The sequence below is a fragment of the Mycobacterium sp. 1245805.9 genome, assembly GCF_001672915.1.
Taxonomy (GTDB): Bacteria; Actinomycetota; Actinomycetes; order Mycobacteriales; family Mycobacteriaceae; genus Mycobacterium.
Genome location: NZ_LZKR01000080.1, coordinates 1 through 42,310, shown reverse-complemented (window position 1 = coordinate 42,310; position 42,310 = coordinate 1). Strand labels below are relative to the sequence as shown.

Sequence of the window (42,310 nt, the reverse complement as noted above, 5' to 3'; positions counted from 1 at the left end):
GCCGGCCCTAACCACCCCCCCGCCCCCCCCCCCCAACCCCACCCCCCCCCCACCCCCCCACCCCCCCCCCCCCGGGGGGCCCCCCCCCCCCCGGGGCCCCCGGGGGGGGGGGGCCCCCCCGGGACTGGCCGGCCGGCCCGGGGCTTAGCTGGAGGCGCGGTGCTCCCTGGTGGATTCCGCGTTGGCCGCCGGTTCGGGTGACGTCTTCTCGGCATTGGCGGGCGAGTTGCTGTTCGCGCGCGTACAGCATGCCGTAGCTGAAACCGTTCTCCCCCACCGTCGTTCCCGCGGCCAACGCCATCTGCCGAAGCGTCTGGGTGGCGACGACGGTGTCTTGGTGGTCACCGAGCAGGCTTTGAATCCGCTTGTAGTGCTTGACGGTCCGCTTGGCCCGCTTGTCCAGCGGCCTGCGCAGCTCGGCGGCATAACGGGCGCGCTTGGCGGCCTTGCGCGCCCGGTGCAGCATCTCGTTGTCGTCGGATCCCAGCGCCGCGGCCAGCCGCCGATCCGCCTTGCGTTCCGCGCGCCGGGCCCGCTTGCGCAGCGCCGCGGCCGAGATCTGTTGCGCGACGGGCGGTTCGTAGCGCCAACCGCGCAGCACGGTCAGCAGCGCGCGGTAGCGGTCGGAGTCCATCGCCTCGCTCAGCCGGGTGCGGGCGGGCTGCTCGATCGCCTGCAGGTCGTTGCGGATCCGCGACCGGACCGGGCCCAAAATCAGCTCGTCGGGCATGCCGTCCAACGCCTTGGCGAAGCGGCGCTCCTGGACCTCGCAATCGCGGACGTCGCCCAGTAGCGCCGCGAACCACTTCAGTTCGTCGTCGGCATCGCCGATGTTCGGCTGGTCCAGCAGTTTGGCGAACACGCGCAGGGTGCTCCGCAACCGCCTGATCGCAACGCGGGTGTCGTGCACGGGGTCTTCGCCCCCGCCGTGGCGCAGGTCCTCGTCGCCGTTTTCTATCTCGTCGATCTGAGCGTTGAGGTAATCGGTCAACGCTCGAGTGGCTGATGAGCGCATACCGCAACGGATGCCCGGTAGTCGGCGTCCGCCAAACATCGGCAGACGCTCCGCGAGCGTAACCACACTGCGAAAACGCGACCGAAATATCGCAGTGTGGTTACGCTCGCGGCCAAAAAACTACAGCCAGGTGTCCTGGGTGGTCGTGGTGAGGAACGCTTCCAGGTCGTCGCGCCACTGGGCGGGCGTCGTCTTGTCCGGTTCGATGCCGGTGTAGTCACCGCGATAGAACAGCAGCGGCCGCGGCTTGATCTTGGGAGCCTCCGACAGGGATTGCACGGCACCGAAGACCACGAAGTGGTCCCCGCCGTCGTGCACGGACGCCACCGTGCAGTCGATGTAGGCCAACGACCGGTCGATGATCGGTGAACCCAATTCCGAAGGGTGCCAGTCGATCCCGGCGAATTTGTCGGGCTCCTTCGAGCCGAACCTGGCCGACACGTCCTTCTGCTTTTCGGTCAGCACGTTGACGCAGAACCGGCCGCTGGCCTCGATGGCCTTCCAGGACCGCGACACCTTCGTCGGGCAGAACAGCACCAGCGGCGGATCAAGCGACAGCGCCGCGAACGACTGGCAGGCGAAGCCGATCGGCACGTCGTCGTGCACGGTGGTGATGATGGTGATCCCGGTGCAGAACTGACCCAGCACCTGCCGGAAGGCCCGCGGATCGATCTGTGCCGACATGATTGCCTCGGGCTAGGCTCGGAAGCCAACCGTGAAGTCGTGACCCCACAGGCTCACCGCGGTGCTTTCCCGGGCGATCCAGTCGTCGTCGGCCACTTGCCGCCCCTCGCAACCGAATTCGACGTCGAACCCGCTGGGCGTCTTCATGTAGAACGACAACATCAGGTCGTTGACGTGGCGTCCCAGCGTGGCCGACATCGGCACCTTGCGCCTCAGCGCCCGGTCCAGGCACAGGCCCACGTCGTCGGCGTTTTCCACCTCGACCATCAGGTGCACGATGCCGCTGGGCGTCTGTCCGGGCATGAAGGCGAGGCTGTGGTGGCGCGGGTTGCAGCCCAAGAACCGCAACCAGACGGGCGCCCCGTCGGCGGGCCGGCCCACCACCTGCGGTGGCAGCCGCATCGAGTCGCGCAGCTTGAACCCCAGCACGTCCCGGTAGAAGTGCAACGTCTCGACGTCGTCGCGGGTGGTCAGCACCACGTGCCCCAGGCCCTGCTCCCCGGTGACGAACTTGTGCCCGTACGGGCTGACCACGCGGCGGTGCTCCAGCGCGGCGCCGTGGAAAACCTCGAGACAGTTGCCGGACGGGTCGGAGAACCGAATCATCTCGTCCACCCGGCGGTCCGCGAGTTCGGCCGCGGTGGCCTCCTTGTACGGGGTGCCCTCCACGTCGAGCCGATTCCGGATCTCTTGCAGCCCTTCGGCGTTGGCGCATTCCCAGCCGGCCTCCGAGAGCCGGTCGTGCTCACCGGGCACGATGACCAGCCGCGCCGGGAAATCGTCCATGCGCAGGTAGAGCGCACCCTCGGTGGCGCCCTTACCCTCGACCATGCCCAGCACCTTCAGGCCATACTCGCGCCACGCCGCCATGTCGGTGGCCTCGATGCGCAGGTAGCCCAGCGACCGGATACTCATCGCGCGCCTCCCAGGAAATCAATGGTCAGCTTGTTGAACTCGTCGAACTTCTCCACCTGCGCCCAATGCCCACATTGCCCGAAAACGTGCAGCTGCGCACGCGGAATCGTCTTCAGCGCCACCAGCGCGCCGTCCAGCGGGTTGACCCGGTCCTCGCGCCCCCAGATCAGCAGCACCGGCTGGCGCAGCTGGTACACCTCGCGCCACATCATGCCGAGCTCAAAGTCGGCCCCGGCGAACGACATTCCCATCGCGCGCGTCGCGGTCAGCGATTCCGGCGTGCTGGCCAGCGCGAAGCGCTGATCGATCAGCTCCGGGGTGATCAGTTTCTGGTCGTAGACCATCACCCGCAGGAAGGCCTCGAGGTTCTCCCGGGTGGGTTTGACCGAGAACTTGCCCAGCCGTTTGACCCCCTCGGTCGGGTCGGGCGCGAACAGGTTCACGCTCAACCCGCCGGGGCCCATCAACACCAGGCGCCCGGCCCGGTCGGGGTAGTCGAGGGCGAACCGCACCGCGGTGCCCCCACCCAGCGAATTACCCACCAGCGGAACGCGTCCCAGGCCCAATTCGTCAAAGAGGCCCTTGAGGGCGCGGGCGGCGTAGCGGTTGAACTGCCCGTGCTCGGCGCGTTTGTCGGAGTGCCCGTAGCCGGGCTGATCCACGGCCAGCACGTGGAAATGCTCGGCCAACACCGCGATGTTGCGCGAGAAGTTCGTCCAGCTCGACGCGCCCGGACCGCCGCCGTGAAGCAGCACCACCGTCTGGTCGTTGCCTGTGCCGGCCTCGTGATAGTGCAGCTTCAGCGGCCCGTCCACGTCCACCTCGACGAAGCGCGAGGTGGACTCGAACGTGAGCTCCCCCGTCGTAGTGGTCATCAGACCATCGTGTCGCCGGGCGGCAACCCGAACTCGTTGTTCCCGAAGATCACGTAGGCCCGCTCGGGGTCGTTGGCGGCGTGCACCCGGCCGGCGTGGGCGTCACGCCAGAACCGTTGCACCGGTTGGTCGTTGGCCAACGCCGTGGCGCCGGACGCCTCGAACAGCCGGTCGATCGCGGCGATCGAGCGCCCAGTCGCGCGCACCTGGTCGCGGCGGGCGCGGGCCCGCAGCTCGAACGGGATCTCCTTGCCCGCGGCCAGCAGCGCGTACTCGTCGGCGACGTTGCCGGACAGCTGGCGCCACGCCGCGTCGATGTCGCTGGCCGCCTCGGCGATGCGGACCTTGGCGAACGGGTCGTCCTTGGCCTTCTCCCCGGCGAACGCCGCGCGGACCCGCTTGCCCTGGTGCTCGACGTGCGCGTCGTACGCGCCGTAGGCCATGCCGACGATCGGCGCCGAGATGGTAGTGGGATGCATTGTGCCCCAAGGCATCTTGTAAACAGGGGCGGTGTTGGTCGCATATCCGCCGGCGGTGCCGTCGTTCATCGCCTTGTAGGACAGGAACCGGTGCCGGGGCACGAAGACGTCCTTGACCACCAGCGTGTTGCTGCCGGTGCCCTTCAGGCCGACGACGTGCCACACGTCGTCGATGCGGTACTCGCTGCGCGGGATGAGGAAGCTGCCGAAGTCCACCGGCCGGCCGTCCTTGATGACCGGACCACCCACGAACGTCCAGGTGGCGTGGTCGCAGCCCGACGACCAGTTCCACGAGCCGTTCACCAGGTAGCCGCCGTCGGTGACGACGCCGGCGCCCATGGGGGCATAGGACGACGAGATCCGCGTCTTGGTGTCCTCGCCCCAGACTTCCTCCTGGGCCTGCTGGTCGAACAGCGCCAGGTGCCAGTTGTGCACTCCGATGATCGAGCTGACCCAGCCGGTCGATCCGCACGCGCTCGCGATCCGGCGCACGGCCTCGTAGAAGAGCGTGGGGTCGCACTGCAAGCCACCCCATTGCTCGGGCTGCAACAGGGTGAAGAAACCGATGTCCTCGAGCTCCTGGACCGTCTCGTCGGGCAGCCGGCGCAGGTCCTCCGTCGCCTGGGCGCGCTCCCGGATCCGCGGCAGCAGATCATCGATGGCAGTTAACACCGACTGCGCGTCACGCTGTTGAATGGACGTCACTTACGTTGCCTCCCGAGAGTACGGACTTAACACAGAAGACTAGAACACGTTCCGATTCGTGTCGAGCAGGGTATTCCTGCGGCTGGTAGCGGTATATATCCACTTTTCTGTAACATGTTCTAGTTGTGTCGAAAGGAAGGGACGGGTCTTGACGGAAGCGATTCCCGACGAACCGCTGGGTGACCACGTCCTCGAACTGCAGATCGCCGAGGTGATCGCGGAGACCGACGAGGCGCGGTCGCTGGTGTTCGCCGTGCCGGACGCACCCGGCGATCCGGGGATCCCGCCCGAGCGGCTGCGGTACGCGCCGGGCCAGTTCCTGACGCTGCGCGTTCCGAGCGAACGCACCGGCTCGGTGGCCCGCTGCTACTCGCTGTGCAGCTCGCCGTTCACCGACGACGCGCTCACGGTCACCGTCAAGCGCACCGCCGACGGGTACGCGTCGAACTGGCTGTGCGAGCACGCGCAGCCAGGCATGCGCATCCACGTGCTGGCGCCGTCCGGCAACTTCGTGCCCAAGACCCTCGATGACGACTTCCTGCTGATGGCAGCCGGCAGCGGGATCACCCCGATCATGTCGATCTGCAAGTCGGCGCTCGCCGAGGGCAGCGGCCAGGTGACGCTGCTCTACGCCAACCGCGACGACCGCTCGGTGATCTTCGCCGAGGCGCTGCGCGAGCTGTCGGCCAAGTACCCCGACCGCCTCACGGTGCTGCACTGGCTGGAATCGCTGCAGGGGCTGCCCAGCGCGACCTCGCTGGCGAAGCTGGCCGCACCCTATACCGATCGGCCCGTATTCATCTGCGGGCCGGGCCCTTTCATGGACGCGGCGCGGGTCGCGCTGGAGGAGCTGAAAGTGCCTGCGGCGCAGGTGCATATCGAGGTGTTCAAGTCGCTGGAGTCCGACCCGTTCGCGGCGGTCAAGATCGAGGACACGGCCGAGGGAGACCAGCCGCCGGCGACCGCGGTGGTCGAGCTGGACGGCGAGACGCACACCGTGTCGTGGCCGCGCAACGCCAAGCTGCTCGACGTGTTGCTCGCCAAGGGTCTCGACGCCCCCTTCTCGTGCCGGGAGGGGCACTGCGGCGCGTGCGCCTGCACCCTGCGGGGCGGCAAGGTCAACATGGAGGTCAACGACGTCCTGGAACAGCAGGACCTGGACGACGGGCTGATTTTGGCCTGTCAATCTCGCCCCGAATCTGATTCGGTAGAAGTCACCTACGACGAGTAGTCGCGTAGCGAACCGGAAGGGGGCGCGGATGAAGCGGCTGTTACCGGCATTTGCGGTCGTCGGGGCCATGCTGACGTTCCTGCCCAGTCCCGTCGCGTCGGCCGCGAGCAACGAGGCCACCAGCCTGTTCCCGCTGGACGGCCCCAACCAGCTGGAGACGCACGCCTTCCTCAACTGCATCAGGGCCGACGGCCACTGCGACTTCACCGTCGGCGCGGACACGCGCACGCCCGACGGTGTGACGGGATTCCCGCCCGGCCTGTGGGCCCGCCAGACCACCGAGGTTCGGTCGCCGAACCGGCTGGCCTACCTGGACACCCACGCCAACGGCCAGTTCGAAAGGGTCCACAAGGCGATGGGGTCCGACGAGATCACCACCGTCTACTTCGGTGAGGGACCGCCGGACAAGTACCAGACGTCGGGCCGCATCGACTCCGCCGACTGGCAGACCGGCCAGTCCAAGACCGACATCAGCGTGATCCTCTGCACCCACATCCAGGTGGTCTACGGCGGGGTCAACATCACCTCGCCCAGCACCTGCGCGCAGACGACGTTCTCTTAGCTTGGTTTCGCGAGCCTGTAAATCCGCAGACAAAGTGCGAGTAAGGGCCTGCAAAATTACAGGCTCGGCGAAATGGACGAGCTAGGGCCGCAAGCCTCGAGCCAGCAGCGCCCGCCTGACGCGCTCGATGATGTCCCCGGGCTTGTCCTCGGCGATCACGCGAACAACAATCCAGCCCATTTCGGCGAGCTTTCGCAGTCGCCGCTGATCATTGACGTACCGACGCCGATCGCTGCGGTGTTGGTCACCGTCATACTCGGCGGCCACGCCGAGCTCCGGCCAGCCCATGTCGAGTATCGCGAAATACTCGTATCCCTCGACCACAGGTATCTGGGTGACCGGTGCGGGAAAGCCTGCGTCGATTAGCAGGAGCCGCAGCCAGGTCTCCTTCGGCGAGGCGGCGCCGCCGTCGACGAGGTGCAAGACCGATCGCAGCCGTCGTATCCCCCGGGCGCCGGCGTAGCGCTTGGCGACCAGCAGCACATCCTCGATCGAGAACGGCTTTGCACGCATCAGCGCGTCGAGGCGGGCGACCGCCTGCCCGCGCGGCAGATACCGGCCCAAGTCGTAGGCCGTTCGCGCGGGAGTCGTGACCGGCAATCCCACGACGCGGGTGATTTCGTCGTCGGACAACAGCTGCGCACGCGCGACTATCCCCCGCGGTGGCCGCGTGTTCGACCACACCAACTCGATGGGGATGTCGGCGTCGACCCAATTGGCGCCATGTAACGCCGACGCCGCGACGCCCGCAACGACCGCCCCGCGCCGAGACCACAACCACGCCCCCTCGGTCCTGTGCCGCAACGAAAGTTGTTGACCCCGTTCGGCATACACCCCGGGAAAGATCGGCCGATACCACCGTTGCAGTTCATGGCGCGTCAAAACTCCGCGCGCGACGGCTTCGCTCCCGATCAACACTCCGGCCATGGCCGAATGGTCACCCATGGCACCGACAACTCGCCGAGCCTGTAAATCCGCAGACAAAGTGCGAGTGAGGGCCTGCAAAATTACAGGCTCGACGAAATGGAGCCGACGAAACTACCGAGGCAGGCCGAGCAGCCGCTCCGCGGCGACGGTGAGCAGGATCTGCTCGGTGCCGCCGGCGATGGTGAGGCAGCGGGTGTTGAGGAAGTCGAACACAGCCTGGTTGCTGACGAGGCCGCCGCCCTCCGCGACGTCCATCGCGTATTCGGCCAACGCCTGCCGGTAGCGGACACCGATGAGCTTGCGCACGCTGGACTGCGCGCCGGGGTCCCGGCCGCCCACGGCGAGCTGGGCGATGCGCTGGTCCAGCAGCGCACCCGTCTGCGCGGTTACGATCAACCGCCCCAAGCGATCTTGCTGGGAAACGTCGAGGTCGATCTCGGCCAGCGCCCTGAGCAGTTCTTCCATCGGGTTGCCCAGCGCGGTCCCAGAGGCCATCGCTATCCGCTCGTTGGCCAGGGTGGTCCGGGCCAGCCGCCAGCCGTCGTTCACCGTGCCGACCACCATCTCGTCGGGGACGAACACGTTGTCCAGGAAGACCTCGTTGAACAGCGCGTTGCCGGTGATCTCGCGCAGCGGCCGGATCTCGAGGCCCGGCGACTTCATGTCCACCAGGAAGTAGGTGATGCCCTTGTGCTTCGGGGCGTCGGGGTCGGTGCGCGCCAGGCAAACACCCCACCGCGCCTTGTGCGCGGCGGACGTCCACACCTTCTGCCCGGTGAGCAGCCAGCCACCCTCGCCGCGAACGGCTTTGGTGCGCAGCGACGCCAGGTCGGACCCGGCCCCCGGCTCGGAAAACAGTTGGCACCAAAGGAATTCGCCGCGCAGGGTGGCCGGCACGAAGCGCTCGACCTGTTCGGGCGTGCCGTGCTCGAGGATGGTCGGCGCCGCCCACCAGCCGATCACCAGGTCGGGGCGCACCACCCCGGCCGCCGCCATCTCCTGGTCGATCAACAGCTGCTCGGCCGGGGACGCGCCGCGCCCGTACGGCGGCGGCCAGTGCGGCGCCTGCAGCCCGGCCTCGGCCAACGCCACCTGCCGCTTTTCTTCGGGCAGCGCGGCGACCTCGGCGACGGCCGCCGCGATCTCCGGCCGCAGCCCCTCGACCTCGGAGAGGTCGATCCCCAGGCGGCGTCGCACCCCCGCCTGCGTCAGCTCGGTGATGCGGCGCAACCAACGCTCGGCGCCGCCCAGGAACCGCCCGATGGCATGCGCCCGGCGCAGGTACAGGTGCGCGTCGTGCTCCCAGGTGCAGCCGATGCCGCCGAGCACCTGAATGCAGTCCTTCACGTTGGCCTTCGCGGCGGCGATGCCGGTGCTCGCGGCCAGGGCCGCGGCGATCGAGAACTGGGCCTGATCGGACTCGGCCGCGGCCCGGGCGGCGTCGGCGGCCACCACCTCGGCCTGCTCGGCGCGGCACAGCATCTCCGCGCACAGGTGCTTGACGGCCTGGAAGCTGCCGATCGGCTTGCCGAACTGCTCGCGCACCTTGGCATAGGCGACCGCGGTGTCCAGCGACCATCGGGTGATGCCGGCGGCCTCGGCCGCCAGGACGGTCGCGGCCAGTTCCTCGACCCGCTGCCCCGAGTCCGCGACGACGGCGGCCGGCGCCGACGTCAGCACGACCCGGGCCAACGGCTGGGAGAAGTCGGTGGCGGGCAGCGGTTCGAGCTTCACGCCCTCGCCGCCGGAGTCGACGAGCAGCCACTTTCCGTCTGCGGGCAGGAGCACGACGGCGCCTTCCGTGGCGCCCAGCGCCCACGGCAGGGTGCCCGACGCGCGGGACGTCTGGCCGTCGAACCGCACGTCGCCTTCGAGCGCCAACCCGGCGAGGCGTTCCCCGGAGGCCAGTGCGGCCAGCAATTCGGGGTCCTCGACAACGAGGGTGGCCAGGGCCGTGACGGCGACCGGCCCGGGGACCAGCGCCTTGGCCGCTTCCTCGACCATCGCGCACAGATCCTCGATGCTGCCGCCGGCGCCGCCGCGGTCCTCCGGGATCGCCACCCCGAACAGCCCCAGGTCGGCCAGGCCCGCGAAGACCGGCCGCCACGCCTCGGGTTTGCCCTGCTCGACCTCGCGTACGGCCTCACTCGAACGCGAGCTTCGCGCCCAGTCGCGCACCAGCGCACGCGCCGCGAATTGTTCGTCGGTGACGGTCGCTACCACCCTCTGGGTCCTCCGCATGCTTGGTTCGGGCTGCCGGGGCACTCTGACTACTTGAAAGCCCACTAGAACGTGTTCTAATAGTGCCAGCGATCGAGCGTCAAGTCGACCGCCATTACAGCAGTACACGTGAGTTGTCCCTGCTGCGGGGAGGTGGGAAATTTACGCCCAGCATGCGTATCGTTTGCGAACGAGCCACCTCGAGAAGGAGCACGCCCTCAAATGTCGTCAGCCAACCCGAACGCGGCCGACGTTCCTGACTCGCAGCCACGCGAGGTCATGAACGTGGCGGTGCTTGCCGAGTCCGAGCTCGGTTCGGAGGCGCAACGGGAACGCCGCAAGCGCATCCTGGACGCCACTATGGCCATCGCGTCCAAGGGCGGCTACGAGGCGGTCCAGATGCGCGCCGTGGCCGACCGGGCCGACGTGGCGGTGGGCACCCTGTACCGGTATTTCCCGTCGAAAGTGCATTTGCTGGTGTCGGCCCTGGGCCGGGAGTTCAGCCGGATCGACGCGAAAACCGACCGCTCCGCGGTCGCCGGCGGCACCCCGTTTCAGCGGCTGAACTTCATGGTCGGCAAGCTCAACCGCGCGATGCAGCGCAACCCGCTGCTCACCGAGGCCATGACGCGCGCCTACGTCTTCGCCGACGCCTCCGCGGCCAGCGAGGTCGACCAGGTCGAGAAGCTCATCGACAGCATGTTCGCGCGGGCCATGTCCGACGGCGAGCCGACCGAGGACCAGTACCACATCGCCCGGGTGATCTCGGACGTGTGGCTGTCGAACCTGCTCGCGTGGCTCACCCGCCGCGCCTCGGCGACCGACGTCAGCAAACGGCTGGACCTGGCCGTGCGGTTGTTGCTCGGCGAACACCAGCCCGGCTAGGCCGGCGGTCCGGCGGTGCGGCCCCGGATCAGCTCGGTGTCCAGGAGTTCGACGACGGGTAGGCCCGTGCGCGGGGGCCTCATCAGCAGTTCGCCCGCCCGATGGCCCTTGCGCAGGCTGGGCTGCGCCACGGTGGTCAATCCGCGGCCGATCGCCTCGGGGACGCCGTCGAACCCGGTGATGCTCATCTGTCCGGGGACGTAAATGCCATGGGCGCGAAGGTAATCCATCGCCGACAGCGCCAGGATGTCCGCGGTGCACATCAGCGCCGTGATCCGCGGGTTGGCCTCCAGCGCGGCCTTGGCGGCGCCGCCGCCGGATTCGGGCAGGTGCTCGTAGCTCTCCACGACGGTCAGCGAATCCGGGTCGACGCCGGCGGCCGCCATCGCCTCCCACACGCCGACGATGCGTTCGCGTTGCACGTCGAAGGCCGGTGAGCGCAACCGGTCGGCGTCCACCAGGCCCTGCCGGCGCTCCCGGCCCAGCCGCATGGTCAGCAGGCCGATCTCGCGGTGTCCGAGCCCCAGCACGTAGTCGGCCAGCTCGCGCATCGCCGCCCGGTCGTCGATGCCCACCCGGGACACTCCCGCCAGGTCCTTCGGCTGGTCGACCACGACGACGGGCACCCGCCGTTGCAGCACCACCTCCAGGTAGGGGTCGTCGTTGCAGGCCGAATACACCACGAAGCCGTCGACCCCGGCCCCGAGCACCGCGGCGGTTCCGTCCTCGAGGCTGCGGCTCGCGCCGACGGCCACCAGCAGCAGGCCCTGACCGAGCTCCTCGCACGACTGCGCGACCCCGGCGACGAAATCCCGCGCCGCCGGATCGGAGAAGAAATAGGTCAGCGGTTCGGCCATCACCAGCCCCACCGCGCCGGCCTTGCGCGTGCGCAACGATCGCGCCACCGGGTCGGGCCCGGCATACCCCAGCCGCTTCGCCGTCGCGAGCACCCGTTCGCGTAGGTCGGCGGACAGTTGATCCGGCCGGTTGAAGGCGTTCGAGATCGTGGTGCGCGAAACCTTCAGTTCGTCGGCCAATGACGCCAGAGTCGCACGCCGACGCGGTGTGGGACTCACGCTCGGTGACGCTACAGCGGTTCGCCGTCGGCGCACACGATGAGGCGCTGCGCCACTTTCTAATGGAAACCATTTTCATTAGTATTATGGGTCGGCCGCGGGCGGGAGAGGACAGAAATGGCAGTCAAGATCGGGCGTCGGCTTTCGGCCGCCCTGATTGCCCTGACCGGCTTGGCCGCGCTCACCGGCTGCGCCGGTTCGGCGCGCGCGCAGGCGGCCACCGTGGTGGCATCCACCGAGGTTTGGGGCAGCGTGGCCAGCGCCGTCACCGGTCGTCATGTCGCCGTCAAGTCCATCCTGACCGGCTCCGACACCGACCCCCACTCGTACGCGGCGAGCCCATCGGACGCCGCCGCCATCACCGCCGCCGCGCTGGTCGTCTACAACGGGGGCGGCTACGACCCGTGGGTGGACCAGGTGCTGGACCGGCATCCGGGCATCAAATCGGTCGACGCGTATTCATTCGTCGCCGCGGGTAGCGGGGCACCGCCGAACGAGCACGTGTTTTACGACCTGGGCGTCGCCAAGTCGGTGGCCTCCTCGATCGCCGACCGGATGGCCGTCATCGACCCGGCCAACGCCGCCGACTACCGGGCCAACGCCGCCGCGTTCGGCCGCGCCGCCGACGCGATCGCGAACTCCGAGCACGCCATCGCCGGCGCGTATCCCGACGCCGGGGTCATCGCGACCGAGCCCGACGTGGACTACCTGCTGGCCGCGTCGGGCCTGGTGAATCGCACCCCGGCCGCGTTCGCCGCCGCCAGCGAGAACGAGACCGATCCGTCGCCGGCCGACATGGCCAAGGTGCTCGACATGATCAAGCATCGGCAGGTCTCCGCGCTGCTGATCAACCCGCAGACGTCCAGCTCCGCGGTGAACGGGCTGCAGGACGCCGCGCGGCGCGCAGGCGTGCCGGTCACCGAGGTGAGCGAAACGCTGCCCGACGGCACCGACTACCTGACCTGGCAGCGCAACACCGTCGACCAACTGGTGGCCGCGCTGCGGTCGAGCCGGTAAGCCCGGCCGTGACTGTCGAAGCGGTCCCGGCCGTCCACGGCCATGCCCACACCGTCTCGCTCTCCGGCGCCCGGCTGGCTTTCGGCGACCGCGTCCTGTGGGACCACCTCGACCTGTCGGTGCGGCCCGGCGAGTTCATCGCCGTGCTGGGCCCCAACGGCAGCGGCAAGACGTCGTTGCTCAAGGTCCTGCTCGGGCAGCTGCCCCTGAGCGGCGGCGTCGCGCTGGTCGACGGCCGGCCGATCACCTCCGGCAGCCCCAGCATCGGCTATGTCCCCCAACACCGCCCGATCGATCGCGAGGTGATGCTGCGCGGCCGCGACCTGGTGCGGCTGGGCATCGACGGGCAACGGTGGGGCGCCGCGCCGCTGCGATCCGCCGAGCGGGCCCGCCGCCGCGCGGCCGTGTCCGACGCGCTGCGCCAGGTCAACGGCGAACAGCTGGCCGACGTCCGGGTCGGCGTCATGTCGGGCGGTGAGCTGCAGCGGATACGCATCGCCCAGGCGTTGGTGAGCGACCCGATGCTGCTGCTGTGCGACGAGCCGCTGCTGACCCTGGATCCGGCGAACGCGAAGCTGGTGTCGGCGCTGATCGACCGGCGCCGTCGCGACGCCGGATCCACCGTCATCGTCGTCACCCACGAGATCAACACGATCCTGCCGTACGTGGACCGGGTGCTCTACCTCGTCAACGGCCGCTTCGAGATCGGCACCGTCGAGCAGGTGATGACGAGCGAGACGCTCTCGGCGCTCTACCGCGCCGACATTCAGGTGGTGAAGGTGCGGGGTGGCTACGTGGTGGTCGGCGAGCCGGACGGGTGCGGTGGATGAACCACCGGCTCGCCGACATGCTGCACCACCTGTTCTCCTTTGATCTCACCGCCGACCTGCTCCGCCACGACTTCGTCCAGCAGGCGCTGGCGGCGGGCGCGTTGCTGGGGTTGGTGGCCGGACTGATCGGGCCGTTCATCGTGATGCGGCAGATGTCGTTCGCCGTGCACGGGTCCAGCGAATTGTCTTTGACGGGAGCGGCTTTCGCGCTGCTGGTCGGGTTCGAGGTCGGGGCGGGGGCGCTGATCGGCAGCGCCCTGGCGGCGGCGCTGTTCGGGATTCTCGGCCAGCGGGCCCGCGAGCGCGACTCGGTGATCGGCGTGGTTTTGGCGTTCGGGATGGGCCTGGCGGTGCTGTTCATCCACCTCTACCCCGGGCGGACCGGGACCGCCTTCGCGCTGCTGACCGGCCAGATCGTCGGCGTCGGCTACACCGGCCTGACCATGCTGGCGCTGGTCTGCCTGCTCGTCGTCACCGTACTGGGCACGTGCTATCGCCCGCTGTTGTTCGCCACCGTCGACCCCGACGTCGCGGCCGCGCGCGGTGTCCCGGTTCGCGTGCTGGGCATCGTGTTCGCCGCGCTGGTCGGCGTGGTGGCCGCCCAGGCCGTGCAGATCGTCGGGGCGCTGCTGGTGATGTCGCTGCTGATCACGCCGGCGGCCGCGGCGGCGCGGGTGATCGCGTCCCCGGCGGGTGCGATCGTGGCCTCGGTGGCCTTCGCCGAGGTCGCGGCCGTCGGCGGCATCGTGCTGTCGCTGGCGCCGGGCGTGCCGGTGTCGGTGTTCGTCGCGACGATTTCCTTTGCCATCTACCTGTTTTGTTGGCTGCTCGGGCGACGCCGCGAGGCCCCCGCTTAGCGCCCCCCATAAGCTGGGCGGGTGGCCGCCATCGACCTCAACGCCGACCTGGGCGAGGGCTTTGGCGTCTGGCGCCTCGGCGACGACGACGCCATGCTCGGGATCGTCAGCAGTGCCAACGTCGCGTGCGGATTCCATGCCGGCGACCCCGCCGGCCTGCTGCGGGTGTGCCGGTCGGCCGCCGAGCGCGGCGTGCGCATCGGCGCTCAGGTGAGCTACCGCGACCTGGCCGGGTTCGGCAGGCGCTTCATCGACGTTGCCCCCGACGACCTGGTCGCCGACGTGGTGTATCAGATCGGCGCACTGCAGGCGATCGCGCGGGCGTCAGGCTCCGTGGTGTCCTACGTCAAACCCCATGGCGCGCTGTACAACACGATCGTGACCAACCGAGAGCAGGCGGCGGCGGTCGCGGCGGCGGTGCACCTGGTGGACCCGGCGCTGCCGGTGCTGGGCCTGGCGGGTTCGGCGTTTTTCGAGGAGGCCGACCGGGTCGGCTTGCGCACGGTGGCCGAGGCGTTCGCGGACCGCGCCTACCGGCCCGACGGCCAATTGGTCTCGCGCCGCGAATCCGGCGCGGTGCTGCACGATCCGGCGGCGATCGCCGAGCGCGTGCTGGCCATGGTGACCTCGGGGCGGGTCACCGCGGCCGACGGCACGCAGATCAGCGTCAGCGTGGAATCGGTTTGCGTGCACGGTGATTCGCCCGGCGCGGTGCAGATCGCGACGGCGGTGCGCGATCGGCTGGAGGCGGCCGGCGCCGAGATCCGGGCGTTCTGCTGATGCGGGCCAAGCTCGGCCGGCCCGACCTGGCGCGGTATGCGGACCGGTTCGACGTGCCCGCTGCCGACCCCGACGCGGCGCTTTCGGCGACCTGGATGGGGGTGGCGACGCTGTTGCTCGACGACGGGTCGTCGGCGCTGCTGACCGACGGCTACTTCTCGCGCCCCAGCCTGGCGCGGGTGGCCGCCGGCAAGGTGTCGCCGTCACCGGCGCGGGTGGACGGCTGCCTGGCCCGCACCAAGTTGTCGCGGCTGGAGGCGGTCATTCCGGTGCACACCCACATCGACCACGTGCTGGACTCCGCGCTGGTCGCCGACCGCACCGGCGCGCTGCTGGTCGGCGGCGAGTCGGCCGCCAACGTCGGTCGCGGATACGGGTTGCCCGAGGACCGCATCGTCGTCGCGACGTCGGGTGAGCCAATTCGCTTGGGCGCCTTCGATGTAACGCTGGTGGAGTCCCATCATTGCCCGCCGGACCGGTTCCCCGGGACGATCGACGAGCCGCTGACCCCGCCGGTGCGGGCGGCGGCCTACCGCTGCGGCGAGGCGTGGTCGACGATGGTGCACCATCGACCGTCGGACCGACGGCTGCTGATCCAGGGCAGCGCCGGTTTCGTCAAGGGCGCGCTGGACGGCCGGCGTGCCGACGCGGTCTACCTGTCCGTCGGGCAGCTGGGCCTGCGGCCGCGGTCCTACATCCTCGACTACTGGGCCGAGACCGTGCGCGCCGTGGAAGCACGCCGGGTGATCCTGATCCATTGGGACGACTTCTTCAGCCCGCTGTCAAAGCCCTTGCGGGCCTTGCCGTATGCGGGCGACGACTTGGACGTGTCGATAAGTGTCCTGGACGAGCTGGCCGCGCGCTTCGGCGTCGCGCTGCACATGCCTACGGTGTGGCGTCGCGAAAACCCCTGGGCGTGAAGCGGTTCATACGTTGGGACTGACCGCCGCGCTGTTGTTGCTTGCTGCCGTGCTCGTGTTCGCGGTTGCCCGCCCCAGGGGATTGCCGGAGGCGGTTGCGGCGGTTCCGGCGGCGCTGATCGTGATCGCGGTCGGCGCGATATCGGTGCGTCAGGCGGCCCAGGAGGTGGCCGGGCTGTCGGGGGTGGTCGCCTTCCTCGGCGCGGTCCTGGTGCTGGCCAAGCTGTGCGACGACGAGGGGCTCTTCGAGGCGGCGGGCGCGGCGATCGCGCGGGGGCGCGTCTCGTCGGGCGGCCTGCTGCGGCGGGTGTTCGTCGTCGCCTCCCTGATCACCGCCGTGCTGAGCCTGGACGCCGCGGTCGTGCTGCTGACCCCGGTGGTCCTGGCCGCGGTCCGCCGGCTGCGCACACCGCCGCGGCCCTACGCCTATGCCACCGCCCACCTGGCCAACGGCGCCTCCCTGCTGCTGCCGGTGTCGAACCTGACCAACCTGCTGGCGTTTCACACCGCCAACCTGTCGTTCACCAGGTTCACCGTGCTGATGGCGTTGCCGTGGCTGGGGGCGGTGGCGGTGATCTACGCGATCTTCCGCGGGTTCTTCGCCAGCGACCTGCGCGTCCAGCCCGACGCCCGGGAAGTCGGCCCGGCGCCGCGGCCGCCGGTGTTCGTGCTGGTGGTCGTGGGGCTGACACTCGCGGGGTTCGCGGTCGGCGAGTCCGTCGGGGTCGCGCCGGCGTGGGTGGCGCTCGCCGGCGCCGCGGTGCTCGCGGTGCGCAGCCTGAGCCGCCGGCACACCTCCGTGGCCGAGATCGCGCGCTCGGCGCATGTCTCGTTCCTGGTGTTCGTGCTGGCGTTGGGGGTGGTGGTCCGGGCGGTCATGCTCAACGGCATGGACAAGGCCATGTCCGCGGTGCTGCCGACCGGCTCGGGACTGCCAGCGCTGCTCGCGATCGCCGCGATAGCCGCCGTGCTGGCCAACGTCGTCAACAACCTGCCCGCCACGCTGGTGCTGCTGCCGCTGGTCGCGCCCGGCGGTCCGGTGGCCATTCTGGCGGTGCTGATCGGGGTGAACGTCGGCCCCAACCTGACCTACGTCGGTTCGCTGTCGAACCTGTTGTGGCGCCGCGTGCTTCGCCGGCACGACGTCGACGCCGGCGTCGGCGAGTACACCCGCCTCGGGCTGTGCACGGTGCCCGCGGCCCTGGTGGTCGCCGTGGTCGCGCTGTGGGCGTCCACGCGGCTATTGGGCTTCTAGCCGGGAGCCTACCCGCCGGCCGGTCCCGATCGCACGATGGAGGCCAGTTCTTCGCGCGATTGGGCGCCCACCCGCTGGCAGGCCCGGTAGATGTGGCCCTCCACGGTGCGCACCGACATCACCAGGTTCTCGGCGATCTGGCGGTTGGACAGGCCGGCGACGACGAGTTCGACGACGTCGCGCTGGCGACCCGACAGCTTGAGGCCCTCCGGGGTTCGTAGGGCCGGTGTGCAAAGGCCGCCGCACTCGTCGGCGAGTTCCCTCGCCACCGCCGCGGCATACAGCGCGCGCTTGTGCTGCTGGCTTCCGGCGAATGCGACGGACGCCTGCGCCGCCGCGTCGGCAGCCGCCGCCTTGTCACCGATTGCCCGGTAGGCCGCCGAGGCCGCCAGCAGGCCCTCGCCGTCGCCGCCGAGCAGGGCCTTGGCATGCAACGCAATCGCATCGGCCAGCGGCAGCGACAGCGCCTCGGCCAGCTCCGCGGCGCGCGCTGCCCCGGACGCGTCGCCCCACTGCGCCGCGGCCTGGATGCACGCCAACTCGTGGGTCGGCTGGCCGCGGTCGCGGGCAAGTTGCGCCGCTTCCCGCGCGGCGGTGACGGCCTCGCCGAGGCGACCGCTTGCCGCCATCGCCCACCCGTCGGCCAGCGACAGGGCGGTGTGCATGAACAGGTAGTCGGCCGGCACCGCCGAGCGCGCCCCGGCCGCCGCGTCGTTCGCTTCGGCGGCCTGGCCGAGCTTGGCGTGCGCCTCGGCAAGCGCAAAGTAGCTGGCCGCACGCAAACCCGTTGTGACGGAGTGCATTTGCACTCCGGCAACCGCCTCGTGCAGCAACCTGGCCGCGCCGGTGACGGCGCCGCGGACCAGGTCGGCGTTGCCGAGCAGCAGGGCCAGGTTCGCGTAGGCCAGCCCGGGGACGTCACGGGCCGAATCGGCCAATTGCTTGGCGGTGCCTACGAATTCGTCGATGCGCCCGGTCAGTCGACAGGCCCGGCCGTACACGGCGCCGAACCAGAATCGCAGCTGCGACGCCTGAAACGACGTGGTGGCACGCCGAAGGGCCTGCTCGGCGACGGCGGAGAGGCCGTCGACCTCACCCAGTGCACCCATCGCCATGATCAACGCGAGCGCGGCCAGCAAAGCGTGCAGGTCCGGCAGGTCCGCGAAAGCCAGTGCATCCCTTGCTCTTTCGGACGCGAGCTGGCAGCGCGCCGATATCGCGTCCAGGCACGCCTGCACCGCCAGGCGCTCGGCCACCTGCGCCTCGGTCTCGGGACCCGCAGCAAGTCCGTCGAGAATCACCCTCGCGTCGGCGGGCTTGCTGAGGATCCACATCAGGTTGGTCGCCCGGATCGTCGCCCAGTGGTGCCCGTCGGGGCCGTCGACCAAATCGCGCAGCGCCGCCTCGGCCTGCGCTCCGCGTCCCAGAAGCACCAGGTTCATCGCCCGCACGCCGGCCGCCCCGGGCGCCCCGGCCCGCGCGGCGGCCGTCGCGAACCGGTCGGCCAGGTCAAGATCCAGCAGTGTCATGGCGTGCCGGGCCGCTTCCAGATACAACTCGGGTTCGGGGTCGAGGTCCGATTCGAGGTGCAGCAGCGCCCGGCGGACGGTGGCCTGCATGTCGGAGTCGGCGTCTTTGGCCAACCGGCTGGCGAGCCTCCCCCGGATCGACGACAAGTACATCTCGCCGGCGCTCGCACGGCGGAGCTCGCCGAACAGCGGATGGGCCAGCCGGGCCATCAACCCGCCCGCGGTGCGTTCGACGCTCACCAGGCCCATGCTTTCGGCGACCGCCAGGTCGCGGCGGGGCACCAAATCGCACAGCACGTCGACGGCGAGTGGCTCACACTGCGAGAGCATGTCGATCACCAGCGCCGGCTCGGGGTCCAGCCGACCCAGCTGGCGGCCCACCGTGTCGGACAGGCTCGGCGACACCGCGACGTCGCCGTCCCACATCCACACCCCGGCGACTTCTCGCATCTGCCCCGCCGCGACCTGATCGGAAAGCAACTGCCGAAGGAACAGCGTGTTTCCACCGGTCAACTTTCGGAACCGGGCCGCGCACCGCGCGTCGATGGGACCGCCCAGCGTGCTCTCGATCACCTCGCGCGTGGCCGCGGCCGAAAGCGGTTCGAGATCCAGCCGAGCCAGCAACCCCTCCTTCCACAACGCCGTCACCGCGTCCGGTTCCTCGCTGCCGGTGCGGATGGTGATCACCAGCCGCACCCCACCCGACTGCGCCAGCTCGTGAACGACAAGGGCGGACAGGCCGTCCAGCAGGTGCGCGTCGTCGACGCCCACCACGACGCGGCCGCGTCGCTGTTGTGCGACAAAGGAATTGATGACGCGCCGCACGTTGGCCAGCGGGTCCGACATCGCCTCACCCAGCAGGCCGATGAACGCTCCGAGCGGCAGCGCACGCGCGGATTCGGTACCGACGATCCACTGCGTGCGCTCACCGGCCGCCTCGGCGCGCCGCAGCGCTTCGCGGGCCAGCCAGGTCTTGCCCACACCGGCCGCTCCGGCGATCACTACGCCGGAGTGGTTGCCAGCCCCGCCCAGGGCGCGACGGACGAGCGCCAGTTCGCTGTCCCGCCCGGTCAGCGGTTTGCCGCTGATCACTCGGCGACTATAACCGGTTGTCTCAGCTCCTGACAGGCCATTTCACCCGTGTTTCGGTGGCAGCCGGGCGAGGCCCGCGGCAAAGTGGCGTAGCCGACTACGCTATCGGCGCCCGGGGTTTGCTGTGAGCATCGCTTTCGTCAGCTGGCGGCTCGGCGAAGGCGGTAAGCATGATCAAGATCGGCAGTCACGCGGTGGTACTGGGAGCGAGCATGGCCGGCCTGCTGGCCGCGCGGTCGCTCGCCGATTTCTTCGACACGGTGACGGTGGTGGAGCGCGACCCGCTGCCCGACACCGATGACGTCCGGCGGAGCGTGCCGCAGGGCCGGCACCTGCACGCCCTGTTGGCCCGCGGCGCCCAGGTGATCGAGGAATTCTTCCCCGGCGTGCTCGACGAGTTGGTTCTCGACGGCGCGCAGTACTTCGACGGGCACGATCTGTCGCGACTGCACTACGACGTGGGCGGGCATCTGTTGGCGCAGAGCGGCACCGCCACCTCGTTCACGGCCTACTGCGCGACGCGGCCCTTCCTGGAGGGTCATGTTCGCCGGCGGGTGCGCGAGATCCCCAACGTCGTCCTGCTGGACGAGCACAACATCGTGGGGCTGACCGCGACGGCCGACAACCGGCGCGTCACGGGCGCCCGGGTCGTCAGCCGCCGGACCGGCCAATGCGCCGTGCTGAAGGCCGATTTGGTCGTCGACGCCACCGGGCGCGCCGCCCACACCCCGGGGTGGCTGGACGGCCTGGGCTACGACCGGCCGCCCGAGGACCGCGTGGTGGTGCATTTGACCTACGCGAGCCAGCGGCTGCGCATGGCGGCGGACGCGCCGCGGGAACTGGGTTTCCTCGTCGGGATCGTGCCGGGCACGCCGCGAGGCGTCGGCCTGCTGCATTGTGAGAACGACACGTGGGTGTTCACCGTGATCGGCATCGCCGGTCACGAGCCCGGCCCCGACCTGGCGGCCATGTGCGACTTCGTGGCCGACTGCGCACCCGCCCACCTGCTCGACGCGGTGCGACGCGCCGAGCCTATCGGCGAGCCGGCGCGACACAAGATGCCGTGCAGCCAGTGGCGCCGCTACGACAAACTGCGCCGCTTCCCCGAGGGCCTGCTGGTCACCGGCGACGCGGTCTGCAGCTTCAACCCGGTCTACGGCCAGGGCATGACCGTGGCCGCACTCGAGGCGCTGACGCTGCGTGATTGCTTGTCAAGCGGCACCGAGGATTTGGCGCGGCGCTTCTTCCGGGCGGCGGCGGATCCGATCCGCCAGGCCTGGCAGCTGTCGACCAATCCCGACCTTGCTCTGCCCGAGATCGAGGGCACCCCGCCGCTGTCAGCGCGACTGCTCAACGGCTACGTGGATCGCGTTCTCACCGCGGCGGAATCCGATGTCGTCGCATTGGATCAGTTCGTCAGGGTGACCTCGCTGGTCGACCCCGCGACGAGGCTGCTGCGCCCCGCAATGATCTGGCGTGCGATCCGCGCGCGCCGCCAGGGCACCGAACAGCGGGACACCGCCGTCAGCGTTCTGGCCGAAGCGCGCCCCGACCGCCCGACGGATGACGCCGATAACACCATCCTCGCCTGGTGAGCGCCCTATCGTAAGGCGCATGACGGCCGCGTTGGCATGCCCGAGGTGCGCCGCCGAACTGCGGCCGAGCGCGAAATTCTGCGACGAGTGCGGCTCGCCGACCGCAGTACCGAGCACGCCGGCAGAGTACAAGCAAGTCACGGTGTTGTTCGCCGACGTCGTGCACTCGATGGACATCGCCGCCGCGGTAGGTGCGGAACGGTTGCGCGAGATCATGACCGAGCTCGTGACGCGTGCTGCGACCGTGGTGCAGCGCTTCAGCGGCACGGTGGACAAGTTCACCGGCGACGGCATCATGGCCGTGTTCGGCGCACCGGTGGCATTGGAAGACCACGCTGTCCGCGCCTGCCTGGCGGCGCTGGGCATTCAGGAAGAGGTCACCCACCTCACGGCCGATGTGGCGGGCCGCGACGGTGTCGACCTCCAGCTGCGGGTGGGCCTCAACTCCGGTCAGGTGATCGCCGGTGAGATCGGTTCTACCGCACTGGGTTACACCGCCATCGGTGAACAGGTGGGCATGGCTCAGCGGATGGAGTCGGTCGCGCCGCCGGGCGGCGTGATGCTCAGCGATTCGACCGCACGGCTGGTCGAGGGCGCCGCGGTGCTCGGCGAGCCAGAGCTGGTGCGTATCAAAGGCGCCGATCAGCCGGTGCCCGCGCGGCAGCTGCTGAGCGTTGCCGCCCAACGGGCCGCTGTCTCGGAGTCGACATTGGTTGGCCGCGAGTGGGAACTGGGTGCGCTCGCCGCGATAATGGATCGGTCGATGGCCGGCCATGGGTGTGTGGTCGGCGTGGTGGGCCCTCCCGGCATCGGCAAGACCCGGCTGACCGCCGAAGTGGCTCGGTTAGCGAAAAGCCGTGGCATCGAGGTGTTTTCCACCTACTGTGAGTCGCATGCCGCCGACATCCCATTTCATGTGGTGGCGCGCTTGCTACGCGCGACCGGCCGGCTGGGCGGTCTCGAAGATCAAGACGCACGGGCACAAGCTCGCGCGCAATTTCCGGACGCCGATCCACAGGACTTGGTACTCCTTGATGACTTGGTCGGCATCGCCGATCCCAATGTCGAGTTGCCCAAGATCGACCCCGATGCGCGACGAAGGCGGTTGACCGCGCTGATCAACACCGCTCACCTCGCCCGCGACGAGCCGGCGGTGTTCGTCGTAGAGGATGCGCATTGGATCGACGATGCCAGTGAATCCATGCTCGCCGACTTTCTCGCCCTAACCCCCCAGACCTCCTCGCTGGTCGTCATCACCTATCGCCCCGAATATCGCGGAGCGCTATCGCATCTCACCGGCGCGCAGACCATCGCGCTGGCGCCACTGAGCGATGCGCAAACTTCGGCATTGATCGCTCAGCTGTTGGGCCCCGATCAATCGGTCGCCCAGATCGGCCGGATGATCGCGGGGCGTGCGGCGGGAAATCCCTTTTTCGCCGAGGAGATCACCCGCGAGCTCGCCCAACGTGGCGTGCTTCTCGGCGAGCGGGGCAGCTACACGTGCCGCGCCGATGTGGGTGATGTCAGCGTGCCGGCCACCCTACAGGCGACCATCGCCGCCCGCATCGACCGCCTCGGCCCGGCGGCCAAGCACACGCTTGCCGCCGCGGCGGTCATCGGGGCCCGCTTCAACCATGAACTGCTAGCCACCCTCAAGGTGGAGCCGATCGTCGACCAGTTGATCGCGGCGGAACTCGTCGATCAGGTGCGGTTCAACCCGCGCGCGGAGTACGCGTTTCGCCATCCGTTGATCCGCACGGTGGCCTACGAATCGCAGCTGAAATCCGATCGCGCCCGACTGCACCGACGGCTCGCCGCCGCGATCGAAGCTGAGGAACCGGCAGCGGCCGATCAGAACGCGGCGCTGATCGCCGAACACCTGGAGGCCGCCGGTGATCTGCACGCCGCCTACGGCTGGCACATGCGCGCCGCGACATGGGCGACCAACCGCGACATCAGCGCGGCGCGGCTGAGTTGGGACCGCGCCACGAAAATTGCGGACGCATTACCCGCCGATGACCCTAACCACGCCGCGATGCGCATCGCCCCGCGCACCATGCTGTGCGGGACCGCCTTTCGCGTCCACGTAGATATTCCAGGCGCACGATTCGAGGAATTGCGGCAGTTGTGCACCGCCGCCGACGATAAGGCGTCACTGGCGATCGCCACCGCAGGGCTGGTGGCTGATCATGCGTATCAGGGCCGGGTGCTTGAGGCCTCGCAGCTGGCATCGGAAGCCTGGGCGCTCATCGAGTCGATCGGCGATCCCGACTTGACAGTCGGGCTGTCCATCGCGCCGATCTACTCCAAGATGGAAAGTGGCAACTTTTCTGACATGCTGCGGTGGTCGCAAAGAGTCATCGATCTGGCAGATGGAGACCCGTCTAAGGGCAACTTGATTTCCGGATCTCCGTTGCCGCTCGCGCTCACGACGCGGGCCATTGGTCGTTATTGCCTTGGTCGTCCCGGATGGCGCGACGACCTAAGGCAAGGCATCGCCATGGCGCGTAGAGCCGATCCCCTCATCTACGCCGCCGCCGTCACCTATGCATGCGGCGTGGCAATACTGACCGGCGTGCTGAGGCCAGACGATTCCGCGATCCGCGAGATCGAGGATGCACTACACAGTACCGAGCGATCCGCCGACGATTTCGCGCTGGCCCACGCGCAGGTAACACTGGGCGCCGCGATGGTGCACCGGCAGACAGGCCAGGAGCGTGACCGCGGACAGCAGATCCTTGCGGACGTCCGCGAGGTTTTCCTGCGCGACCAACACCATATCGCCGAATTGCCGCTCGTTGATGTGCTTTTGGCGCGTGAGAAGGCTCGGCGTGGAGAGCTCGATGCCGCGATACCGCTGATGCGCGATGCCGTCGACCATCTGGTCCGTCGGGGCCAACTGCTGGCATGGGGCGTCGTTGCCACAGGTGTTCTGGTGGAGACACTGCTGGAGCGCGGTGCGCACGTTGACCTGTGGGAAGCGGAGGCGGCAATCGAACGGTTGGCAACGGCGCCAACTGATGTCGGTTTGGCTACGCGCGACATCCTGCTGCTGCGACTGCGCGCCCTGCTGGCACGGGCTCGCGACGACGCCGCTGCTTACGCGGACTTGAGGGATCGCTACCGGGAGATGGCGAATTCGCTTGGCTTCGAAGGCCATATCGAGTGGGCCAGGGAAATGCCCTGATTAACCCCGGTGGTACGCCGGCGGCAGCGGCATCCCAAGCCCGGCCATTACGCCGCGCGCCCGAGTCGGGAAGTCGGTGATGATGCCGTCGACGCCGTATCCGATCTGCTCGCGCATGGCGTCGGCGTCGTTGATGGTCCACGGAATCACCCTGAGCCCCAAGGAATGCGCGTGGTCGACGTAGGGCCTGCCGGAGACGAGCGCATACCTGGGCGAGACGGCATTGGCGCCGACCATCAGCGCGCCGACCATCGGGTCGCCGACGGCGGTGGCGTCGATCCCGTTCAGCCACGGCGAACCCGGCGCCCACGTCTCCTCGTTGTACAAGGCCACCAACGGGATTGACGGCTCGGCCCAGCGCACCATGGGCAGCGTCCGCCAGTCGAAGCTCTGAATCTCCACGCGATCGGTCTTAGCCGCCGACCGGACGACGGCCAGTATCACGTCGACGAATTCCTGCGGTTCGGCCGACGATCCCGGGTGGTCGGCCTCCACCTTGGTTTCGACGTTGTAGCGCACGTCGGCCCGATACGAGTCGGCCAGCGCGAAAACCTCAGGCAGCGTCGCGATCTTGTTGCCGCGCACCACCTCCGCGTCGGGGAACTCGGCGAGCCGCTTGCCGCAATCGAGCGTGCGGATCTGCACCAGGGTGAGCTCGTGCACCAGCCTTCCGACGTACGGGTAGGCAGCGTCGCCGGCGAATGCCGGCGCCGTGTCGGAGCATTTGTCCGACTGGATCGTCGGGTCGTGCCACACCAGCGGCTGGCTGTCCTTGGACAGGACGATGTCGAGTTCCAGTGTGCTGACCCCGAGTTCGAGCGACTTGGCGAACGCCCGCAGCGATTCCTCGGTCGTCTCGCCGCGCCCGCCGCGGTGGGCCTGCAGGTCGAACTCGGGTGGTTGCGCCGCCACCGGCGGCGCGAGGAGCACAGCCAGCACCAGCAGGATGGCCAACGCCGAGCGTGAAACTGCTGCGAGATTCCGCGCAGATTTTCGCAGTGGCTTCACGCTCGGTGTTGCTGCTACTAGCACCATCGGCCAGAGAACTCAGCCCCTGCGCTGGCGCGCGATTTCGGCGAGCACCACCCCGGCGGCCACCGAGGCGTTCAGCGATTCGGTCCGCCCCGCCATGGGGATCGAGACAACCTGATCGCAGGTCTGCCGCACCAGCCGCGACAGGCCCTTGCCCTCCGAGCCGACGACCACTACCAGCGGGTCGGTGCCGTCGAGGTCGTCGAGCGTGGTGTCGCCGTCGGCGTCCAGCCCGATGACGCGCAACCCGCCGTCGGCCCAATTCTTAAGCGCCCGAGTCAGATTCGGGGCTCGCGCCACCCGCAGCCGGGCCGCCGCGCCGGCGCTGGTGCGCCAGGCCACCGCCGTGACCGAGGCCGATCGGCGCTGCGGAATCAGCACGCCGTGGCCGCCAAACGCGGCCACGGACCGCACGATGGCGCCGAGGTTGCGGGGATCGGAGATGTTATCCAGCGCCACCAGCAATGCCGGCGGGGCATCACGAGCGGCCGCGAGCAGGTCGTCGGGGTGGGCGTAGTCGTAGGGCGGCACCTGCAGCGCGATGCCCTGATGCAGGTGATTCGTGGTCATCCGGTCCAGGTCGGTGCGCGGCACCTCGAGGATCGCGATACCTAAATCCGCTGCGCGGGACACCGATTCGGTGAGCCGCTCGTCGGCCTCGGTGCCCAACGCGACATAGAGCGCGGTCGCGGGGACGCCGGCGCGCAGGCACTCCAGCACCGGGTTGCGGCCCAACACCGTTTCGGTCTCGTCGGTGCGCTTGGCGGGCCGACGCGGCGGGGACTGAGCGCGCCTTGCCGCGGGGTGGTTGGGGCGCAGGTGCGCCGGCGGGGTGGGACCGCGGCCCTCCAGCCCGCGGCGACGCTGGCCGCCCGAGCCGACGGTAGGGCCCTTCTTGGTGCCGGATTTGCGTACCGCCCCGCGGCGCCGCGAGTTGCCGGCCATCTACTTGACTGTCACTTATCTGGACCGCCCTGCAGTTCCCACTGCGGGCCGTCGGCGGTGTCGGTGACCTCGATGCCGGCGTTCTTGAGCCGATCCCGGATCTCGTCGGCGAGCGCCCAATTGCGTTGCTGGCGAGCCTTTTCCCGGTTTTCGATCTCGGCCTGCACCAGCACGTCAACGGCGGCCAGGGCGGCCGACGTCTCGTCGCGGGTCTCCCAGCGTTCGTCGAGGGGGTCGCAGCCCAGGATGCCCATCATCGCGCGGATGGCGCCCGCGTGCTTCAGCGCGCCCTCGTGGTCGCCGGACTCCAGCGCCCGGTTGCCTTCGGCGCGGGCGTGGTGCACCTCGGCCAGCGCGATCGGCACCGCGAGGTCGTCGTCGAGGGCCGCGGCGAACTTCGGCGTCCACTCGCCCGGTTCGACGGCACCGACGCGGCTGCGGACTCGGTGCAGGAACTCTTCCACTCCCACATAGGCTTTCACCGCGTCCTGCAGGGCGGTTTCGGAGAATTCCAGCATCGACCGGTAGTGGGCGCTGCCCAGGTAGTAGCGCAGTTCGGCCGGGCGCACGCGCTGCAACATCGCTGGTATGGCCAGCACGTTGCCCAGCGATTTGCTCATCTTCTCGCCGCCCAGGGTCACCCAGCCGTTGTGCAGCCAGTAGCGGGCGAAGCCGTCCCCGGCGGCGCGGCTCTGCGCGATCTCGTTCTCGTGGTGCGGGAAGACGAGGTCCATCCCGCCGCAGTGGATGTCGAATTCCGGCCCGAGGTAGGTGCGCGCCATCGCCGAGCACTCCAGGTGCCAGCCGGGACGCCCGCGGCCCCACGGCGACGGCCACGACGGCTCGCCGGGCTTCTCGCCCTTCCACAGGGTGAAGTCGCGCTGGTCGCGCTTGCCGGTCGCCACGCCCTCGCCCTGGTGGACGTCGTCGACCCTGTGCCCGGACAGCGCGCCGTACTCCGGGTAGCTGAGCACGTCGAAGTACACGTCGCCGTCCGCCGCGTACGCGTGGCCGGTTTCGATCAGGCGTTCCATTAATTCGACCATCTGGGTGATGTGCCCGGTGGCCCGCGGCTCCGCCGACGGCGGCATGACGTCCAGGGCGTCGTAGGCGGCGGTGAAGGCCCGCTCGTAGGTGGCCGCCCACTCCCACCACGGCCGGCCGGCCGCGGCGGCCTTGGCCAGGATCTTGTCCTCGATGTCGGTCACGTTGCGGATGAACGCGACGTCGTAGCCCCGGGCGATCAGCCAGCGGCGCAGGATGTCGAAGGCCACCCCGCTGCGGACGTGCCCGATGTGCGGCTGGCCCTGGACCGTGGCGCCGCAGAGGTAGATGGAGACGTGCCCCTCGCGCAGCGGAACGAAATCACGCACGGCACCGGCTGCCGTGTCGTGTAGCCGCAAGTGGGGGCGATCGGTCACGACGTGCCAGCTTACCGGGCCTATTGCGGCGCGTGGCCTACAGGACGCTCACCCGATTGCGCACGACGAGCGCGGTCGCGATCGCGGCCAACCCTTCGCCGCGCCCCGTCAGACCCAGCCCGTCGGTGGTGGTCGCCGATACCGAGACCGGGGCGCCCACCAGGCGCGACAGGACCTCCTGCGCCTCGGCGCGCCGCGGGCCCACCTTGGGGCGGTTGCCGATCACCTGCACGGCGGCGTTGCCGACCCGGTAGCCCTGACGAGAGACGAGCGCGACGACGTGCCGCAGCATGTCGGCGCCGGTGATGCCCTTGACGCGCGGATCGTCGACGCCGAACACCGCGCCGACGTCGCCCAACCCGGTCGCCGACAACAGCGCGTCGCACAGCGCGTGGGCGCCCACGTCGCCGTCGGAGTGGCCGGCGCAGCCGTCGTCGTCGGGAAACAGCAGCCCCAGCAGCCAGCACGGCCGCCCGGGTTCGATCGGGTGCACGTCGGTGCCCACGCCGACCCGCGGCAGCTCGGTCACCGCCGCACGACCGTTTGGGCCAGCAACAGATCCAGCCGGGTGGTGATCTTGAAGGCGAGCGGGTCGCCGTCGACCACCTGTACCTGGCCGCCGACGTGTTCGACCAGCGACGCGTCGTCGGTGAAATCCGCGGTCCCCGCGCGCTCGTAGGCGCGCAGCAGCAGGTCGGTGGCGAAGCCCTGCGGCGTCTGCACGGCGCGCAGGCCGGCCCGCTCCGGCGTGCCCAGGACCACCCCGTTGGCATCCACGGCCTTGATGGTGTCAGACAGCGGCAGCGCGGGCACGACGGCCGCGTGGCCGGACCGCAGCGCCTCGACCACCCGCACGATCAGCCCGGGCGGCGTCAGCTCCCGGGCGGCGTCGTGCACGAGGACGAATTCCGGAGACGCGGGCAGGGCGGACAGCGCCAGGCGCACCGACTCGGTGCGGTCGCCGCCGCCGGCGACGACGGTGGCCCGGTCATCCAGCAGCTGCCCCGCCTGTTCGATGCGGTCGGCGGGCGCGGCCACCACGACGTGGTCGACGGCGCCGGAATTCAGTAGCCCGGTGACGGCGAACTCCAGCAGGGTGCGCCCGTCGAGCTCACAGAATGCTTTCGGGATGCCGGCGGCCAGCCGCTGACCCGACCCCGCGGCCGGGACAATCGCAACTACTTTGCCCGGGACGCCGGTCTTGTCGGCCACCAGAGCGTCAGGGCCTTCAGGAAGCGGCGGCCAGAACCTCGTCGAGGATGGTCTCCGCCTTGGCGTCGTCGGTGCTCTCGGCTAGCGCCAGCTCACCGACCAGGATCTGGCGGGCCTTGGCCAGCATGCGCTTCTCGCCGGCGGACAGACCGCGCTCCTGGTCGCGGCGCCACAGGTCGCGCACCACCTCGGCCACCTTGTTGACGTCGCCGGAGGCGAGCTTCTCGAGGTTGGCCTTGTAACGGCGGGACCAGTTGGTGGGCTCTTCGGTGTGCGGAGCGCGCAAAACCTGGAAGACCTTGTCCAGGCCCTCCTGGCCGACGACATCGCGAACACCGACGTACTCGGCGTTTTCGGCGGGTACTCGAACGGTCAGGTCACCCTGCGCCACTTTCAAGACGAGATACTCTTTTTGCTCCCCTTTGATGGTCCGGGTTTCGATCGCCTCGACTAACGCAGCACCGTGGTGTGGATAGACAACGGTGTCGCCGACCTTGAAGATCATCTGATTCGAGCCCCTTTCGTTACTTCATGCTAGCACGGCGGCCCTAGGCGTGCGGAACAACGGTGCAGGTCAGGGGCACAACACGGGCGGATTAGGGGTTGACAGGCGGAGCGGGACGTGCAAGGGGTCACACTACGCCGGTCCCGATCGGGCCCGATCAGGCACCCCTGCCAGGCCCTGCCGCGCTGGTCCGGTGCCCTGCGCTACCGCCGCGAAGACGTTCCTACTACTGTGCATAGTTGCATAGTCGAACCACTGACATGGTGGGTCAGCCGAGCAGGAGGCTTTGAGTGAACCGCTTCGCCGTCGTCGGTCTGGTCGCCCTGGTCGCCGCCCTGCTCAGCGGTTGCGGAGCCGGTCAGATCTCCCAGATGGCCACCCAGGAACCGGCGGTCAACGGCAACAAGGTCACCGTCAACAACGTGGCGCTGCGCGACGTCCGCATGCAAGCCGTCCAGACCGGCGACTTCCTGCAGCCGGGGAAGACGGTGGATCTGGTGGCGGTCGCGGTGAACCAGTCGCCCGACGTCCCCGACCGGTTGGTCAGCATCACCAGCGACGTCGGCGCCGTCACGATCGGCGGCGACGGCCGGCTGCCCGCCGGCGGGATGCTGTTCATCGGCACACCCGACGGCCCGAAGGTGGCGCCGGGCCCGATCGAGGCCAACAACGCGGTCAGGGCGACGGTGGCGCTGGCCAAGCCCATCAGCAACGGCCTGACCTACAGCTTCACCTTCAACTTCGAGAAAGCCGGGCCGGCCACCTTGCTGGTCCCGATTTCGGCCGGAGTGGGCGCCCAACCCGCCTGACTCGGCCTGACCCGGCTTGTCCTACCCGGGCTTGTCACACGAGCCCGATACCGTCATGACGTGGCCCATGCGCGCTCCCAATACCGCTGCTCGGAATGCCAACACGTCACCGCCAAGTGGGTGGGGCGTTGCCTGGAATGCGGCACCTGGGGCACCGTCGACGAGGTGCCCGCGCTCGCCGCGGTGGGTGGGCGGGCCCGGCGTCCCGCCGGGGCGGCTTCGCGTGCCGTTCCGATCAGCTCCATCGAGCCGACCGCCAGCCAACACCGCTCGACGGGCATAGGAGAGCTCGACCGCGTGCTCGGGGGCGGCGTGGTGCCCGGCTCGGTCACCCTGCTGGCCGGCGATCCCGGCGTGGGCAAGTCGACGTTGTTGCTCAAGGTCGCCCACCGCTGGGCCCAGTCGGGCCGGCGGGCGCTGTACATCTCGGGTGAGGAGTCCGCCGGCCAGATCCGGCTGCGCGCCGACCGGATCGACTGCGGCGGGGACGAGGTGTACCTGGCCGCCGAGTCCGACGTGTACACGGTGCTCGAACACATCGCCACGGTCCGGCCCGCGCTGGTGATCGTGGACTCGGTGCAGACCATGTCCACCACCGAGGCCGACGGCGTCCCCGGCGGCGTCACGCAGGTGCGCGCGGTGACCGCGGCGCTCACGGCGGCCGCCAAGGCCAACGGCGTCGCGATGATCCTGGTCGGCCACGTCACCAAGGACGGGGCCATCGCCGGGCCGCGCTCCCTGGAACACCTCGTCGACGTGGTGCTGCACTTCGAGGGCGACCGCAACGGCACGCTTCGGATGGTCCGCGGCATCAAGAACCGGTTCGGCGCGGCCGACGAGGTCGGGTGCTTCACCCTGCACGACAACGGAATCGAGGGCGTCTCCGACCCGTCGCACCTGTTCCTGGATCAGCGGCCGGCGCCGGTCGCCGGCACCGCGATCACGGTGACGCTGGACGGCAAGCGACCGCTGATCGGCGAGGTCCAGGCGCTACTGGCCCCTAATTTTTCGAAGCCGGGCGGCGGCTCGCCGCGCCGCGCCGTCAGCGGCATCGACCACTCCCGGGCCGCGATGATCACCGCCGTGCTGGAGAAGCACGGCAGGCTGGCCGTCGCCGTGAATGACATCTACCTGTCCACCGTGGGCGGCATGCGGTTGACCGACCCGTCGTCGGACCTGGCCGTCGCGATGGCGCTGGCCTCGGCGTACTCCGGTCTGCCGTTGCCGACGACGGCGGTGATGATCGGCGAGGTGGGGCTGGCGGGCGACCTGCGGCGGGTCAGCGGCATGGAACGACGGCTGGGTGAGGCCGTGCGTCAGGGGTTCAGCATCGCTCTGATCCCCGACGGCGACGATCCCCGCCGCGAGATCGTGCCGGACGGGATGCGAGCGCTGCGGGCACCGACCATCGACGCGGCGCTGCGACACATGAAAGCCATCGCCGAGCGCGGCAATGGCTGGACGCATAACGCAGTGGGGCCGCAGAATGACACGCTGTGACCCGTCCGACACTGCGTGAGACCGTCGCCCGCCTGGCGCCGGGCACCGGGCTGCGCGACGGCCTGGAGCGCATCCTGCGCGGCCGCACCGGGGCGCTGATCGTGCTGGGCAACGACGAGAACGTCGAGGCCATCTGCGACGGCGGCTTCGCCCTCGACGTCCGGTACGCGCCGACGCGGCTCCGCGAGCTTTCCAAGATGGACGGCGCCGTCGTGCTGTCCACCGACGGCAGCCGGATCGTCCGGGCCAACGTGCAGCTGGTGCCGGACCCGTCGATACCGACCGACGAGTCGGGAACTCGGCACCGCTCGGCGGAGCGGGCCGCGATCCAGACCGGCTACCCGGTGATCTCGGTCAGCCACTCGATGAACATCGTCACCGTCTACGTCGACGGCGAGCGCCACGTGGTGGCCGATTCGGCGACCATCCTGTCGCGGGCCAACCAGGCGATCGCGACGCTGGAGCGGTACAAGACCCGGCTCGACGAGGTCAGCAGGCAGCTGTCGCGGATGGAGATCGAGGACTTCGTCACCCTGCGCGACGTGATGACGGTGGTGCAGCGGCTCGAGTTGGTGCGGCGCATCGGCCTGGTGATCGACTACGACTGCGTCGAGCTCGGCACCGACGGGCGGCAGTTGCGGCTGCAGCTCGAGGAGCTGTTGGGCGGCAATGACCTCGCCCGCGAGCTGATCGTGCGCGACTACCACGCCAGCCCCGAGCCGCTGTCCGAGGCGCAGATGACTGCGACGCTGGACGAACTGGACGCCCTGTCGGATACCGAACTGCTCGACTTCACCTCGCTGGCAAAGGTTTTCGGCTACCCGACGACGACCGAGGCGCAGGACTCGGCGCTGAGCCCACGCGGCTACCGCGCGATGGCCGGGATCCCGCGGCTACAGTTCGCCCACGCCGACCTGTTGGTCCGGACCTTCGGAACGCTGCAGGGCCTGCTGGCGGCCAGCGCCAACGACCTGCAATCGGTCGACGGCATCGGCACGATGTGGGCCCGCCACGTGCGGGAAGGGTTGTCCCAACTGGCGGAGTCGACGATCGCCGACCCACTCACCTGAGCTCGGTCAGCCGGCGGGAGACGGGCCCGGGGCGACCCCCGGCGGTCCTTCCGGCGGCGGCGCGAGCGCGGGCTGACCCGGCTGGCCGGGCACCGGCCCCGGCGGCGGGGGCGGCTGATTCAGGATGAACGGCAACGGCATCGAGCGCAGGTTGCCCAGCTGCACGACGAGGTTGTAGGTGCCCGGCCCGATCGCCGGCCGCGGCAACGGGCAGTGCGGCGCCGACCCCATGCCGGTCCACGTCACCGCCGTCGTCACCTGCTCGCCCGGCGTGAAGGTCTTCACCAGGGTCTCGTTGGACGGCGCGCAGTCGAGGTTCGACCACAGCCGCTTGTTGTCCAGCGAGTAGACGTAGGCCGCCAGCACCGCGGCCCCGACGTCGCGCTTGCAGGAAACCAGGCCGATGTTGGTGACGACCATGGTGAACTTCGGCTGGTCTCCGACGAAGTACTGGGGCGCGTTGGTCAGGCCCTTGACGGCCAGCGTCGAATCGGGGCAGTCATCGCCCTCCTTCAGCACCGGCGGCGGCTGCACCGCGGCGGTGGGCGTGGGCGACTCGGGGTTCTGCCCCGGCGGCGCCACCGGGGTGACGCCCTCCTGGCCCGCCGGGGGCGGCGGGGGGGCCGGGGGCGCGGCCGGCTTGCTTTCGGCGGTGTTGGGCTTGCCCACCGTGGCGGGTTTGGCGGCGGTGCTGTGGCTCATGAAGGCGATGATCGTGGCGACCACGACCCCGATCACGACCACCGCGATGCCCAGGGCCAGGCCCCTGCGCCGCCAATAGATCTCGGTGGGTAGCGGGCCACGCGGTTCCAGATCCAGCACGATCACACCGTAGGCCCAGGTCACGCCGATTTGTTATATCCGGCCCGGCGTGTCGCGATGTTTGCTGGCCGACCGCCGTGCTAGTGGGCCCGCGAAATCGGGCGGCTGTGGGCCCTCAGTGTGCACCCTGGGCTTTGCGTGTGCGACCAGGGTGACGACACGCCGGGCCACTCGACCGCCACCGCACACTGAGCGCCGGGGGCGCGAAAGTCGGCGGCTACTCGCCGATGTCGCCGACGTGGTCGGCCAATTCCGCCTTCCCTTCGGCGAGCTGGTAGGTGACCCCGGCCAGCGCCAGCGTCCCTGCCTCCACCCGCTCGGCTATGGCCGAGGAGCGCGCCACGAGTTGCCGCAGCGTCTCTTTCACATGCCGTTCCTCGAACTCGTCGACGCGGGTCAGGCCCTCGCGACGGCCCGCCAGGATCGACGGGGTGACTCGTTCCACCACGTCGCGCACGAAGCCACCCGGTATCGCGCCTTCGTCGATCGCGCTGATCGTTGCCTTGACGGCGCCGCAGCTGCTGTGACCGAGAACGACGATGAGCGGCACGTTGAGGGCCGTCACCCCGTACTCGATCGAGCCCAGCACGGCCGAGTCGATGGCCTGCCCGGCGGTGCGAACCACGAACACGTCACCGAGACCCTGGTCGAAGATGAGCTCGGCGGCCACCCGGCTGTCCGCACAGCCGAAGATGATCGCGGTCGGGCTCTGCCCGGCGGCCAGGCTGGCCCGGTGATCGACGCTTTGGCTGGGATGCTGCGGCTTGCCGGCAACGAATCGCTCGTTACCCTCTTTGAGTGCTTTCCACGCGGTTATCGGGCTGGTGTTCGGCATGGCCCATATCATGCCGCACACGCACATGAACGTCAGCCCGAGTGAGCTCATCGATTGGTACGACCGGTCCCGCCGTGAGTTGCCCTGGCGGGAACCGGATGTCAGCGCGTGGCAGATCCTGGTCAGCGAGTTCATGCTGCAGCAGACGCCCGTCGCCCGAGTGCTGCCAATCTGGCCAGACTGGGTGCGGCGCTGGCCCACCGCGTCGGCGACCGCCGCGGCCAGTGCGGCCGACGTGGTGCGCGCGTGGGGCAAGCTCGGCTACCCGCGGCGCGCCAAGAACTTGCACGAGTGCGCCACCGTCATCGCGCGCGACCACGGCGACGTGGTCCCCGACGACATCGAGGTGCTGCTGACGCTGCCCGGCGTCGGCAGCTACACCGCGCGCGCCGTCGCGTGCTTCGCCTACCGCCAGCCGGTGCCGGTGGTCGACACCAACGTGCGGCGGGTGATCGCCCGCGCCGTGCACGGCCTGGCCGACGCGGGCGCCCCGTCCGCCACGCGCGACCACGCGGACGTCTCGGCGCTGTTGCCCGATGACGAACGGGCGCCGACGTTTTCGGTGGCGCTGATGGAATTGGGCGCGATCGTATGTACCGCGCGGGCCCCCCGCTGCGGGTTGTGCCCGCTTCGCGAGTGCGCGTGGCGGCGCGCCGGCTATCCCGCCGCCGAAGGGCCGGCGCGGCGCGTGCAGACCTATGCGGGGACCGATCGCCAGGTGCGTGGGAGGCTGCTGGACGTGTTGCGCGCCAAGGACTCTCCCGTCACACGGGCGGAGCTGGACGTGGCCTGGTTGACCGATACGCAGCAGCGCGACCGGGCCCTGGATTCGCTGCTCGCCGACGGGCTGGTGACCCGGACTCTCGACGGCCGGTTCGCTCTGGCCGGCGAGGAGTAGCCGGGGCGGGCGCACCGCCACAACGACTTTCGTCGCGCCGTTATCGCAATTGCCCGTTGCCGCGCAACCCGACACGCCGTCCGGCGCTCGTTCCACGGAAGACTCATATCTGCGTCATACCCTGCCGATGTGCCCAGCGAGGAGGCCGGCCAGGGATCCCGCTTGCCGCCGGTGTCCCGGCGCACGGTACTCGGCGGCCTGAGCCTGCTGCCGCTGGCCGCCGCCGTGCGGGGCGCTGTGCCCGCCGCTTCGGCCGACCCGGGCTACCGATTCCTGACGGCGCACCAGGCCGCGGTGCTCGACGCCGCCACCCGCCGCCTGATCCCGGGCCCCCAGGACTGCCCGGTCGAGTTCGGTCCGGGAGCGCACGAGGCGGACGTCGTCAACTACCTGGACCGGATGCTGTCGGTCTTCGACGTCGCCCCCGCCGACGTGCACGCCGGCGGCCCGTGGAGCAACCGCGCTGGCGGTTCGCAGGACTACATGGCGACCTTCGTGCCGCTCAACCGCGCCCAGGCCTACGCGTGGCAGCAGCGCCTGACGCAGCTGCGCGACCAATACACCAGCGGCATAGCGTTACTCGACCAGCAGGCCGGCGGTGACTTCACCGCGATCCCGGGGGTGAAGCAGGATCTCATCCTGGCCCACGGTCCCGCGGCGACGTTCGCCGGAGTGCTGTTCGGTCACGCCATCGAGGCGATGTACAGCGTCCCCGAGTACGGCGGCAACGCGAACCTGGTCGGCTGGAAGGACATCAAGTACCCCGGGGACTCCCAACCGCGCGGATACACCCCCGCCGAGGTGGAGGCGGTTCAGTGGGACGTGATCGTGCTCAGCGACATCATCAACCGCCTGCGCCGCGGGGGTTGGGAACAGGTGATCGCCAAATTGGGCGGAAGGGGCGGCGTGAGTGCCTAAGGCGGTCATCGTCGGCTCCGGCGCCGGCGGGTCCACGGTGGCGATGGAGCTCGCCGAGAATGGTTGGGACGTCGTGATATTCGAGAAGGGGTCGAACTACTTCACCAACCTGGAGGGCACCGGTCCGCTGGGGACGACGTTTGCCAACGACGAACTCAAGTCGCTGTACCGCTACTTCGAGCAGCCGGACCCGCTCGCCTACCCGCGCACCTACCGGCACAACGCCTCCCAGGCCGCGGGCTACGTCGGCCCGGTCAACGAACTCCCGGTGACCGTCGGCGGCGGAACCGTGCACTGGGACGCGAAGGTGCCGCGGTTCTGGGACATCGACTTCAAGGGGTTGTCGATGCTCGGCCCGCAACCCGGCGCGGACGTGCAGGACTGGCCGTTTGAATACAGCGAGATCGCCCCGTACTACGACCTGATCGAGGTGCTGATCGGGACGCAGGGTGACGTCGGGACGATTCCCGCCCTCTCGTTGAAGCACGCGCCGCGCTCGCGGCAATACCCGATGCCGCCCGGGCCGCAGCAGCGCTCGTCGACGCTGATCGCCAAGGGGGCCAAGCGCATCGGGCTGCATCCGTATCCGTTCCCGACCGCGATCAATTCGGTCGAATACGACGGCCGCCCGGCGTGCAACAACTGCGGGTTCTGCAGCAACTACGGCTGCCCGATCTCGGCCCGGGTGGGCGCGCTCGCGCCCCTGCGCCTGGCGCTGCGGACCGGCCGGGCGCAGTTACATCCCGAAACCACCGTCACCAAAGTCAATTTCAGCGGCCGGCGGGCCACCGGCGTCTCCTACCTCGACCCGCGGGGCAACCCCGGCGGAGAGAGTGCGGACCTGGTGGTGCTGGCCGCGTCGGCGATCGAGACCGCACGCCTGGCGTTGCTGTCCGGCCTGCCCGACGTCAGCGGACGGATCGGCGCCCGGCTGATGTTTCACAATTTCGTCGACGGGTTCGGCATCTACCTCGATCAGCGAGTGCACGCCTACCGCGGCCGCTCGATCACGCAGTGCATGGAGGATTTCTGCGACCCCAACTTCCCCGGGGCCCGGTTCGCGGCGAAGCTGGCCGGTCTGCCCTACATCCGCGGCGGCCTGTGCGAGCTGGGCGGCAGCCAGGACCCGATCACGGAGGGCAAGTTCTACCAGGAGATCCTCGGATTCCTGCCCGGGGTGCAGCTGTTCGGCAGCCCGTTCAAGGACCTGATGCGCGCGTCGCTGCTGCGCGACCGGCTCGCCGGCGTGAATTTCATAGGGACCGACCTGCCGTACCTGACCAACAACGTCACCCTCGACCCGACGGTCACGGACCTCAACGGCCAGCCGGTGGCCCGGGTGACCTGGGCGCCGGGCAGGCACGAGGCGGTGGCGCAGACGTTCTACCTGGTGCCCATTACCGCGATGATGGCGGCGGCCGGCGCGCAGCTGTTCGCCGCCGTCCCGGACGGGCTGGAGCGAAAGCTGGGCGGCGGCACCCCGCCGAACACCAAGCACGTGATGGGCGGGATGCAGATGGGCGTGTCCCCGGCGACCAGCGTCGTCGACCCGAACGGGCGAATGCACCAGATGGACAACGTTTTTGTCGCCGACGGCAGCGTGTTCGTCACGTCGGGCTGCCAGAATCCGACCAACACGCTCATGGCGGTGGCGCTGCGCACCGCGCGCGGGATCACCGGCCGGCGCTGACCGCCAGAAACGACTCCACGGCCTCGCGGTACGCCTGCGGCGCCTCGTCGTGGACCAGGTGACCGGCCTGTGGAACGTGCAGATACGTTGTGGGCGAAGATGTTTCGGCCATCGCGCGCATCTGTCCCGGCGGCGTCACGGAGTTGCCGGCCTCGATCAGCAGCGCCGGCGCTCGCACGGCGGCCCACTGCGCCCAGTAGTCCCGGGTGCCCCATTCGGCCGCGATCTCGATCCAGCGCGGGGTGTGCCCGTGCAGCCGCCAGCCGCGTTCGGTGCGGTCGAACGCGTCCAGGAAATACTGCCCGGCGACGGGCCCGAACTCCTCGAATACTTGCTCGGCAGAGTCGAATTCGACCGGCAGGGCATGCAGCCAGGGCTCCCACGGCCCGGTGGTGCGGCCCCGGAAGTCCGGCGCCATGTCCTCGATAACCAGCGCCGAAACCAGGTCCGGGCGCTCCGCGGCGAGGCACCACGAGTGCAGGGCCCCCATCGAATGCCCGACCATCCTGGCCGGCGTTCCCAGGGCACCGACCGCGTCGGCCAGATCGGCGACGAAGCGTTCGGTGCTGATCGGGTGGGGGTCGTCGACGTCGCGGCCGCGGTGCCAGGGGGCGTCGTAGGTGTAGACGGTGCCCAATCGCGTGAGCCATGGCAGCTGGCGCGACCAGGTGGTGCCGCGGCCCATCAGGCCGTGCACCAGCACCAACGGCTCGCCCCGGCCGCCGCGGCAGGTCAACAGGTCGCTGGGCATATCACCATCTTGCGTGGCCCGCCCGGGAGTCGGTTGAGGCGGGCGGCACGGTAGCCTAGCGAAATGCCGCAAGTGGTGAAGATCAATGCAATCGAGGTGCCCGCAGACGCCGGCCCCGAGCTGGAGAAGCGGTTCGCCCACCGCGCGCACGCGGTGGACAACCAGCCCGGTTTCCTCGGCTTCCAGTTGCTGCGCCCGATCAAGGGCGAGAACCGCTACTTCGTGGTGACGCATTGGGAGTCCGAAGACGCCTTCCAGGCCTGGGCGAAGGGTCCCGCCATCGAGGCGCATGCCGGCGAGCGGGCCAACCCGGTGGCGACCGGGGCATCGTTGCTGGAATTCGAGGTCGTGATGGACGTTGCCGGCAGCAAGCAGGGTAATTAGCGACCGATCGGCTCGGCGCCGCGCGGCGGCGTTCGGCGCCGCGGCGGCGCTGGTGGTGACCCTGGCGCCGGGTTGCGCCCCCTCTCCCTCCCCGCAGGCGAATGCGGCGAACCCGGGCCGGCAGATCGACACCCGGACGCCTCCCGGCATCCGCGCGCAGCAGACGTTGGACATGCTGAACTCGGACTGGCCGATCGGCCCGGTCGGGGTCGGCACCCTGGCCGCGCCCGAGAAGGTCGAGTCGGTCGAGACCACCATGGAGGGGCTCTGGTGGGATCGCCCCTTCACCCTCGACGCCGTCGACCTCGGCGCCAGCGTCGCCACCTTGCACCTGGTCACGTCGTATGGCGCGCGCCAAGACATTCGGATACACACCGACGACGAGGGCCGGGTCGACCGGTTCGACGTCGACACGCAGCCGCCGAAGATCAACTCCTGGCGCGACGTCGACGCCGTGCTGAGCAAGACGGGCGCCCGCTATTCCTACCAGGCCGCCAAGGTGGATAACGGCCACTGCGACCCGGTGGCCGGCACCAACACCGGCGAATCACTGCCGCTGGCATCGATTTTCAAGTTGTACGTGCTGCACGCGGTCGCCGGCGCCGTCCAAAGCGGCACGGTGTCCTGGGACGATCAGCTCACGGTCACCGAGAAGAGCCGGGCGGTCGGCTCGTCGGGGCTGGAATTGCCGGTGGGGGCGCATGTTTCGGTTCGCACGGCCGCCGAGAAGATGATCGCCACCAGCGACAACATGGCCACCGACCTACTGATCGGAAGGTTGGGAACGCACGCCATCGAGGAGGCGCTCGCCACCGCGAGGCATCACGACCCGGCCAGCATGACGCCGTTCCCCACGATGTATGAGCTGTTCTCCGTCGGCTGGGGCAAACCGGATCTGCGCGACCAGTGGAAGCAGGGCTCCAAGCAGGTGCGCGCCCAGCTGTTGGCGCAGGCGGATTCGACTCCCTACCAACCGGATCCGGCCCATGCCCACACCCCCGCCTCGGCCTACGGCGCGGAGTGGTACGGCAGCGCCGAGGATATCTGCCGAGTGCACGTGGCGCTGCAAGCCGACGCGGTCGGCCCGGCCGCGCCGGTCAGGCAGATCCTTTCGGCGGTGGCCGGCATCCAGCTGGACCGCAACATCTGGCCGTATATCGGCGCGAAAGCCGGTGGGCTGCCCGGTGATCTGACGTTCAGCTGGTACGCCGTCGACAAGAACCAGCAGCCGTGGGTGGTGAGCTTTCAGCTCAACTGGCCCCGCGATCACGGCCCCCGGGTCACCGGCTGGATGCTGCAGGTCGCCAGGCAGGCCTTCGCGCTGATCGGGCCCAAGTAGCCGGGTGAGCGCTCGCGAGTCGCTGCTGGATACTTTCCCGGGGCGGCTGTTCATCCAGGACATGCGGAGATTTGGCGGCCTCGCCGTACCCAAGACGCTGATCCGGGCCGCGACCTGGGCCGTCAGCGGTTATCTCTACTCCGATCGCTATCTCGAGGTCGCGTACCTCGACGTGGACGATGCGGAGCTGCGCAGCTACGACGCCGCGGGCCTGCGAGCCCTCACGGGACTGAACACGTTCGGCTCGCCGCAGATCCATCAGGGCACGATCGACGAGTTGCGTGCACCGAGGATCGGCAATCGGAAACCGTTGAGCGCGTTGCCAGCCGGCGCATTCTGGACGTCGACGCCGATCACGGAGGACGAGGACACGTGGACCCTCTGCGGCGAGAACCTGCGTCGCGAAATGCCGTGCTGGGAAGTGCATTTCGATCTCGCCCGTGCTCGCGTGGCACAGATCGATTCGGTCCGTGATTGGGCCGACCTGATCGACGCGAACACCGCCACGGCTGACGGCCGTAAGTATCCGGACTGGCCGGCGATCGCGGAATCTTGGGATGCCGTACACCTGTCAGCGGCGGGACTGCTGCTGGCGTATCCCAAGATCTCGACGACCCGGTTCGGCTCCTATGTCGGCGTCGGGGACTGGTCGACGGTTTCCACGGCGTGGCTGCGCGAACCGCCGGGCGTGGAGATCAGGCCGGCGCCCGTCGCCGGATGACGCACCGAAGTCGATGAGTTCTGCGGTCCGGCCGAGTCTGTACCTCCGAGCACTGAGGAGGAGTCATGGGACGGCTGATCGTTTCGGCGTGTACGACGGTTGATCTGGTCATCGATCCGTTGGAGGGCTGGTTCGAGCCCGATGGGGACTCGGACGGCATCGCCCAATTGCGTGCCGCCGATGCGCTCGTTCTCGGCCGCAAGACATACGAGGGCCTCTCCGAATTTTGGCCGGACTCGAGCGGTGGCTATGCCGAGCTGATCAATCCGATGCCGAAGTACGTCGCCTCACGGACGTTGAGCGGGCCGCTGAAGTGGAACTCGCAGCTCCTCGGCACCGAGCTGGCGGCTGATGTGCGCGCCGCGAAGGCCCGCCACTCCGGCGACCTAATCGTCTACGGCTGCGGCGAATTGGCTTATGACCTTGCGCGTTTGGGTTTGGTCGACGAGGTGCGGTTCTGGGTGTTCCCCTGGGTATGGGGCGAGGGAACGCGGGCATTCCAGGAGGGCAGCCCGCCGGTTCGGATGCAGCTGCTCTCGACGGTGACCTACCCGTCCGGCGTCGTCAGGCTGGCATACCAACCGCTCACCGCAAGTGCCTGACGACACGACCGACAGGCGCAATGTGAGTTACGAGTTCGATAGCGTATGCGCTATCGAACTCTGGGACAATCCGCACGGAGCGCAGCATCCGAAACGAAATTCCTTATGCGCCAGGCTGGTTCAGCTCGGCTGCGACGCTGGAAGCCCGCTAGTTGTTGTTGGGTGGGGGTTAGCGTGCGATGGCGTTTCGATCCGAGCCGCCCGACTCACTCGCCGAGGC

39 protein-coding genes are annotated in these 42,310 nt (G+C 69.4%); 21 read left to right on the top strand and 18 right to left on the bottom strand.

Translation table 11 applies throughout. The features are described 5' to 3' along the window. Window positions 1-7 precede the first annotated feature (7 nt). From A9X00_RS12305 to hsaA, 5 genes are all read right to left on the bottom strand, one after another. Window positions 8-991: a CHAD domain-containing protein gene (locus A9X00_RS12305; protein WP_067153277.1), complete on the bottom strand. Its 984-nt coding sequence runs from the start codon at window positions 989-991 to the stop codon at window positions 8-10. 144 nt (window positions 992-1,135) lie between these two features. Continuing rightward, window positions 1,136-1,699 (bottom strand): 3-hydroxy-9,10-secoandrosta-1,3,5(10)-triene-9,17-dione monooxygenase reductase subunit, encoded by a 564-nt coding sequence (gene hsaB, locus A9X00_RS12300; protein WP_067153275.1) that lies wholly within the window; start codon window positions 1,697-1,699, stop codon window positions 1,136-1,138. 12 nt (window positions 1,700-1,711) lie between these two features. After that, window positions 1,712-2,614 carry an iron-dependent extradiol dioxygenase HsaC gene (gene hsaC / locus A9X00_RS12295; RefSeq protein ID WP_067153272.1) on the bottom strand — a complete coding sequence of 301 codons (903 nt, stop codon included), beginning with the start codon at window positions 2,612-2,614 and terminating at the stop codon, window positions 1,712-1,714. Next, window positions 2,611-3,489 (bottom strand): 4,5:9,10-diseco-3-hydroxy-5,9,17-trioxoandrosta-1(10),2-diene-4-oate hydrolase, encoded by an 879-nt coding sequence (gene hsaD / locus A9X00_RS12290; RefSeq protein ID WP_067153270.1) that lies wholly within the window; start codon window positions 3,487-3,489, stop codon window positions 2,611-2,613. The genes hsaC and hsaD overlap by 4 nt, the downstream gene beginning before the upstream one ends. After that, window positions 3,489-4,673: a 3-hydroxy-9,10-secoandrosta-1,3,5(10)-triene-9,17-dione monooxygenase oxygenase subunit gene (gene hsaA / locus A9X00_RS12285; protein ID WP_067153269.1), complete on the bottom strand. Its 1,185-nt coding sequence runs from the start codon at window positions 4,671-4,673 to the stop codon at window positions 3,489-3,491. Before hsaA ends, hsaD begins: the two co-directional genes overlap by 1 nt. A 148-nt stretch (window positions 4,674-4,821) precedes the next feature. Between hsaA and A9X00_RS12280 the strand changes: the two genes are divergently transcribed. Beyond that, a complete protein-coding gene (locus A9X00_RS12280; protein WP_067153268.1) occupies window positions 4,822-5,904 on the top strand; it encodes a ferredoxin--NADP reductase in 1,083 nt (360 codons plus the stop codon). A gap of 28 nt (window positions 5,905-5,932) precedes the next feature. Then, window positions 5,933-6,466: a hypothetical protein gene (locus tag A9X00_RS12275; protein ID WP_067153267.1), complete on the top strand. Its 534-nt coding sequence runs from the start codon at window positions 5,933-5,935 to the stop codon at window positions 6,464-6,466. An 81-nt stretch (window positions 6,467-6,547) separates the two neighbouring features. Here the strand turns inward: A9X00_RS12275 and A9X00_RS12270 are convergent, their stop codons facing one another. Both A9X00_RS12270 and A9X00_RS12265 read right to left on the bottom strand, forming a co-directional pair. Then, window positions 6,548-7,393: a hypothetical protein gene (locus tag A9X00_RS12270; RefSeq protein WP_067153285.1), complete on the bottom strand. Its 846-nt coding sequence runs from the start codon at window positions 7,391-7,393 to the stop codon at window positions 6,548-6,550. Window positions 7,394-7,504: 111 nt separating this feature from the next. After that, entirely contained in the window at window positions 7,505-9,616 is a 2,112-nt protein-coding gene (locus A9X00_RS12265; protein ID WP_067153265.1) for an acyl-CoA dehydrogenase, read from the bottom strand. 282 nt (window positions 9,617-9,898) lie between these two features. Between A9X00_RS12265 and kstR the strand changes: the two genes are divergently transcribed. Continuing rightward, window positions 9,899-10,498 carry a cholesterol catabolism transcriptional regulator KstR gene (gene kstR / locus A9X00_RS12260; protein WP_197515142.1) on the top strand — a complete coding sequence of 200 codons (600 nt, stop codon included), beginning with the start codon at window positions 9,899-9,901 and terminating at the stop codon, window positions 10,496-10,498. Here kstR and A9X00_RS12255 read toward each other — a convergent pair. Further along, the gene (locus A9X00_RS12255) at window positions 10,495-11,574 is read right to left on the bottom strand and encodes a LacI family DNA-binding transcriptional regulator (RefSeq protein ID WP_067153264.1); all 1,080 of its coding nucleotides are present in this window, start codon (window positions 11,572-11,574) and stop codon (window positions 10,495-10,497) included. The two genes, kstR and A9X00_RS12255, sit on opposite strands and share 4 nt — an antisense overlap. Before the next feature lie 117 nt (window positions 11,575-11,691). On the opposite strand from A9X00_RS12255, the gene A9X00_RS12250 reads away from it, so the two are divergent. Genes A9X00_RS12250 through A9X00_RS12225 form a run of 6 tightly spaced genes read left to right on the top strand, consistent with a single transcriptional unit; the run spans window position 11,692 to window position 17,233 of the window. Beyond that, window positions 11,692-12,591 carry a metal ABC transporter solute-binding protein, Zn/Mn family gene (locus A9X00_RS12250; RefSeq protein WP_067153262.1) on the top strand — a complete coding sequence of 300 codons (900 nt, stop codon included), beginning with the start codon at window positions 11,692-11,694 and terminating at the stop codon, window positions 12,589-12,591. Between the two features lie 8 nt (window positions 12,592-12,599). Further along, a complete protein-coding gene (locus tag A9X00_RS12245; RefSeq protein WP_067153260.1) occupies window positions 12,600-13,421 on the top strand; it encodes a metal ABC transporter ATP-binding protein in 822 nt (273 codons plus the stop codon). Continuing rightward, window positions 13,418-14,278, top strand: a complete 861-nt coding sequence (locus A9X00_RS12240) for a metal ABC transporter permease (protein ID WP_067153258.1) — start codon at window positions 13,418-13,420, stop codon at window positions 14,276-14,278. The genes A9X00_RS12245 and A9X00_RS12240 overlap by 4 nt, the downstream gene beginning before the upstream one ends. 21 nt (window positions 14,279-14,299) lie before the next feature. After that, window positions 14,300-15,058 carry a LamB/YcsF family protein gene (locus tag A9X00_RS12235; protein WP_067153256.1) on the top strand — a complete coding sequence of 253 codons (759 nt, stop codon included), beginning with the start codon at window positions 14,300-14,302 and terminating at the stop codon, window positions 15,056-15,058. Further along, a complete protein-coding gene (locus A9X00_RS12230) occupies window positions 15,058-15,978 on the top strand; it encodes an MBL fold metallo-hydrolase (protein WP_067153254.1) in 921 nt (306 codons plus the stop codon). The genes A9X00_RS12235 and A9X00_RS12230 overlap by 1 nt, the downstream gene beginning before the upstream one ends. A gap of 13 nt (window positions 15,979-15,991) precedes the next feature. Beyond that, window positions 15,992-17,233: an SLC13 family permease gene (locus A9X00_RS12225; protein ID WP_067153252.1), complete on the top strand. Its 1,242-nt coding sequence runs from the start codon at window positions 15,992-15,994 to the stop codon at window positions 17,231-17,233. 8 nt (window positions 17,234-17,241) lie between these two features. Here the strand turns inward: A9X00_RS12225 and A9X00_RS12220 are convergent, their stop codons facing one another. Then, window positions 17,242-19,854, bottom strand: a complete 2,613-nt coding sequence (locus tag A9X00_RS12220) for a LuxR C-terminal-related transcriptional regulator (RefSeq protein WP_067153250.1) — start codon at window positions 19,852-19,854, stop codon at window positions 17,242-17,244. A gap of 170 nt (window positions 19,855-20,024) precedes the next feature. Between A9X00_RS12220 and A9X00_RS12215 the strand changes: the two genes are divergently transcribed. Next, window positions 20,025-21,449: an NAD(P)/FAD-dependent oxidoreductase gene (locus A9X00_RS12215; protein ID WP_232006773.1), complete on the top strand. Its 1,425-nt coding sequence runs from the start codon at window positions 20,025-20,027 to the stop codon at window positions 21,447-21,449. Window positions 21,450-21,468: 19 nt separating this feature from the next. Next, the gene (locus A9X00_RS12210) at window positions 21,469-24,636 is read left to right on the top strand and encodes an adenylate/guanylate cyclase domain-containing protein (RefSeq protein ID WP_067153281.1); all 3,168 of its coding nucleotides are present in this window, start codon (window positions 21,469-21,471) and stop codon (window positions 24,634-24,636) included. Here A9X00_RS12210 and A9X00_RS12205 read toward each other — a convergent pair whose 3' ends face one another. From A9X00_RS12205 to carD, 6 genes are all read right to left on the bottom strand, one after another. Next, a complete protein-coding gene (locus A9X00_RS12205) occupies window positions 24,637-25,584 on the bottom strand; it encodes a glycerophosphodiester phosphodiesterase (RefSeq protein ID WP_067153279.1) in 948 nt (315 codons plus the stop codon). Window positions 25,585-25,683: 99 nt separating this feature from the next. Beyond that, window positions 25,684-26,613 carry a 23S rRNA (guanosine(2251)-2'-O)-methyltransferase RlmB gene (rlmB, locus tag A9X00_RS12200; protein ID WP_067153248.1) on the bottom strand — a complete coding sequence of 310 codons (930 nt, stop codon included), beginning with the start codon at window positions 26,611-26,613 and terminating at the stop codon, window positions 25,684-25,686. Window positions 26,614-26,624: 11 nt separating this feature from the next. Then, window positions 26,625-28,034, bottom strand: a complete 1,410-nt coding sequence (cysS, locus tag A9X00_RS12195; protein WP_067153246.1) for a cysteine--tRNA ligase — start codon at window positions 28,032-28,034, stop codon at window positions 26,625-26,627. Window positions 28,035-28,071: 37 nt separating this feature from the next. Further along, window positions 28,072-28,563 carry a 2-C-methyl-D-erythritol 2,4-cyclodiphosphate synthase gene (gene ispF / locus A9X00_RS12190; RefSeq protein WP_067153244.1) on the bottom strand — a complete coding sequence of 164 codons (492 nt, stop codon included), beginning with the start codon at window positions 28,561-28,563 and terminating at the stop codon, window positions 28,072-28,074. Then, entirely contained in the window at window positions 28,560-29,246 is a 687-nt protein-coding gene (ispD, locus tag A9X00_RS12185; RefSeq protein ID WP_067153242.1) for a 2-C-methyl-D-erythritol 4-phosphate cytidylyltransferase, read from the bottom strand. Before ispD ends, ispF begins: the two co-directional genes overlap by 4 nt. A gap of 16 nt (window positions 29,247-29,262) precedes the next feature. Continuing rightward, window positions 29,263-29,751 carry an RNA polymerase-binding transcription factor CarD gene (gene carD, locus A9X00_RS12180; RefSeq protein WP_003419482.1) on the bottom strand — a complete coding sequence of 163 codons (489 nt, stop codon included), beginning with the start codon at window positions 29,749-29,751 and terminating at the stop codon, window positions 29,263-29,265. A gap of 290 nt (window positions 29,752-30,041) precedes the next feature. Here carD and A9X00_RS12175 point away from each other — a divergent pair, with 290 nt between their 5' ends. The 3 genes from A9X00_RS12175 to disA are packed head-to-tail and all read left to right on the top strand — an operon-like array spanning window position 30,042 to window position 33,130. Then, complete coding sequence (locus A9X00_RS12175; RefSeq protein ID WP_067153240.1) at window positions 30,042-30,560, top strand: hypothetical protein; 519 nt, start codon at window positions 30,042-30,044, stop codon at window positions 30,558-30,560. Window positions 30,561-30,620: 60 nt separating this feature from the next. Continuing rightward, window positions 30,621-32,060: a DNA repair protein RadA gene (radA, locus tag A9X00_RS12170; RefSeq protein WP_067153238.1), complete on the top strand. Its 1,440-nt coding sequence runs from the start codon at window positions 30,621-30,623 to the stop codon at window positions 32,058-32,060. Continuing rightward, a complete protein-coding gene (disA, locus tag A9X00_RS12165; protein ID WP_067153236.1) occupies window positions 32,057-33,130 on the top strand; it encodes a DNA integrity scanning diadenylate cyclase DisA in 1,074 nt (357 codons plus the stop codon). The genes radA and disA overlap by 4 nt, the downstream gene beginning before the upstream one ends. A gap of 6 nt (window positions 33,131-33,136) precedes the next feature. Here disA and A9X00_RS12160 read toward each other — a convergent pair whose 3' ends face one another. Next, the gene (locus tag A9X00_RS12160; RefSeq protein WP_156772050.1) at window positions 33,137-33,952 is read right to left on the bottom strand and encodes a hypothetical protein; all 816 of its coding nucleotides are present in this window, start codon (window positions 33,950-33,952) and stop codon (window positions 33,137-33,139) included. 217 nt (window positions 33,953-34,169) lie between these two features. Next, window positions 34,170-34,787, bottom strand: a complete 618-nt coding sequence (locus A9X00_RS12155) for a carbonic anhydrase (protein WP_067153232.1) — start codon at window positions 34,785-34,787, stop codon at window positions 34,170-34,172. Here A9X00_RS12155 and A9X00_RS12150 point away from each other — a divergent pair. From A9X00_RS12150 to A9X00_RS12140, 3 genes are all read left to right on the top strand, one after another. Continuing rightward, window positions 34,786-35,685 carry an A/G-specific adenine glycosylase gene (locus A9X00_RS12150; RefSeq protein WP_067153230.1) on the top strand — a complete coding sequence of 300 codons (900 nt, stop codon included), beginning with the start codon at window positions 34,786-34,788 and terminating at the stop codon, window positions 35,683-35,685. The genes A9X00_RS12155 and A9X00_RS12150 overlap by 2 nt on opposite strands. 129 nt (window positions 35,686-35,814) lie before the next feature. Beyond that, window positions 35,815-36,603, top strand: coding sequence for a gluconate 2-dehydrogenase subunit 3 family protein (locus tag A9X00_RS12145; protein WP_067153228.1), 789 nt, complete (start codon window positions 35,815-35,817; stop codon window positions 36,601-36,603). Further along, window positions 36,596-38,293, top strand: a complete 1,698-nt coding sequence (locus A9X00_RS12140; RefSeq protein WP_067153226.1) for a GMC oxidoreductase — start codon at window positions 36,596-36,598, stop codon at window positions 38,291-38,293. Before A9X00_RS12145 ends, A9X00_RS12140 begins: the two co-directional genes overlap by 8 nt. Here A9X00_RS12140 and A9X00_RS12135 read toward each other — a convergent pair. Then, window positions 38,277-39,044 carry an alpha/beta fold hydrolase gene (locus A9X00_RS12135; RefSeq protein ID WP_067153224.1) on the bottom strand — a complete coding sequence of 256 codons (768 nt, stop codon included), beginning with the start codon at window positions 39,042-39,044 and terminating at the stop codon, window positions 38,277-38,279. The genes A9X00_RS12140 and A9X00_RS12135 overlap by 17 nt on opposite strands. Before the next feature lie 63 nt (window positions 39,045-39,107). On the opposite strand from A9X00_RS12135, the gene mhuD reads away from it, so the two are divergent. The 4 genes from mhuD to A9X00_RS12115 all read left to right on the top strand — a co-directional run bounded on the left by mhuD (window position 39,108) and on the right by A9X00_RS12115 (window position 42,090). Continuing rightward, complete coding sequence (mhuD, locus tag A9X00_RS12130; protein WP_067153222.1) at window positions 39,108-39,428, top strand: mycobilin-forming heme oxygenase MhuD; 321 nt, start codon at window positions 39,108-39,110, stop codon at window positions 39,426-39,428. Then, window positions 39,403-40,767 carry a serine hydrolase gene (locus A9X00_RS12125; RefSeq protein WP_067153219.1) on the top strand — a complete coding sequence of 455 codons (1,365 nt, stop codon included), beginning with the start codon at window positions 39,403-39,405 and terminating at the stop codon, window positions 40,765-40,767. Before mhuD ends, A9X00_RS12125 begins: the two co-directional genes overlap by 26 nt. Window positions 40,768-40,771: 4 nt before the next feature. After that, window positions 40,772-41,488 (top strand): hypothetical protein, encoded by a 717-nt coding sequence (locus A9X00_RS12120; protein ID WP_067153217.1) that lies wholly within the window; start codon window positions 40,772-40,774, stop codon window positions 41,486-41,488. Between the two features lie 65 nt (window positions 41,489-41,553). Further along, window positions 41,554-42,090 carry a dihydrofolate reductase family protein gene (locus tag A9X00_RS12115; protein ID WP_067153215.1) on the top strand — a complete coding sequence of 179 codons (537 nt, stop codon included), beginning with the start codon at window positions 41,554-41,556 and terminating at the stop codon, window positions 42,088-42,090. Window positions 42,091-42,310: the final 220 nt, after the last annotated feature.

Coding starts and splice junctions, on each gene's coding strand:
- hsaB (WP_067153275.1), bottom strand. CDS start 1,699: ATGTCGGCACAGATCGATCCGCGGGCCTTCCGGCAGGTGCTGGGTCAG.
- hsaC (WP_067153272.1), bottom strand. CDS start 2,614: ATGAGTATCCGGTCGCTGGGCTACCTGCGCATCGAGGCCACCGACATG.
- hsaD (WP_067153270.1), bottom strand. CDS start 3,489: ATGACCACTACGACGGGGGAGCTCACGTTCGAGTCCACCTCGCGCTTC.
- A9X00_RS12275 (WP_067153267.1), top strand. CDS start 5,933: ATGAAGCGGCTGTTACCGGCATTTGCGGTCGTCGGGGCCATGCTGACG.
- A9X00_RS12270 (WP_067153285.1), bottom strand. CDS start 7,393: ATGGCCGGAGTGTTGATCGGGAGCGAAGCCGTCGCGCGCGGAGTTTTG.
- A9X00_RS12250 (WP_067153262.1), top strand. CDS start 11,692: ATGGCAGTCAAGATCGGGCGTCGGCTTTCGGCCGCCCTGATTGCCCTG.
- A9X00_RS12240 (WP_067153258.1), top strand. CDS start 13,418: ATGAACCACCGGCTCGCCGACATGCTGCACCACCTGTTCTCCTTTGAT.
- A9X00_RS12230 (WP_067153254.1), top strand. CDS start 15,058: ATGCGGGCCAAGCTCGGCCGGCCCGACCTGGCGCGGTATGCGGACCGG.
- A9X00_RS12215 (WP_232006773.1), top strand. CDS start 20,025: ATGATCAAGATCGGCAGTCACGCGGTGGTACTGGGAGCGAGCATGGCC.
- A9X00_RS12210 (WP_067153281.1), top strand. CDS start 21,469: ATGACGGCCGCGTTGGCATGCCCGAGGTGCGCCGCCGAACTGCGGCCG.
- rlmB (WP_067153248.1), bottom strand. CDS start 26,613: ATGGCCGGCAACTCGCGGCGCCGCGGGGCGGTACGCAAATCCGGCACC.
- carD (WP_003419482.1), bottom strand. CDS start 29,751: ATGATCTTCAAGGTCGGCGACACCGTTGTCTATCCACACCACGGTGCT.
- A9X00_RS12150 (WP_067153230.1), top strand. CDS start 34,786: ATGGCCCATATCATGCCGCACACGCACATGAACGTCAGCCCGAGTGAG.
- A9X00_RS12155 (WP_067153232.1), bottom strand. CDS start 34,787: ATGCCGAACACCAGCCCGATAACCGCGTGGAAAGCACTCAAAGAGGGT.
- A9X00_RS12135 (WP_067153224.1), bottom strand. CDS start 39,044: ATGCCCAGCGACCTGTTGACCTGCCGCGGCGGCCGGGGCGAGCCGTTG.
- mhuD (WP_067153222.1), top strand. CDS start 39,108: ATGCCGCAAGTGGTGAAGATCAATGCAATCGAGGTGCCCGCAGACGCC.
- A9X00_RS12115 (WP_067153215.1), top strand. CDS start 41,554: ATGGGACGGCTGATCGTTTCGGCGTGTACGACGGTTGATCTGGTCATC.